Raw genomic sequence first — 57,671 nt, forward strand, 5'->3', positions numbered from 1 at the left:
AGCCTTTTTTGTTAGTTAGTATTCAGAATTATAAGCGAGTGCTATCCGGACAAACGGATAATCTTTATTTACATTGTTATGGTCTCGGTAATGACCTTCCAACCTGAAGTAGCCGGAGTAAAGGTTGACACCAAAGTTTTTCCAGATACGCATGGAAGCGCTCGTGGATGCCGTATGTAGAAAATGGTGGGACTTGTTGCCACTGATTGTTACAAAATACCCTCCACGATAGTCTACACCAAATTTAAAGCGGTTTAATGTGCTCAAAGTGGCTGAAGCCCGAACATCCGCTCCGGGGCCATAGTCATATGTACGGCTTTCACCAAAATGGAGATAGGGATCGGGTACAGCGGCCAATACCACCGGGCCACCACCAAAAATCGTTGTCAGCTTGGTACGGCTTCCGATATTGAAATTGGAAAAGACATTATAGTTGATACTCTGCGATCCATAGTAAAAAGCTTCATTGCGTAAGAAGTCGAAATGAGCAGACACGATGCCACGGTGGCGTCCTGTTAAATTAGATAGAATACGGTTGCCATATAGCGAAGCATAGACATTGACCGCATTGACGATGGAACTGTCGTCTGATCCAAGTTCGAGGTTGAGGAAGAAGTCATCAAATGGTTTCTTTTTGTCCAAATCATCGTTGGTATAAATCAATTTGATTCGTGCATATATGTCATTTTTTCCTTTATTTAAGATGTCGTGTTCCTTGGCGTCAAAGCGTCTTAACCCTAATTCAACTTCGGTGTGCACCAATGAACTATCGATAACGGCACCTTTGACCTTATCCCCCCATCGTCCATCGAGAAGCCGGTTGAGTCCATTTATCGGATTGATCAGCATGGCCAATAGCTCTTTTTTATTGCGCTGCCCTTTGCTCACACTCGGACGGGAGAGAACATGATGCGATAGCCTATGGGTCATTTCACCTAAAATTGTACCGCCAAAGCTTGTGTTGATGATATCATTGATGGAAGGCGGTTCTGTTTCACCTGCAGTTTCCCAGATATAGCTACCTGCAACGGTTGCCGCTGTTGATTGCAGAAAACTATAGTTGTTGGATCGGAACGAATTGAAATAAAACTGACCGTGATAAGGATGCGCCATTTGGTTTGTGGCAAAAAGATTGTCGTCCCAGGTCCAGGCTGATAACTTTAAATGGCTAAAAAAGTTTTTAAAAGAAATATGGGAAACAGGGTCTTTTCGGATGAAGTAATTGACTGAGGCTGGAATGGCCTGGATGGAAAACCATTCAATTCCCGCTCTTAAGAAGTTCTTTTTTTGGTAGTCGAATAGGCTGTCTGTCTGTTTGACATTGATATGGTGCTTGTTCGATGCTTGGGCTTGTCCGTAGTGGGGCAGCATATATTTTTCGGCAGGTTTCGATCGAAATAGGCTATCTGAAGTCTTTAGCGAATCGCTATCTAGAAGGACTGCGGCCCTACCGTTCCCAACATACCCTAGCTGTACAAGAAACAAACAGGCAAATAAAAAGAGGCTATGATGATGTGGGATAATGCGTTTTTTGATCGAAATGAACATACTGTTTTGCGATAAAATTTGTAAAGAATAACAAATATAGGCTAAAAGTGTTTGTGTGATTAGTACCTTTGCTGCACTTTATCGCGTTCAAGTAATTTCGAAATGAACAACACTTTTGACATATTCAATATAAAATCGGTTAATCTTAAAAACGAATTGTTTGCGGGATTAACGGTTGCGATGACCATGATTCCAGAATCGCTTTCGTTTGCGATCTTGGCTGGGCTGCCACCATTGACAGGGCTTTATGCTGCATTTTTAATGGGTTTGGTTACTTCCGTTCTGGGCGGTAGGCCTGGAATGGTCTCCGGCGGTGCAGGAGCCACAGTGGTAGTTTTGATGGCACTTGCAGCAAGCCATGGAATCGATTATCTTTTTGCTGCAGTTGTATTGGCAGGCCTCTTACAATTTTTGGTTGGACTTTTTAAATGGGGTAAATTTGTGCGCTTAATTCCTCAGCCTGTAATGTATGGCTTTTTAAATGGATTGGCCATCATCATATTTATGGCTCAGGTCGTTCAATTTAAGGTGAATACCGGACAGGGAATGGAATGGATGTCGGGAACGACTTTGTACATCATGGGTGGACTGACTTTGTTGACGATGCTGATTGTGATCGGATTTCCACGTATCACAAAGGCCGTCCCCGCCTCTTTGGTAGCCATTTTGATCGTGTTTGGTTTAGTATCGCTATTGGGTATTCCAACGAAGAAAGTCGTAGATATTGCGTCTGTCAGTGGAACTTTACCGCGTTTACATGTGCCTATGGTTCCTTGGAATTGGGAAACATTGCAGCTGATTTTTCCGTATTCCTTGGTGATGGCAGGAGTGGGACTTGTGGAGTCGCTTTTGACACTTAATATGGTCGATGAAATTACGGCGACTAAAGGAAATGCGAACCGTGAATCCATGGCACAAGGTGTAGCAAATACAATCAATGGCTTCTTTGGTGGAATGGGTGGATGTGCCATGGTGGCCCAAACACTCGTTAATTTAAACGCTGGTGCGCGGACAAGACTCTCCTCGTTTATTGGTGCAATAACAATCCTTTTGATTATTTTGGTTGGAGCACCCTTTATAGAGCAGATTCCAATGGCTGCGCTGGTAGGTGTGATGATGATGGTGGCGATCGGAACTTTTCAATGGGTGAGCTTACGTATTGTCAATAAATTTCCGAAATCGGATATTTTTGTTGGGATGCTTGTCGCAGGAATTACGGTTATTCTCCATAATTTGGCGCTTGCGGTGCTTATTGGTGTGGTAATAGCTGCACTTGTATTTGCATGGGATAATGCAAAGCGTATTCGGGCAAGAAAATATATGGATTCCGACGGTGTTAAGCATTATGAAATCTACGGCCCGCTTTTCTTCGGCTCCACAGCTAATTTTTTGGATAAATTTGATGTTTTAGAAGACCCCGAACGGGTTATTTTAGATTTTAAGGAAAGCCGGGTCGCAGATATGTCTGCTGTGGATGCGCTTAACAAAATTACCGAGCGCTATGCTGCACAAGGGAAGAAAATAGAACTTTGGCATCTCAGTGAGGACTGTCGCTCCTTGTTGAAAAATGCCGCGGGTATTGTGGTGGTCAATATCATGGAAGATCCAACCTATCAGGTCATGCCTCGGGCATAGGCTGCTATTTTTTCCGTAGTTCAAAAAATAGTTCGTTCCCTTGTCTCTGTGGAATGCTATTGGTAGAATCTGTCAACTGTAAAATGTCAAACTGAGATTCGAATAGCTGCTGATATTCCGCTTGATTTCCACCGAAAGGAGGCCCCTGTTGAGCGAACTCCCGTTTAAATAATAATCCTGTAAGGATACCATTAGGCTTAAGCAGGGTGTGCATTTGCTGTACATAGTGATTGCGTAATGCCGGATTTAGGGCGCAAAAAAAGGTCTGTTCAATAATGTAGTCATATTGGCCCTGGTGCTGAAAGAAATCTTGACATACAATTTGGATATGCGGGTTACCAGCAAATTCTTTGCTGACTTTTTCAACCAAGCTCGGGGCAATATCAAGTAACGTAATTTGACTGAATCCTTTACCGAGAAGAGCCTTCGCCTCATGGGCGTTTCCACAGCCGGGAATTAAAATAGACGCATTTTTGACAATGGATTCTTCAGCGTAGCTCACGATAGCAGGAGCTGGATAGCCAATATCCCAACCCGTTTCTTTGTTTTTATAACGATTATCCCAATAGTTTCCATCCAGTGAAGAATTCATATCAATCTTTTTATTCGATGTCAGTTGGCAATTTACTTAAATATTACGTCAAAACAAGTTCAATTTTGATATTAAGGATAACCGTGATTTAGTAAAATTTTAGACGATATAAGAAATTTAATGAATGCTTTTATTATTTGTAGTTGATCATAATTATTTGATTAAATAGTTATTTTTGCGGCTGGTATCCAAATCTAAGCAGATTTCCTAAATCCATGGTTTAATAGCGTGCTGTTGAAGATATGAACTTTGCTGTCAGATTTTAGTGGTGAAAGGTGTTGTAGGTCAGGTAGTTATTGAAATTAGGTTGGATGCCATACGATATTAAAATTTATAGCGTTCAAATAGTTTAGCAGGGACAATACCCTGATGTTTTAAATGAATTATATTAAAGTAGTCTTATTTATTGTTTTATTTCTAATTGTTGGTCTTGCCTACGCTAATCAAGATTGGAACGGTTTGGAGGAAGCGCATCAATATATCGGTTATTTGTTGTTATCCATATATTTAACGGGCTCAACTCTATTTGTGTATAGACCTCTTAAAGGGGATAGAAAATTAAAACGACATTTTTTTATCCGGTTTTCTGTGGTGTGTATCGCCTTCCTGCTACTTATTGCCCCATATGTGATCCTTAAGCAACAAAATGATGGTTTAGGTGCCGGATATTTACTCTATTTTATGACAGTCAGTCTTGCGGTACCGCTGTCGATTTATGCCTTTATAGAAATCATATGGTTATATACGCAAAAGAAATATCCGCAAATAGGTGTTAATCTACTACTTGTTGGCTATATCTACTGCCTTTTTCTATTTAGTGGCTTATTTGGATATTAAATCTATTGGAGATACTGGCTTGTAATCATCGTCTTTTAATCGGTTAAAGTTAAGACTGTTGCTGTTCGTTTTTCGGGAATTACTTTTATTGTAAGACGAATCATTAATCAAAATAGGTATTTGCTTCTTATCAGGAAAATTGCTAATTTAATAAGGATTCTTAAGCCTGAATTTAAAGGATCCCAAGCGTAAACCTGATCAGGTCCTTATTCTTGAAGATAATATTTTATAACCAATTAATGGATTGAGGTATGATACACAAAGTAGTTTCCCTTGTATTGGGAGGAGGTCGAGGGTCGCGCCTTTTCCCATTGACACAACAACGTTCGAAACCAGCAGTTCCTATAGCTGGAAAATATCGGTTGGTAGATATACCGATTTCGAACTGTTTGAATTCTGGCTATAACAAGATCTTCGTATTAACGCAGTTCAATTCAGCCTCTTTAAACACACACATTAAAAATTCTTACAATTTTAGCATTTTTAGCAAGGGCTTTGTTGACATTCTGGCTGCGGAACAGACAAATGAAGGCGATCGTTGGTTTGAAGGAACAGCCGATGCTGTCCGACGTACACAGAAACATCTGCTTAATGTAGATTATGATTACATTTTGGTGTTATCTGGCGATCAGCTTTATCAGATGGATTATTCAAAGCTTATTGATTTCCATGTAGACAATGGTGGGGATGTTACCATTGCAACCATACCCGTGAATGGCAAAGATGCTACTGGATTTGGTATTTTAAAAGCCAATGAAGCCAACGAAATTACAGCCTTTGTCGAAAAACCCGATAAAGAAGAAGTGTTAAATTGGACTTCTGAAGTCTCAGAAGGTCTCAACAAACAGGGAAGGCATTATTTGGCATCCATGGGGATTTATGTTTTTTCAAAAAACATATTGCGTAACCTTCTAATTGCAAATCCAGGAATGGATTTTGGTAAGGAAATTATACCCGATGCTATTGAAGCCCTTCGGGTGTTGAGTTATCAATTTGATGGCTATTGGACCGATATTGGAACTATTAAATCTTTTTTTGATGCGAATATTGGATTAACCGATGATATTCCGGATTTCAATTTGTTTAATGAGACAGTGTATACACGGGCGCGAATGCTTCCGCCTTCCAAAATTTCGGGAACGACCTTAAATAATACAGTGATTGCCGATGGTTGTATCTTAAATGGAGATAAACTGGAACGATCTGTAATTGGGATCCGTTCCCGCATTGGAGAAGGAACGGTTATTAAATCGACCTACATGATGGGGACAGATTACTATGAGCAATTGGAAGAGGTACTTGAACTGGGAAATACACAGAAGCCACCACCGGTAGGTGTTGGAAAACGTTGTTATATTGAGAATGCAATCCTGGATAAGAACTGTCGTATCGGAGACGATGTTCGCATCATTGGTGGGCCAGGTCTGAATGATGGCGACTTTGAGACCCACATGATATGTGATGGTATCGTAGTTGTGAAAAAAGATGCGGTCATTGCCAACGGCGTTACGATAGGATTTTGATTAGGAATAAATTTTAAACAGAAGTCCGCTGTTTATATAATACATGAAACAGCGGACTTTTTTGTTATAGTATTATCTTTGCAGCAATATAATAGCGGATAAAATGCTCGATTACAAAAGATACATTGTTTTTTATTGCATCCTGGTTTTACTTTTTGTATTACCAGTTGCCTCATTTGCCCAAATTCTGTCGGAACAACCATCGGATTCGAGCGGTGGATCTCATTTTTTTAAGAAAATTCCTTACAAAGAATTGGCTGTTCCAGTGGGATTGATCACGTATGGTATCGTTGCCAAAGGAAATCCCTTTTTGAAAGGGATAGATGAAGACATTAGAGCCGAAGTTTCGAGAGGGAATAGCCGAAGAACTAAATTGGACGATTTCACCCGTTTTGCCGGAACTGCAGGAGTTTTTGTTTTGGATGCTGTTGGGGTGCCCGCCAAACATAACCTTAAACAACGCCTGTTTACGACAGCGGTTTCTAATATTATTATGACATCAACTGTAAAAATTATGAAATCCACCATTCCTGTTTGGCGTCCAGATAGTTCTGCAAACAACTCTTTCCCTTCCGGACATGCGGCAACCGCCTTTGTTGGTGCAGAATTGCTTTGGCAGGAATACAGGCAAGAGTCAATTTGGTACGGAATAGCGGGCTATGCTGTTGCCGCAGGTACCGGTTATTTACGGATGCATAACGATAAACATTGGTTCTCGGATATTGCGATGGGAGCAGGGGTCGGTATCTTGAGCACTAAAATTGCTTATTGGCTGTTACCTCTTGTCGACAGTCGACTACAAAATTCGAAAAAGAGCTATGTTGTACTACCCACGTATAACGGAAGACAGTTTTGTCTAAATGCCAGTTTACAATTTTAACGCCCTATTTAGGACTTCTTCAGAGATGGGATATTGACTCTTCCGAAAACATAAAGGTTTATAAAATATGACGATTACAGGGATTTAAATCCATTTTAAATCCCTGTAAAACCTACTTTTTAGGTACTCCACCTAAAGAATAAAATCGCTGTTTCTATAATTTTCATTGCATGTTCTAAGCGTGTAACGTTTCTGTGAATTTTAGATTAAAAAATCATGTTAATTTCGTTAATACGATTTTGTTTTCTAAATTTAATAGACAATCTAATCCACTTTTACTGTTTTTTATAAAAAGAAATCAGTGAAAATAAATAAACCAAAGTTGGACCTACAGGTTCTTTATTATTTTAAACCAATTTGTAATTATGATGAGAAATTTTTTTCTTCATGGAAAGGCGAGACCCATTAGCCTTTTGGGACTCTGCCTGCTGTTTAATCAGCCTGATTCTTACGGGCTGAATCTGGAGCCGACTAATAATGCTATTGCAGCTCAAGATCAGATCACAGGAGGCGTTAAAGATGAGAAAGGGCAGGCATTAGCCGGCGCCACTATCACGGTCAAAGGAACATCCGTTCAAGCATCTTCCAATCAACAAGGAGTTTTTTCCATTCGGGCTAAGCGTGGTGACGTTTTAATTGTTAATTATCAGGGATTTGCAACGCAAGAGGTAGTCGTTTCCTCAAGCAGCGTCAATGTGGTCATGGTATCGAGTGACCAAGCACTCGAAGAAGTCGTAATCATTGGCTATGGCAAGCAGCGAAAAGGGAATATTACCGGCTCGGTCGCTACCGTAAATGCAGAGCAGTTAAAGAATATCCCCAGTTCAAATCTTTCCAATTCACTTGCCGGTAGGGCCGCAGGAGTCAATGTAACGAATACTTCGGGGATGGCGGGAGCATCGTCGAGCTTGCGTATTCGGGGGAGTTTTGCTGAACCGTTGTATGTAATTGATGGGATAGTCCGTGATAAAGCTGCGTTTGACGTGCTCGAAGCAAACGAAGTTGACCAAATGACTTTCTTAAAAGATGCGGCGACTGCGGCAGTATACGGTACGAGGGCAGGTAATGGGGTTGTTGTCGTAACGACTAAAAAAGGTACAGCACAAGCACCGGTTTTTAATGTGCAAAGTAATTATACCTTCAATACGCCCACACAAGAGCTGCTTGCTAATTTAACGACTGCGCAAGATGAATTGACCTACCAAAACAGGGTCGCGGAATTTCGTGGTCTTTCTATACCAAATGGTCAAAAGGAGTTTGATTATTTTAAGGACAAAAATTATAATGCCAATGATGTTATCTGGCGCAATCCATTTACGCATCGACAATCCATATCGGTCAATGGTGGCGGTGACAAAATTACGTATTATAGCTTGTTGAGCTACCGTAAAGAAAATGGGTCTTATAAATCTTTGGACCATGAGAAGTTTAATCTGCGAAGCAATATCTCTGCCCAGATTACAGAGGATTTTAGCATGGATTTTAATATTTCAGCTAATCAGACAAACTCGAAGCGCTTTTTTTGGCCATTTAGTACATCGTCCAATGATGATGATTTTGATGTATCCGATTTTTACCGCGTTACATTCAACTGGCCAAAAATGTATCCTTTTTACTTGAACGCAGATGGAACACCTAGCAATACACCAACGGCTTATCCTGTACAGACACCGATGGGAAGCTGGCAAGCGTGGAATGTCATTGATCAGGTCATCGGGGATCGTTATATTGACCGTAAAGTGCGACAGGTAAATCCAATTATGAGCTTAAACTTGAAGCTGGATAAATTGGTACAAGGTTTATCGACAAAAGTTGTGGGTAGTTATATTGCTGAAGATTATATGCGCAAGCGCTATATGAGTTTTCAGAAGAACTACACTTTTACCTCCCTGAATCCGAATGACAACCGTTTTATACCGGCACCACCTTCGGAAGCCAATATCAATATTTTTACTTTTAGTCAGAGCCAGCCTTTTATGGACTATAACCCACAGCGCTTGTGGCAATATCAGGTAAACTGGTTTTTAAATTACAATCGTAAGTTTGGTAAACATGCTGTGGACGGAACATTGGTTTATGAGCAGTCCAAGAAAGGAGGGACTTATGTCACTTCAAGGGCCGAAAATCCAATCACAGCCCTAGATCAGATGTTTATTTATCCTACCGATCGAAATTTTAGGTCAACAACGGCCAATGAAACAATCGATTCACGGCGTGGTATCATTGGCCGTGCCAATTACAATTATGCCGATAAGTACATTGCTGAATTTTCTTTCCGCTACGATGGATCACCTTTGTTTCCTAAAGATAAGCGTTGGGGCTTTTTCCCTTCTGTCTCGGCAGCCTGGCGTGTATCGGACGAGAACTTCTTTACGGATATAAAAAATACGATATCGGACTTGAAATTCAGGGCCTCTTATGGTACAACGGGTAATGATTTGGATGTGAATGCCAATCGAATTGGTCAGTTTGGCTATCTGGAAAAATATTACAGCTCTGGTGGTTATATGTTCGGAGATCGTTATTACAATGGTATTGCCTATGGTGCAACACCGACCCAGAACCTCACTTGGACGACTTCCAAAAGTGTCAATCTAGGTTTGGATTTTGGATTTGTCAATAACAAACTGACGGGTAGCCTTGATCTATTTTCACGTAAGGAAACAAATATTCTAGGGCCAAGATCGTTGAAAGTTCCGGATAATTATGGTCGTGCACTTGCACCTGAAAACTATGCTGCAAGAAGTTATAAAGGCGGGGAGATTTCTTTGAACTGGAATGACAGGATTGGCGAGGTGACTTATGGGCTCAATGGAAATCTAGGCTATGCAAAAGATCGCTGGGATATTATTGACGAAGAACCAGCGTATGCTGCAGGCCAACCGCAGAACTTTCGCTCAAGGATTGGACGTCCAGAAAATAGAATTATAGGCTTAGAAGCGCTGGGTCTGGTGAGGACGCAGGCTGAAGCCGATGAGTTGAAGGCAAAGGGATTTAAAACTTACGGAAGAGATCCTTTTCCCGGGATGATCTTATATAAAGATATTCAGGGTGCGAACTACTCTGGCGGTCCGGATGGAAAAATTGACGATAACGATATGCAGCTATTATCGGATAATAATTCTCCGCGGATCAATTATGGCTTTGGATTCAATGCAAGCTGGAGGGGTTTTTATGTTTCCGCCTTATTTCAGGGAGTTCTGGCCTATGATCGCATGATAAGCAACCAGGAAGGCGGCGGCATGCGTCAGCATGGCGATACCTTCCGGCCATATTATCCGATTTGGGCTTCGGACGTCTGGACACCCGATAATACCGATGCCAAATATCCCCGTCCCACAGGCTATTCCGGTTGGGCCGAGTCTGGTGCGGCACCATCGTCATTCTGGATAAGAAATGGAGCTTATCTGAGACTCCGCGATATTAATGTATCTTACAGATTGCCGAAAAGCATGACCGAGAAGATACGCGTAAAAGACGTCAATTTGTTTTTTAATGGAACCAATTTGTTTGTTTTCTCGCCGATGAAAGAGTTCCATGATCCTGAGCAAAAACTGTATGATTCTTATCCAGTCATGAAAACCTTCACGTTTGGACTTGATGTTAAATTTTAAATGAGAAAAAGATGAAAAAAATATATTATCCTTTAATCGCCTTGGCTCTGTGTATGTCCTCCTGTAAAAACGTATTGGACATTGAGGATCTCAATTCGCTGGATGAAGCTAAGGTATGGGCTGATCCAAATTTAGTCAACGGCTATCTTGCCAATTTATATCCACTATTTGGCAACTGGAATTCAAGTGCTGATGGAAATTCTGAACAATTAATTGGCATTGCTTTCCCATTGGATGCGGTCACTGTCAACAATGGCTCTTACAAATCTTGGGATTATACGACCATCCGAAAAATTAATACAGCTATACAAAAGGTGGGTGAAAGTACGGTATTAAAAGCAGACTTTAAAAATGCGGTGATTGGCCAATCTTTGTTTCTCCGAGCTTATATGTATTTTAATATGGTCAGGACCCATGGTGGTGTTCCTTATATTACGGTACCTCAAGACTTAAAAAATGATGATCTTAATGTACCTCGCAATTCCACAAAAGAGTGTTTTGAGCTGATGATTAAAGATCTGGATCAGGCTATTTCTTTACTCCCAAAAACTATTGCTAAGGGTACAGCAGATTATGGAAAGGTTGACGGTGATTTTGCCGCAGCTTTTAAAGCGAAGGTATTGTTATATAAAGCTTCACCGCAGTTTAATCCTTCTAATCCTTATGGGAATGCTTATTGGCAGGAGGCAAATGTTGCGAATAAGCTGGCTTATGAACAGCTTAAAGCGGCTGGCTATAGTCTGACTCCTGATTATTCTAATATAGCACTGGTTGAAAAAGGACCGGAGGTCGTTTTTGCTGTGATTAATACTTATCCGAATAAAGTTGCCAGTTGGGATAATGGGGTACGGCCAGGTTCTGAAAGTAGGGGGCCGGCGGGGTCCGTTCCATCCTGGGAATTTGTAAAAGAATTTCCAATGAAAGACGGAAAATTATATTCAGATCAAACAGGTAAATATCATAAGACCGAGGATCAGTTTTTACAATCCTATTGGGAAAACCGGGATCCGCGTTTTGAAAAATCTATTGTGTGGAATGCCAAGGTTTATGAAGTTTCAGGGAAGACAGGCAAACGGCAATACACTTCGGTGGGTATAGCTCCAGCGCTGGACGATTTTGGTATAAACCCCAAAGCAAAAACACCCTCTTCCAATTTGGATCGGTATAGTGGATTTTTTATCTTAAAAAATTCCAAATTATCATTGAAGCAAACCGAAGTGGAAACGCAATATGATGTGGACTTTGTTTTAATGCGCTATGCAGAAGTAATTTTAAATTATGCTGAAACAGCAAATGAAACAGGAAATTTCGCAACAGCATTAGATCTGGTCACGCAAATCAGAAAAAGAGCAGGAATCGAACCCGGCGGAGACAATAAATATGGAATAACAGCGACTACGAAGGAGCAGATGCGGGAGGCTATTTTAGCAGAGCGTAATATTGAATTCTGTTTTGAGGGGCATCGTTTTTGGGATTTAAGAAGGTTACGTAAGCTAAATATACTGAACAACACGACGAAACATGGTGTTGAAGCTATAGCAATAAACGCAAATGGAACGGAGATGAATCTGGATGATGCAAATGTACTGGCCAAGACCTATTCGCTGAAAGAAAATCAGTTCAAATACAGTGTCTTACAGGTCCCTAGCACAGGCAATAAAGTGAATCTGGTGCCAGATACCTATTATTTCTTCCCCGTAGCACAATCTGTCATTGATAAAAATCCAGCTATCAAACAGAATAAGGATTGGGGCGGAACATTTAATCCAACCATGGAATAGCCTGTTCATATCAGTTGATTCAATAAAAACACCCTCAAAAGCTTTCGCGGTTGAGGGTGTTTTATCTTTAGGACATTAACTGTAGTTTGAATAATCTCTGGATTGAATTTTGTTTAAAACTTAATTACTCTTGAACTGAGCCTGCCGTGGCCTTTGATTTTGATTTCTTTTGGATAAAGTTCCAATAAGCCATAGGCATTGCTGGCAGGAGTTTCAATCATACCTTCCAAGGTTACAAAAGGAATATTGTTTTCCTGTACAAAATTGCCTTTATGGTTATGTCCGGAAAGTATTAGTTTAACTTCAGGAAATTTATGGAGTATAGCAAGAACTTGCCTATTATTGAGTGTTTCATAGCCATTTTCTGGCAATAATGGATGATGTGTTAATACGATTACATGCTCCTTGTTTTTGCGTGCTTGGGCAAGTTCGTTTTGTAGCCATAAGAGCTGTTTATTATCAACTCCGCCATTCCAGGGTTGTGTATTTTTTCTTCCACTTGCTTTTAGACTATCGACCAATAATTTCCACTTGCTCCGTTCTGCTGAATTGGCTGTTGTGGCATATTCACTGAGGGCATTCGTGTTTAAGAACACAAACCGCCATTTTCCCTTGGTAAATGCGTAGTATTTATATGGCATGCCAAAAATATTATGCAGAAGGTCAGGGTTGGATACGTTGACGTAGTCGTGGTTTCCAAGTAGACAATACCTCGGCTTTTTTAATGGGGAGAGATGTTCGAATAACAGGGGTAGATCTTTTGGCCCTTCATCGACAAGATCGCCAAGAATCAACGAAAAATCGACCTTATTGCGATTGAAGAATTCTACGGCAGTATCTACTTTCATTAACGAATTGTGGTAGAACCTACTGCCATGGTCTGTTTTGTCTGCGTATTGCATGTCAGCCATTATACCGATACGAAGAATCGGCGCGCTGGATTGCGCCATACTCAGTAAGTGAGGTAAATAGCAGGTGATGAATATCGCGAAGAACTTCCATTTCTGCTTGATTTTTAAACCGGTATGTTTCATTTTTTTAGCGTTTTAAAATATGTTTCTATAAGAATATATTCGTCCGTATTCCGGTAATGTTGCTTTACTGTCTGTTTAGTCTATTTTTTGAGCTGCCGTTCTGGGTAATTGATTATAATGTTATCACGAGTATACTGAGAATAAATTATAGATTCAAGTAAATTGAATACACAAACGTTTGTGTAAATTGATGGATCGCTAACGAATTATAAATGATTGCCAACACATATAAACTATTGATTTTTTAGATATTGTAATACTGTAAATTGGCGATTGTGGTGTTTAACGAATAAAAGGTTTAGGTAAATAGATAATATGAAATTGATTCGTGCAATAACAATTATTCTTCTTACTTGTTATGGTATTTTGTTACCAATTTATCTCGGAATTATACTTCCCGAATATTGGGCTTGTCGGAAATGTATTTATGAGGGGGATATGGGCACAGATATATGGGGAAACTCAGTACAGTGTTTTGGCGACAGTAAAGCGTTTGGTGAAGCTATTTTCCAGTTTTCGTCTTTTCTGGTTTCGGGATTAACTTCTGTGTTGATCGTAATTTTTTTAAGGACTTATTATTTGAAACGAAATGCAAAAATAAATACGTATGATAAAGAAAATCCTGATTAGCTTGACTTTAATTACCATTATTGGCTGTTGTTGGTTTTTTTTTACACTATTCGACGCTATCGACTTGGCGCCTACGAAAAATAATCATTTGGCAAATGAGGAAAAATGGAAAATAGAGCAGCGGGCTGATATTGACAGCTGTGAAAAGCATGTGCTGAAAAATCAGATCGATTTACGGCGCGGAAACGCAAAACGAGTCTCTGAACTTGCTTTTCGAACTCAAACTATTTTGTTTTTAGTAATCTGTATACAAATTGTTCTACTCTTAATACTTCTATTAGTTCCCAAAAGATATATTCTTAAAATTTAAGAATGAAAATGCTGCTGAATAATTTGAGTTTGTCAATAGGACAAGCTGGTCGTTGTTGTTCTGCAGAACATGGATGACTAGTATTCAAAAAAAACGTATTTTCACAATAGACAAATTTTATTCATACCAGTAAGGACTAAAAAACTAAATTAATGATCAAACAGAATTCGGCGGAGAGAATCACTATTTATCTGAATACAAAGGAAGAGTGGCGATTTTGGCTTGAGAACAATCATCACATAGCACAATCAATTTGGGTGATCTGTAATACTAAAAAATCAAATTTACCGGTGGTCAACTGGACAGAACTTGTGGATGAAGCTTTGTGTTTTGGCTGGATTGATAGCACGAGGAGGCCGATTGATGCCTATTCATTCATGCAGTTATTTAGCCGAAGAAAACCCAATAGTACCTGGTCTAAAATTAACAAAGAAAAAGTTAAAAAACTAATCGATGCGAATCTGATGACTCCAGCGGGGCATGAGGTTATAAAAATAGCACAAGAAAATGGCTCTTGGTCAATTTTGGACAGTGTGGAAGAATTAATTATTCCCGAGGATTTGGATGAAGCATTTCAACATTATGCTGGTTCAAAAGATTATTTTCTTGGATTGACTAAATCCGTCAAAAAAATGATGTTGCAATGGATTGTTCTCGCCAAAAGACCAGATACCCGCAAAAAACGCATTGATGAGATTGCCGCAAGGGCAGCAGAAAAAGACAGACCTAAGCAATTTAAGTAAAGGGAAAGCTAGCTTTTTTATCCTATCCATTTCTTTCTTATCTATAAGTCTATTTTTTTCCAATATCTTGTATTGCTGTTTGGAGCGGCGAATAAAGGGCTCTCGGTAATAAAAGTAGTAGGAATTAGAGAGTAGTTAATACCAATAAACCACCTTCTGAGTTTTGGGGCAGAAAGTGATTTATTGGTATTTTTCTAGGAGTTATTTTCCGATACAGAACTTCGAAAAGATATTATCCAATAAATCGTCTGTCGAAACACTTCCTGTAATCTCACCAAGATGATATAAGGCTTGACGAATATCCATAGCTAGAAAGTCTGAAGTGACCGGATTGTCAATACCATATATAACACGTTCCAGTGAATCTGCTGTTTTTTGCAGCGCTTCTACGTGACGAATATTGGTCACCATGACATCATCCGTATTGAGATTTCCTAATTGTACCCGATTGATTAATTCATCCTTCAATTCTTCGACGCCGGTCTGTTCTTTTGCTGAAATATAAAGCGGATTTAGCGCATTATAAGCCGCTTTCTGTTCCTCAGAAAGTAGATCAGATTTATTAATAATGGTAACAAATGGAATATGGAGATTCTCAATCTCAGGTAACTGAGACTGTACTTCTTCAACTTTGTCTTGCGTTGGATCGAAAAGGTAAATAATCAATCGCGCCTGTTTCATCTTTTCGCGCGTACGTTCAACTCCTTTGGCTTCGATCACATCTGCAGTTTCCCGTATACCTGCCGTGTCAATAAATCGGAATGTGACACCATGAATATTAATTTCATCTTCAATAGTATCACGTGTAGTCCCTGCAATATCGGAAACGATAGCCCGTTCTTCATTTAAAAAAGCGTTCAGTAACGTTGATTTTCCAACATTAGGTTTTCCGGCAATAACGACGGGGACACCATTTTTCAGGACGTTGCCTTGTTCAAAAGATTGAACTAATTTTTGAACAATGACCTGTATTTTATTAATTAGATTTTTAAGTTGATCTCTGTTTGCAAATTCCACATCTTCTTCCGAAAAATCAAGCTCTAACTCAATAAGTGAAGCAAAGTGAATGAGATCTTCACGAAGGGATTTAAGCTGATTGGAAAAACCGCCCCGCATCTGTTGCATCGCCACTTGATGAGAAGCTGCAGAATTGGATGCAATTAAATCGGCTACCGCTTCCGCCTGGGATAGATCCATTCCTCCATTGAGGAAGGCACGTAAGGTAAATTCTCCCGGACGAGCGGCACGTGCTCCTTTTTTGATCAGTAAGCTAACAACTCTTTCGATAATGTATTTGGAGTTATGCGTTGATATTTCTACCGAATTTTCTCTGGTATAGGAGTTCGGGGCTACAAATAAAGAAACAAGTACTTCATCGATAATTTCTTCACCATCGCGTATTGTTCCAAAATGAATCGTATGAGATGCTTGTTGAAGCAGGTTCTTTCCTTTAAATATTTCGTTTGTAATTTTTATGGCATGCTGGCCCGAAACGCGTATGACTGCAATTGCTCCATTTGTTCCGGAGGATGTCGCTAATGCAACAATGGTATCTTCAGTGATATATCCCGTATTTGACATGATGCAAAGATACATTAAATTGAAGTAATGGATTCCATATATTGCAGCACAAATTAAATTCGTCTTGATCGATTAAACCTTTGTTCAAACATTTAAGTCATACCCATAGAAACGCTTGTAAAAAAGAATGAAACACAGGCAGAGTGGAATTGATTTTTAAATTTAAATTATACTGTTATGAGAAAGATGATATACTTCGCGTTGGCAATTGGCGGTTTAGTCTTCATGGCTCCCCAGCAATCCTCAGCTCAACATCGTGGACATGAAAGAGAATGGAAACAGGACAAAGAGCGTAGAAAATATGAAGAGAAAAGGGATAAGGAATATCGGAAATATCTAGAAAAACGCGAAAAAGAAGATCGTAAATATCATAGAGAAGTTGCCAAGTCTTATCGAAAAGGATACCGTCATGGGGCACCGGCTTGGGCAAGAGCACATCGTTACGATAGTAGACACCATGTATACTTTAGAGATTACAAAACATTCTACGACCCTTACAGAGGAGGTTATGTGTATATGCGCAATGGTCGTTGGAATTTTTCAGCAAATGTACCTTCATTTATGTTGAATGTCAACTTGGGAGCGGCCAATATCCGGATTGTAAAAGATGTTGCAATTAGCAGACATCCTGAAGATTTTTACAACGACTACCGTTGGGATTAGAAAGAATTTATCTTGTTGTTTGAATAAAAAGCCTCAATCTTGATTAAGATGAGGCTTTTATTTTTCTTTTAATCTTCTTCGAAACCAACTTTATTGACTTCAAGCGACTTAATACGTGCTAAAGATACGACCCTTAAATCGGATAATTCTCTCAATCTTTTGCCCCCTTCCTGAAAAGATTTTTCGATGATAAATCCCATGCCGAGCAATGATGCCCCTGATTGCTTGACCAGATCAAGCATGCCAAATGCGGCATTTCCATTCGCTAAAAAGTCGTCTATGAAAAGAACATTGTCTCCGGGCGCAAGAAATTCTTTACTGACACAGATGTCGTAAGTTCTATTTTTAGTAAAAGAATGTACCTGGCTTACATATATATCAGCCATGGTGGTGGGTTTTGCCTTTTTAACAAATACAACCGGAAGTTCCAGGAGATACCCAAGCATGATGGCCGGAGCGATGCCACTTGCTTCAATCGTGATAATTTTATTAATTGGTAAGTCTGCAAAGCGACGCACAAATTCAACCGCAATAGATTTCATCAATACAGGATCCATCTGATGATTGATGAAGTTGTCTACTTTAAGTATGCCGCCTTCAAGACTTTTGCCATCATGAAGGATTCTATCCTTTAATAATTTCATGTTTTATTCGTATTAGTACTATGCTGCCGTGGTAAGATTTTACTTTGTTGACAGATTAATCCATCTCCATTTGATAGAGGTTGTTGAACTCCTCCTGATGGTGTTCGAGAATTACTTTCCGTTTCATTTTCAGTGTCGGTGTTAATTCCCCGTTTTCAATAGTAAATTCATCTGTTAAAATAATTGGTTTTTTAATCTGCTCCCAGTTCCCAAAATGCTGGTTTGCACGACGTACCTCCTGATTGACTTTTTTAACAATTGCAGGGTCGGTCAGAAAATCATCCTTCGTCATGGTTGCAAGTTCTGGCGCGTCTGTTTTAGCCCAGTCTAACAAATGAGCATAGTTTGGAACAATAAAGGCGGAGGCAAATTTCATTCCGTCACCAATTACCATTGCCTGTTCAATAAATTTAGATTCAACGAGTTTCGTTTCGATAGGTTGAGGGATGACATACTTTCCACCGGAAATTTTAAACATTTCCTTTTTTCGGTCAATGATTTTCAAGAATTTCTCGTCTTCCCATTTGCCAATATCACCCGTATGCAGCCAACCATCGATGATAGTTTTATCCGTTTCGGCCTTATTCTTATAATATCCCATCATGACATTGGGTCCTTTAACCAGTATTTCTCCATCTTCAGCTAGTTTAATTTCGACAAAACGGACGGGAAGTCCAACAGTTCCAATACGTATTCCCTTGATGTAGTGATTGACGGAAATTAATGGCGAGGCCTCGGTCATACCATATCCTTCATATAAGGGGATACCAGCAGCCAGGAAAGCGCGTGTTAATTTACTATGCAGGGAAGCTGATCCTGAAGCGACGGTGAGCAATTCTCCGCCTAGCGCTTCGTACCATTTATTGAGTACAAGCTGTTTGGCCAGTTTCAATTTGACGTTATAAGCAAAGCTCCTTTTCTTGGGATTGGGATCATATTCTTCCGCAATGGAAACTGCCCAGTCAAATACCTTTCTTTTGAAGCCAGTGAGATCGTGACCTGTCTTCATGATTTTCTCGTAGACTTTCTCAAGAATACGGGGGACAACGGTCATGATATGGGGTTTTACCTCTCTTAGATTATCACCAATCTTATCAAAAGATTCTGCAATATAAATCGTAAAGCCAAGATACATGTAGGTATATAAGACCATACGCTCATAGGCGTGGCAGGGCGGGAGGAAGGTCAGTCCACGGTCATACGCTTTACAAGGAGTAATTTCTGCAGCACCCAATACATTGGAAAATATATTATTATGCGAAAGCATAACACCCTTTGGTTTGCCCGTGGTTCCGGAAGTGTAAATCAATGTAGCGAGATCTTCCGGTTTAACCTGATCTCGTAGAAGCGCTAGTTTTTCCGAAGAGCAATTTGAGCCTATGTCATTGAGTTCTTTCCAGCTGCGTGTCCCTTCCTGATCTGCGATGCAAAAAATATACTTCAATGTATAGATTGAATCGGTTAGATTCATCAAGCGGTCATACAGGCCCTTGTTGCTGACAATACACACTCTTATTTCGGCATCATTAAAGATATATTGATAGTCTGTATCCGTAATATTTGGGTAGATGGCCACCACTACTGCACCAATTTGCTGGATTGCAAAATCAATCAGATGCCATTCCATGCTACTGCCGGCAATGAGACCAACTTTTTCGCTTGGTTTTACACCGAGTTCAATTAAACCTTTGGAGAGATTGTCTACTTGCTCAAGAAAATCTGCTGTTTTGATGTAATTCCACTTGCCGTCTATTTTGTGTGCAAATATGTCAAGATTGGGGTATTTGCCCATCTGTTGACGCGCAAGATCAAATAATCTAAGTTTTTCCTCCATTTCAAATGTATTCTTTTAAGCTCTCGGGGAGCACTCTTCCACTATGAACTCTGTTTTAAGGGAAAAGTTTGCAAACATAAATAATAGTTTTAAGAATTTTGGAATGATTTTGTAATTAGGTTGTTCCAAACGTTAAGGTGAGGGTATAGGACGCTCGAAGGATCTTTTTGTTTTTCAAAAGTCCGGTATTTATTGTGAGGTGTTTGAGGAAAACTCTTTAAGCAGATTGAATGGATATTTGCTGTCTATAAAAAAAAGCTAGTCGTTATCGACTAGCTTTTCTTCTTTGTTTTTCTTTAATCAAAAGCCCGAGCTCTCGACCTGTCGCTCCGGCGACTGATGTATTTTCTTGTGCTCTACGGAAAAGGTACGGCATAACAGCCTTGACCGGCCCATAAGGCATGTATTTAGCTACATTGTAACCGTGCGCTGCTAAATTGAAGCTAAGATTGTCAGACATTCCCAATAGCTGGGCAAAGAAGATACGATCAGTGGATCTATCGATACCACGTCTGTCAATTTCTTTTGCCAATAGCATGCTGCTATCCTCATTATGAGTACCTGCCATAAGTCCAAAGTTGTCCAAATGATCTAATATAAATTCAATGGCCTCATTGTAATCTCTATCGGACGCTTCTTTATTCGGTTGGATCGGATCCGGATAACCTTTTTGAGCTGCACGTGCACGTTCTATTTCCATATATGCACCACGTACGATTTTAGCTCCCATGTGAAATCCTCTTACTTTCGCATATTCAAAATCAGCTTTCAAAGAAGCTAACTTATCACTGCGGTACAATTGGTATGTATTATATACAATTGGTTTTTCCATATTGTATTTTTCCATCATCTCGCGGGCAATGTCATCGATAGCATCTTGAATCCATGAATGTTCAGCATCGACTAATACTTTTACACCTGCAGCGTGACAGGCCTTGCAGATACGGTCTGTACGATCTAACATACGTTGATACTCTGCCTGCTCACTTTCTGTTAGCGTCTCTTTGGCATTAACCTTCTCAAACAGTTCAAATCGCCCCAAACCTGTTGGTTTAAATACGGAGAATGGAATGTATTTGTTTTTGCTGGCAGCAACTACGGTACGCAGTACTTCGTTACAACAAGCGTCAAATGCAGTTTCAGTTTCTTCTCCTTCAACAGAATAGTCCAATATTGTGCCTACACCGTTCTCTCCCAATTCGTTGATGGCTGTTTCGCAACCCTCGATGGTTTCTCCACCACAAAAATGTTTGAAGATTGTTTTACGGATGATGCCTTGGATAGGTAGTCCTATGTTCAGTGCAAAGTTGGTCATCGACGGACCTACCTTTGTCAAGAAGTTATTCGCTATTATTTTGAATAACCAATACGCTCTTTCCAAATCCTTATCACTTTTACTTTTAAAAGCAATCTCTGTATTATCAAAGGATAATGTCTTGGGCTCAGAATTCTCAATCATAATCTTTATTTGCAATAAGGCAAATGTAGCAATTTACTAAGCATTAAAACGATGATTATTCTTGTATTCCTCAGTGAAACCACTATTTTTGTGGAATGCAAGAATTTAAAATCGAGGGCGAATACATACAGCTTATACAGTTACTTAAAGCTTTAAATTGGGTTGAGCATGGTGCTATGGCTCAATGGGTTGTGGCGGAAGGGTATGTGAAATACAATGGGCAGGTCGATTATCGGAAAAGACTCAAATTAAGACCAGGAGATGTTGTTGAATTTGATGGGATGCAAATAAAATTGGTGTAATATTAAACAATATTGGTAAATAGAAAACTTAAACCTTAAAGAATCGTAGCATGGAAGTCATAGAAAGTTTGGGCTATCAGGTATATTTTGATGATACTTTGGCCTCTTTAGAGGCATTTTTAGCTGAGCGCAATTACTCAAAGATCATCGTTTTGGTGGATACCAATACCTTAGATAATTGTTTGCCTTTATTTCAGCAAGCCTTACCCAATTTGGCGAATTATGATGTCATTGAAGTGGATCCGGGGGAGGAGAATAAAAATATTGATTTCTGTATTGGCGTATGGCATAATATGCTCGATTTTGGAGCCGATAGACATTCGTTGATGATCAATCTTGGGGGCGGTGTTGTAACAGATATGGGCGGATTTGCAGCATCTACTTTCAAAAGAGGAATGGATTTTATCCAAATCCCAACGACATTATTGTCTCAAGTAGACGCGTCAGTAGGAGGCAAGACCGGTATCGACATGGGGAGTGTAAAAAATATTATTGGAACTTTTGCACAGCCACAGGCCGTTTTTATTTCAAGTCAGTTTTTGAAAACCTTAGATCAACGTCAGTTAATCTCAGGTTTCGCGGAAGTGATCAAACATGGACTTATTTTCGATCGCGCTTATTATGAGCAGGTAAAGGCTCTTGAAATTGATCAAATCGATAATTCCTTGGTTAAGCACTCTGTTTCGATCAAAAATCGTGTTATTCTTGAGGATCCTAAGGAGAAAGGGCTCCGTAAAATTTTAAACTTTGGTCATACCATTGGTCATGCCATTGAAGGATACTCTTTGCTGAATGATTCTTCTCCTTTGTTACATGGAGAAGCTATTGCGGCCGGAATGATTTGTGAAGGGTATCTGTCGCATAAATTAAATGGTCTGTCCTTGGATGAATTAAACGATCTGATCCAAACGTTCAGAAGATATTTTAAGGATTATACGTTTGATTCTTCTATTGACACTGCGCTGTTAGATTTGATGCGGAACGATAAGAAAAACCTGTCCAATCAGATTGGTTTTGCGCTGCTTAATCAAATTGGCAGCTGTCAATATGATATCTATGTGTCCGAAGATGACATTATAGAAAGTCTTGATTTTTATCGGGAGTTAATTACTTCATAAAATAAGGGAAATGTCCTATAGCGGGAGAATATAGGGCATTTTCTACTTTCAATTTTTAGCATAATATTGTTGCTGGAAATCGCAAACCTAAACTTAAATCATTATAACCATTTATATCATGAATAGAATCTTCATTTTTCTGTTGCTCCTCTTTGGGGTATCAATTGCAGTTAACGCGCAAAAACAAGTACTGATCTTTAGTAAAACAAAAGGGTTTAGACACGGTAGTATTGAAAAAGGAGCGGAGGTGCTCAAACAATTACTCGATAAGGAAAAGATAAAGTCTGATCATTCTGAGGATGCGGCTTTATTTACAGACCAGGGATTAAAAAAATACGACGCTATTATTTTTCTGAGCACGACCGGCGATATCCTTGATGGTGCACAACAAGAAGCCTTTGTGCGGTATATACAATCAGGTAAGGGATTTGTGGGCATCCACGCTGCGACGGATACTGAGTTTGATTGGCCTTGGTATAATGGTCTGGTTGGTGCATATTTTTCATCTCATCCTGCTGTGCAAAAGGCTAAAATTGATGTACTGGATAGAAAACATGCTGCTACGAAACATCTTGATCCGATTTGGTGGCACAAGGATGAATGGTATAATTTCAAGGATGTGAAAGAGGGATTGCATGTTTTAATGAATTTAGATGAAAAAAGCTACCAAGGTGGAAAAATGGGTGATCAACATCCGATTTCCTGGACGCAGAACTATGATGGTGGCAAAGTATTTTATACAGGTCTAGGCCACACCGAGGAGTCTTATGATGAGCCTGAATTTCAAAAACATTTAATCGGCGGGATTTTATCGGTTCTTCCGAAGAAATAGTAAGCTATGGTTGTCAGTTTAAAAAAGAAGTAAGCGCCTGAATAATGAGCGTACCATGAAAAACCCCAAATGGAATGACCATTTGGGGTTTTTTTATTGCGAATGGCAAAATGTGTAGCCAACTAATTTTACTCTTTATTGGATTTAGTAATTTAGTTTGTATTTTGCCCCCAGGCTAAACCAACGTCCCGGCATGGGAACAGCGGCTGCTTCGATATAACTCTTATCGAATATGTTTTGCACATCCGCAAAGATGTTTAGGTCATGGAATTGGTAGGCCGCTCTTATATCTGCGATAAAATAAGATTTGTAACTTATACGTTCATTAAAACGGTTGGCAGTGGTTAACATCCAATTTTTGTGGTTTACTGTAAAGTTGATGATAACTTGGTGTCTTAGGCTCTCTATTGCATATTTGGACAATACTCCATCAGCCAACGTTACACTAGGCTTGAGGTAATTGTAGCTAAGGGTTGTAAAATAGCGTGTCGTGGCACTGGGATCATTGATATTGTATCGGAAAGATGCATTCAATCCATCGATTTTATTTTTCCCAATATTTGTTGGCTGCCAAGGAATAACTGCTCCGGGCGCGGCATTGGCATCGGTTTTTTGCCAGTCGATGAAATCGTCTATTTTACGGTGGAAATAACCCGCTTGGGCAACAATCCGATTGGATAGATATTTGATCCCCCCCTCAATCTGATAGGCATTTTCGGAGGTAAGGTTTGGATTTCCGATGTTAGCCGTTTGATTATTGTAAAGATCTGTAAAAGAAGGGACTCGTTGGCTTGATCCTGCATTAACGACGATCTTCCAATGCTCAGTAATATCGTATCCTAAGTCGAGACCTGGAAATACCTGCCAGCCAAATTTTGAGTTATAATTGATATATGCTCCGGCATTGATCATCAGTTTTTCGATCGCTTCCGTTTTGAATTCAAGATAGCCGCCGTAATTTTTGCGGTCGTGACGGCCAATACTGGTGCTATTGATATGTTCAAACCTACTTTCTAGTCCTAGGCCGAAGGTTCCATAACGCTGCTCTAATGCAGCATTGATTTCTGCGCCAAAAACATTACTATAGTGTTTGGCTCTTCCTTTTGTCGTTTCCCTTCCTAAATACCAATATTCATCTTCGTTATAACGATTACTAAGACGTGGACTGATCGAAAATGCCGATGTTAATTGATGCTTGGACTGCAGGGAAGCAAAAGCGGTCTTAACCTGCTCGTAAGCCTCCTTGTCGTTCGGCGCGGCATAGTAACCGTTGGCGCCAAATTGATTGTTGATATAGCCCACATTGGCTTGTACCATATTGGACGCATTAGGTTGGTATGTCCCGTCATAATAGAGTTTATTGTTGTTGGATGCTGTATTGTAACGTTGTCCATTCGAGTCTTCATGGCCAAAATATAAACCGTGGCTCGTCTGCTTGGTACGGAATTGTGATCCAAGCTGAACCCCCTTACCATAATACTTCCCTGTGCTCGTCTGTTCATTATCTTTGAATGAGGATCCGCTGTATACTTGGGCGCTAATCTGATTTGATTCAATTTTCTTTGTTACGATATTAATGGCGCCGGTGAGGGCATTGATACCGAAAATCCGTGATGCTGGCCCTCTGATGATTTCGATCCGCTCGATGGCTTCGAGTGGGACGGGAAGATTCATGTTGTGATGGGCACTCTGTGGATCGGTAATTTTAACTCCGTTGAGTAGGATCGCGGTTTGTTCAAAAGAGCCACCGTCGATACTAATATCAGCCTGTGAGCCAAATGGTCCACGTTGACGAACATCAACTCCGGGGATATTAGTAAGCAATTCGTTAATTGATCGATTTGGGAGTCTTTGAATATCTTCCTGTGTCAATATCTGTATATTCTTGCTTTGTTTGGAAAAAGGAATCTGTAAGCGATTTTGATTAATAATGACTTCGCTCAAGGCAGTGGTATCCTTGATCTGTGCCGATGCAGCCCCTATACTCAGCACTACTGCAAGTTTGGTTAACGTAATCTTTTTATTCAACATGATTTTTTCATAGCTTTTACGCTGCAAAAGTAACTTAGCTGATTAAAAAACTAATAGTCCGGTATTAATATAGTAAGTAGTCCGGCTGAACATTGCTATTTATCTACATCCACTCTTCCCGGCCGATTGGTTTTTTCCCAGTTATATCAATGGGATCTTGCTTGTCAATTATTTTTGTTTTTTCAATGTTGCTTAGGTCAGGTTGACCAGATTCAATCCATGCAGAATACCAATAGGAGGAAATACGTAAAATTGCTTTTTGCATTCTCCTTTCGACCATGCCGTTCATGGTCTTATGATAAGCAATCGCGTAGTTGTCTGAATAAGTCCATACCAGTTGGTTATTTCGTTCAATAAAAGATTTCTTTTGAGAAGCTTTAAACTGACGATTGAGATTGGCTTCGATGTTTAGGACGGAATCGACAAGGCGATTGCTTTCGCGGATGATTTGCCATGCTTCTGCCAAAGGATCCTTAACATAGCAGGCTTTTCCAACCAAGAGATTGTATTTTTCGGAAAACATTTCTGGTAAGCGACTTTCCCAGAATGCGTGTATACCTATTTGATTTGTCAGCTGTCCATTGTAATTTTTAGTGGTATGCAACGGTACATGGGCATCTGCTATATAATGGCCAAGTTCTGCTGAATGTTTGATGATCCGTTTATAATCTTTTGCTTGAAAAGCTTTAACAAGCTTTTGATAGGTAAGATTGATCTGCCAGGGGACAATACCATTCTTTAATAATTGTTTTTCCTGAAATTTTTCTTTGACCTGTGACCAATGTATAGGAATCGAATCGATTATTCTGTCTTCGCGATAGTCATCAATATCGATAAAATGTCTGGGACCTTCAGCGCTATCCGTGAAGCAACGCTTGTCTGGATCGACCGCTTTTTCGGTAATAAGGTCTATATTGACCTTATAGAATTTTGCCAGCTTTGCTGGAAGGGCGAAGACGGCATAGTGATTGATCTTTTTATGGGCAAAAAATCCCCACGATGTGAGCGTTAATATGGCCGCTGTGGCGAGCATCCAATAAAATAGAGACTTCATATGGTATCAAACTGGCTATTAATTAATTGTTGATATTAAATATACATAAAGGAAAATTAAAAATAGATTAATGGAATTACTTATTGATGTTAATTTATATTTTCTTAACATGTGTGAGCAATAAAATAATATTGATACTCGTTAAAATTGATTAATTTGCCGACACAAAATATAGTCGTTATGAAGATATTGTATGCCGTACAAGGAACAGGAAATGGGCATCTGAGCCGAGCGATGGATATTGTTCCGTGCTTGAGGGAGTTAGGGGAAGTAGATGTATTGGTGAGTGGAATTCAGGCGGATTTATCTTTACCCTTCGAAGTGAAATACCGTTTTCATGGCTTGAGTTTTATTTTTGGTAAATCAGGTGGGGTAGATTTATGGAAAACTTTTATGAGTTCGACGATCCGTAAATTTACCAATGAAATTAAGAGCTTACCCATTGAAAACTATGATCTCGTGATCAATGATTTTGAGCCGATTTCTGCTTGGGCTTGTCACTCCAAAGATTTGGAGTGCATTGGTTTGAGTCATCAGATAGCGGCCTTGGATCCTGCAAGCCCGAAGCCAGATGAGAGTGATATGCTGGGTAAATTTATTATGAAAAATTATGCGCCATCTACACATTCTTATGGCTTTCATTTCAAGCGTTACTCCAAGCATATTTATCCGCCGGTGATTCGTAATGCCGTACGCGAATTGAACGTAACAGATCAAGGTCATTACACTGTTTACCTCCCTGCGTATGACGACGCCCATTTATTGAAGCATTTGATGAAGTTTCCAGATGTGAAGTGGGATGTATTTAGCAAACATAATTCAAAGGCGTTTGAAATGAAAAATGTAACTATCAAACCGATCAATAACCAATCTTTTATTGATAGTATGGCCTCTTCTTCTGGAGTTTTATGTGGGGCAGGTTTTGAAACACCGGCAGAAGCGTTATATTTGAAAAAGAAACTGTTGGTTATCCCGATGAAAAATCAATATGAACAGCATTTGAACGCTGCATCTTTGGAGGAAATGGGGGTGCCTGTAATTTCGAGCTTAAAACAGAAAAACATGCTGGCGATAGAAGCCTGGCTCAACAGTAAATCTAGGGTTGAAGTTGATTACCCTAATATAACGCAAGAAATTATAAATGAAATCGTGCAGAAGCACCGTTAAACAAACATGAAGTATATTGCATTAGCCCTATTATCCTTGACAACTGTTACAGGATTTGCCCAACAAAAAAAGTCGAGCACGACCGCGAAGAAGAAGGTCGTTGCAGCTAAATCAAATGCAACAAATCAATTGCGAACAAAGGCAGATTCCGTGTCTTATGCATTTGGTGCTGATATCGGAAATTCACTAAAATCTATTGAAATCGATTATTTGAAGGCAGATGTTATTGCAAAAGCAATTTCGGACGTTTTGAAAGGAGAGAAGTCTCTATTGGAAGAAGGCCAAGGACGAGCTGTTATCCAACAGGCGATCATGGACGTTCGTGCTAAAAAAGAGGCTGCGAGCCGGGCTGAAGAAGATAAATTTTTTGCCGAAAATGCAAAGGTTGCTGGGATGAAATCTACAACTGAAGGAATTCAATATCTTGTTTTAAATCAAACCGAAGGTCCAAAGCCAAAAAGTGACGATGAGGTAACTGTGCATTATAAAGGTACCTTATTGAATGGAAAGCAATTTGATAGCTCATATGATCGTAAGGAGCCATTGAAACTATCCTTGGGTCAGGTGATCAAAGGTTGGCAGATTGGAATCCCGTTAATGTCCAAAGGTGCAAAGTATAAATTTTTTATACCAAGCAGATTAGCGTATGGCGAACGGGCAACAGGTGAAATTCCTGCAAACAGCACATTGGTGTTTGAGGTAGAATTGCTTGATATTGGTGCAGATGGAACAACGTAAATTAGGAAATACAAGCTTAATCGTTTCGGAAATAGGTTTGGGCTGCATGTCGCTAAAAGGCAATCAGTCCAAACAATCCAAAGATATTATCCAAAAAGCTTACGAGAAAGGGATCACTTTCTTCGATACGGCTGATCTCTATGATAAGGGTCAAAACGAGATGATCGTCGGGGAGAGTGTGCAAAGCTTTCGCAAGCATATTGTGCTGGCCTCAAAGGTAGGTAATCTTTGGCGTGCAGATGGTTCGGGTTGGGATTGGAAGGCCTCTAAAGATTATATTATCAAGGCTGTTGAAGGTTCGTTGTCACGTTTAAAAACGGATTACATAGATCTTTATCAGCTACATGGCGGTACGATAGAAGATCCGATAGAAGAAATTATTGAAGCTTTTGAACTGTTGAAGAAACAAGGCAAAATCCGTGCTTATGGTCTTTCATCCATTCGTCCGAATGTCATCAAAGCATTTCTAGCCAAATCTGATATTGCTTCGGTAATGATGCAATACAGTCTACTGGATCGACGGCCAGAAGAGGAAATCAGTGGCTTGCTAGTGGATAGAGGAGTAAATATCGTCGTGCGCGGAGCTTTAGCAAAAGGCCTTCTCATCAATAAGGCTATAGAACCATTTCTTCAATATAGTTCGGGTGAAGTATCCCATATTGTGAGAAACTTAATGAATCTTTCTAAGCGTATAGGTAAAGAAAATATGATTATTGCACTTTCATATGTCCTTTCCAATCCAGCCGTCGCCACAGCTGTAGTTGGTGTAAGTACCAAATTGCAGTTGGATGAACTGATCAGGGCAAAAGATCAGCTAATTAAGCTAAGTGATGCCGATAAACAGGTTCTATTAGAAGGTGTCCGGTCGTTATATTACACCGAACACCGGTAATTTTCACTATTTATTGAAAAATAGCTTTAGTATTTTGTCGAGGTCTTCTCGTGTGTCCACAGCGACAGTTTCATGGTTCGTAATTGCTGTTTTGATAGCGTAACCGTTTTCCAACCAGCGTAGCTGTTCCAATGCTTCTGCTTCTTCAAGCATGGAAATAGGAAGGTGTGTCAGTGCTTTTAAGGTATCTACCTGATAAGCATATATTCCGATATGTTTATAGAATGTTTGCTTTTGTAACCATTGTTCTTTTTCTACACCTCTTAAAAAAGGGATTGTCTGCCTGCTAAAGTAAATTGCTTCTCCTTTATTGTTTCTGACAACTTTAGGAATATTTACATTGAATAGATCCTCTTCATGCGTAATTTCCTTTACTAAGGTTGCAATTTGTGTATTCGGGACTTCGAAGCAGGTTGCTAATAGATCAATTTGTGCCGGATTGATAAAAGGTTCGTCACCCTGAATATTGATGGCAATATCATAACCTGGCATTTGGGCTATAACTTCAGCGCAGCGGTCTGTTCCAGATTGGTGATGCGATGCAGTCATGACAACTTTGCCTCCAAAAGACAATACATTGTCGACTATGCGCTGGTCGTCCGTTGCGACAACGACTTCGTTTAATCTTGTTGATTTTTTGACCTGCTCATAGACCCTTTGGATCATTGTTTTTCCTTCGATGTCGATCAGCGGTTTTCCAGGGAATCTGCTCGACGCAAATCTGGCGGGGATAATGCCTAAAAATTTCATCTTTTAATTTTTATCAATAGCTGGGGAGAATCCGTGTTTATCAAAAAGCCTGTAAAATTAAGGTATTTACAGGCTTTTCTTATTTAGTTATTATTCAAATAACCCGAATAGTTCGGCTTCGATTTTTTGAATGATACCACCGAGGTCTTCTGGATTTTTTGTGAAATCCAAATTGTCTTTGTCCAGAACCATTACTTTACCTTCTTTGTAATTATTGATCCATTTATCATATTTATCGTTGAGTTTCGATAAATAATCCAAGCGAATTGCTGATTCGTAATCACGGCCCCTTTTTTGAATATTATTAACCAAAGTAGGAACGGATGCTTTGAGGTAAATCAATAAATCCGGTGGTTTGATATAGTGGATGATGCTTTGAAAAATATTACTATAATTTTCAAAGTCACGCGCGCTCATTAAGCCCATATCATACAAGTTTTCGGCAAAAATATACGCATCTTCATAGATGGTACGATCTTGAATCATATCGATGCCTGTTTCCTGTAATTTTACAATATGTCTAAAGCGACTGTTTAGGAAAAAAATCTGAAGATTGAATGCCCAGCGTTTCATGTCTGAATAAAAATCTTCCAGATAAGGGTTGTTGTCTACAGCTTCAAACTGAGGTTCAAATTTGAAGTGGCTGGCCAACAACTCTGTTAATGTCGTTTTTCCGGCACCTATATTTCCAACGATAGCTATATGCATATTATTTCTAGCTTAATAAAATCTTTTAATACCAATTATCTCTCGAACCTCTTTCAGCGTTTTTCGGGCAGATTCGCTAGCCTTTTCAGCACCCATTTTCGCAACTTTTGCAATGTACGCATCGTCATTTGAAATATCTTCAATTCGTAAACGCACATCATTTGTCGCCAATACCATATCTTCTGCCAATTGCTTCTTAAAATCGCCATAACGAATTTCACATTTATTATAGAGATCGTCAAAATGTTGCAGTGTATCAGGGGTCGATACGACTTTCATCAAATCAAAGAGATTTTGAATGGCTTCGGGTTTTGGCTGATTCATTTCAGTTGGTCCGGAATCGGACACTGCACGCATTACTTTTTTGCGGATTACTGTTTCACTGTCCGAGAGATAAATACAATCTGCTTCGCCGTTTGACTTACCCATTTTCCCTTGGCCTGCTAGCCCCGGAACTTTAACTAATTTATCTGAATAGGAGAAGGCGAATGCTTCCTTGAAATAATCCACGTTATACAAGCGATTGAATCGATTGCCAAAAGTTCTTGTCATTTCCAGATGTTGTTCCTGATCCTTACCTACAGGAACCTTTGTGCCATGATGAATCAATATATCACAGGCCATCAGGACCGGATAGGTCAATAATCCTGCGTTGACATTATCGGGATTGCTTCTGACTTTGTCTTTAAACGCAGTAGCCCGTTCAAGTTCTCCAAGATAGGCGTTCATATTCATGTAAAGATAGAGTTCAGCAACTTCTGGAACGTCTGATTGAACGTAAATTGTCGATTTTTCTGGGTCTATTCCTGCTGCTAAATATTCGACAATAACTTGGCGAACTGTTCCCTGAAGGCCGTGCGGGGTGGGGTGCGTCGTCAGTGAATGTAAGTCTGCAATGAAAAAAAAGCAATTATATTCATTTTGCATTTTCACAAAATTGCTCAATGCGCCGTAGTAATTTCCTAAATGTAATTTTCCGGTACTTCTGATACCGCTAACAACTGTTTCCATATTCCTGCGAATTTACGTATAAATTTGACAAAGTCGAATTAAATTCCGTTGTTGATTTCCTTTTTGGGAGTGGCTTTATTTTTTAATTTTTTTAGCTTCATTCCAATAAACGTCCATTTCTTCTAAACTCATTTCCTGCAACTGTTGATTATTTGCAGCTGCTTTTTGCTCCAAATAGCTAAATCGCTCAATGAATTTTTTGTTGGTTCGTTCGAGCGCATTTTCGGGGTTTATGCCAATATGCCGTGCATAATTTATCAATGAGAATAAAAGGTCGCCAAATTCACCTTCCGCTTTTTCCTGATCGATTGGAGCGGCAGTCTCTATATTAAATTCAGCTTTAAATTCAGCAAGTTCTTCCTCTACTTTTTCCCAGACTTGTTTCTTGTCTTCCCAGTCGAACCCAACACCACGAACCTTATCTTGGATACGATAGGCCTTGACTAAAGCGGGTAGTCCTTTTGGCACGCCAGACAAAACAGACTTGTTACCTTCTTTGAGTTTAATGGTCTCCCAATTGGATTTAACTTGGTCTTCTGTGTCAGCATTGGTATCGGAGTAGATGTGGGGATGACGCGTAATCAATTTATCACAGATTGCATTGAGCACATCTACGATATTGAACTGTCCCTCTTCCTCCGCAATGCGTGCATAGAATACAAGGTGCATCAATACATCGCCAAGTTCTTTCTTTATTTCGGGGTAATCTTTCTCTAAGATGGCATCTGTCAATTCATACATTTCCTCCATGGTCAGATGTCGAAGGGATTCCATGGTTTGTTTTTTATCCCATGGACATTCAGTTCTTAAAGTATATAAGACGTCGAGTAATCGTTGAAATGCTAGTTGGGGAGTATGCTGATAAGCAGGTGCTTCTAGATTTGCCATATATTATCGTGTTTGGTAGCACAAAAATAGAAATATGATTTTGAATAAACTATTTCAAATTGTGGAAAACAAAACTCTTTCGCCAATCGTTTTATAATAAAAAAATAGAATTTGGATCGGATTTAGAATAATCAACTATGGAAAGAATGCATGGGTACTCATCTGCAAGTGTTGCGTTGGAAAAGTTAAACAATTTGGGCTATACAATTGACTACAACATTGAATTTGACGATTTGCTGGCTAACGCGGATCAATACAGGATTGATTACCTATTTCGCTATGAAGGTGAGTCAGATCCCGGCGATGAATCATCTGTATATGGAATTAGCAAAAATTCGGGACAGAAAGGTGTTTTTGTTGCCGGCAATTTGTCTTTGATTGAAGGTAAGAAACGCGATATTTTATTGCAATTGGAGCTCAACGAACGGGAGGGATAGTAGGATGGAGAAAAATGGATTGGAGGAAACAGAACGGCTCAAGCAACTGAAGATTTGGGCTTTGCAACGTGATGGTAAACATGCGGATGCAGAATATCATGATCTGGCTTCGGATCGCTGGTTGCAGGTTTATAGAAATGAAGCGCTAAACCTGATGAAATCAGGATCCTATAATAAGGGCTCCGGCCTGTTTGAGTCTTATGTGGAGGCCCATTACCCCCATGAGCTGGAAAAACTGATCGGTAAATTGGAACGAAGTTATGATAGTTTACAGCGTTTTAATCCACAATTGCTGGAAGATGGATTTTATAATCTCGTCTTAGGCGATATTCCATTATTGATGCCTGGTACAATTGTCATTTTGCTTAGAGCCAGAGAGTCCGATTTTCCATCTGTCTATAATAACGATCAGGATGCTGATATGCGTAGCTCTCCCAACTGGCTTGTAAATCAGTCAAATACCGATATTTGGGTGGATATGCACCAAACTGCTTTAAATAATATTCACTATCCGGATAAAATTCTTTAGTCTGGCAAAATTTTTGCAACCGACCAATCCAGAGAGTGGAAACTTAATTATGTTATCCACTTTCTGGATTTTTTATGAAATTATAAACCCTTTCTAAATTTTTATTTTATGATGTTGTACATTGGTATTTTTGCTGTGATCGTTGTTGTTTGCGTATTCATTTCTCTTATGATGATGAAGAAGCAAAAAGAGACGGCCAAAAAGTATGAAGGAGAATCTGGGATTTCCTTGGCGCCAGCAGTAAAGGATGACTTGTTAAATGATGAATTTAACGCATTAAGGAAACAAATGAATGGCGCTCCCATTGATGCCTTTACGCAGTGCGCGTATATTGCAACGGTGGGGGACAAAGTTGCTTCGGCTGCAGCGACTGCCGCGAAGACTGTTGCCTGGGCAGCTGTAGGGGTAAAGGCTCGTTATAGCGAACGGGATAATGCTTCTTATCTGGTGCTCAGCAATAATGAGTTACATTATGTGTTTTTTGATGATGGCGAAGCAAGGGATCATTTGGTTTTCGATCAGGCAACTTTACTTGATGCGAGACCAGCACAGATCAGCAATTCTGAAAAAGTGACACGTATGGGCTCTGTTATGGGATTAAAGCCGAAGAAAATGCATCTTGAAGTTAACGGAAATGGACTTGATATTATTTATTACGGTACTGTACAGCGCATGCCACATGGTATTATTTCTCCTGGTGCAGGGATGTTTGAAACACAGGCCAGACTTCAATTAATGGGGCGTTTCTTCTTGGATAGATTGTACAAAAAATATCCGCAGCTACAAAATTGAGAAATGTCATCTTAGTTTCGTTTTAAATAAAGTAAATGGTCTTTGCCTACCTATTCACCTTTGCTTTTAGTAAATTGTAATTATCATAAAATTTATATCATATGAAAATTTTAGCAGATAAAGTAGCTTTAGTAACAGGGGCTGGTTCGGGAATCGGGCTGGCTGTTGCATTGGCTTATGGCAAGGAAGGTGCAAAAGTCATTGTCTCGGATATCAACGAGCAAGCGGGGCATGAAACCGTAAAACAAATCGAATCTCTAGGTGGAGAAGCAGCATTTTTTAAAGCAGATAGTTCATCCCCGGCTGATAATGAAGCGTTGGTTGGATTTGCGGTTAAAACATTTGGTAGACTTGATATCGCATGTAACAATGCTGGGATCGGAGGAGAAGCTGCATTGACGGGAGACTATAGTTTAGATGGTTGGAAAAAAGTGATTGATATTAATTTCAATGGTGTTTTTTATGGCTGTAAGTATCAAATAGAAGCGATGGAAAAGAATGGCGGCGGTGTTATCGTCAACATGGCTTCCATTCATGGTACTGTTGCGGCTCCTCTATCGAGTGCCTACACTTCAGCAAAACATGCAGTGGTGGGTTTGACGAAAAATATTGGTGCAGAATATGGTCAAAAAAATATCCGTTGCAATGCAGTCGGACCAGGTTATATCGATACCCCCTTATTAGCTAAACTGGATAAAGAACATGTTAATGCATTAATCAGTAAGCATCCCATTGGACGTTTGGGAAAAGCAGAAGAAGTGGCTGAATTGGTTCTTTTTTTAAGTTCGGACAAATCGTCGTTTATGACTGGAGGTTATTATTTAGTTGACGGTGGTTATACAGCTGTTTAATAGTGATTAAAAAACAAAATGTCTCGATCAAATCGAGACATTTTGTTTTATCTATAATTGTGCTGCCGGATGTACTTCGGTTCCTTCTATGTCATTTTACCCGTTACCCAACATACGGCGATATTTATCTGTGTTGGAGTTGTTCAGTAATTATTTGTCAATTAAATCTTCCTTTTTGAGTAATTGCTGAAAAGCTGGTCTTGTCTGATCATCGTCCCCCGCTTCCGCTTTAAGTTTGGTTAGTTTTTTCTTTAACCTAGCAATTTCTTTGACATATTTTTTGTCCAGAATAGCATTGTGCGTTTCCATGGGATCCTGCTGTAAATCGTAGAATTCCCATGCTGGAGCTGTTGTTTTTGAATCGCTGCCAGTCATTTCTAAAGGCTGTCCATAAAAATAGATCAGTTTGTAGCGTTCGTCACGGACTCCAAGATGGGCAGGGCGTATTGGAGCATGCTGCCAGTAACGGTAATACATGGCGGACCGCCAGTCTTTGGATGTATTTCCTCTGAGGTTATTCCGAAAGCTTTTGCCTTGGATGTAAGCTGGTTTTTTAATGCCGGCGTAGTCTGCAAACAGCGCCGCGAAATCGATATTTAGAATCATGTCATCTAATTTACTACCGGCTTTGATTTCTTTTGGATAGCTGATGACGAAAGGCATGCGCAATGACTCTTCGTACATTAAGCGCTTATCCATAAAATTATGCTCACCCAGAAAATACCCTTGATCGGAAGCTAAGATGACGACGGTATTTTCATCTAAATCTGCCGCTTTAAGATAACGCATAATTTTCCCTAAATTATCATCGATTCCAGCAACACAACGTAGATAATCTTTGATGAATTTTTGATATATCTTTTTGCGAGCTTCTAAGGGGGCCATCCCTTTTGTGGAGAATGGTAGCTCAGGGTAGGATGTCCAAAAAGGGCCTACAGAAGCTTGCTCATAACGATGACCAAGTTCCTCCAATGGCTGGCCTTCAAAAGAACGTCCCGTAGTAATGGCACCTGAATCCAAAAAGGTCGGTGGATAAGGAAACTCAACGTCATTATAGTAGTCTTTGAATCTATCGGCAAAATCAAAAGGTTCATGTGTAGCTTTGTAATGACACATCAGAAAGAACGGCTTGTCTGGGTTGCGCGATTTTATCCAGTCAAGGCTCAATTCTGTTGTGATATCATCCACGTAGCCTTGGTAAGGTGTTCCCGCTTCTTCTTTATCATTCCAGTTATCTTTGGAGAGGTAAGTCGGATTATGATAAACTCCGTGGCCAGGGAGGACTTTAAAATCGTCAAATCCACTAGGTCTTTTTTTTAGATGCCATTTTCCAAAAACAGCAGTTTGGTAGCCTGCATTGTGGAGATCTTTTGCGATATTTTCTTTTTCGGGATCCAGTGCATCTTCAAGTGTGTAGACTTGGTTTTTGTTACTGTATTGTCCTGTGAGTATGGTTGCGCGGCTAGGTGTACAGATTGAATTGGTGCAAAATGTATTAGTGAGTACAGCGCCTTGACTCGCCAATGTTTCAATGTTGGGATTCTTGACAACATCCTTTAAGATCCCGCCATAAACTCCCCAAGCTTGGGCCGTAAAATCGTCTGTCAGGATGAAAACGATATTCGGACGTCGGGGTGCAATATTTTTTTTCTGAGCCTTTGAAATGATTGGCAGTAAGCCGCAGATGAGCAATAACAATTTTTTATTCATGTAAATTCAGCTATATAATAAGATGACGAATTGTCTACATTCTATTGTTTCGATAGATGTTTCGTTCGTCCTAGTTTAGTTCTGTCTATTTTGATTTAGACAAATCTACTCTTTATCGACAAATATACACCGTATACACTGTAATAAATATGTTAGTCATCGATACCTTTTCCATCTAGGATATGCTGGTAATATTTTTCGATTCTAGCCTCACGTGTTTTAACCTGCTTTGCCTGATTAAAGTAGAAAAGATAAGCTTTTTGCCGACCTGGAGTCAGTGATTGAAAGGCTACTTGAAGTAAAGGGTCTTCATGAAGTGCACGGGTAAATTCTTGGGGTACAGGATAGTCTGCAGTCTTTCGCATTTCAACTTTTTTGCCGGATTTTTCAATCTCTATCGCTTCACGGATATATTCCGCTATAGCCTCTCTTGACGCTTCAATTTGCCCGCTATTTGTGAACCGTATCTGTCTAGCTGATTGAACATTTTCGGTCTGTTGGATCAGCATATTTTTTGGATCTTTTAGTAATGCGCCTTTGTGAAAAAGGAGGGCACAGTATTCTTTAAATCCATGGATCAATACAACATTTTTGTCCTGGAAGGTATAGCAGGGATGCATCCACTTATAATCCTCCTCAAGTACTTGGTTTTCACAAATAATTTCTCTCAAAAGGATGAATTCTTCCTTCCATTTTTTTGCATTTTCGAAAAAATGTGCTGCTTTTAAGTTCATAAAATTCGGTTTAAGTAAGTTTAGAAACGATTTCCTGCAATCTGTTGTGAGCCATATTAATGCCTTGTGCGAAGGGCATCTGTAAGAGCTGGTTACGAAATTCTACCGACTGAAATACGATCTGTATTTGCAGCCTGCTCCGCTCTTCATTTATTTTTTCAAAAGTTAGATATTCCAACTGCACGGGAAATGGAGAGTTCTCCATTTCGAAAGTTCTGGTAATGCGTTGATTGGGCAGAAATTCATGTATCGTCCCATTTGCGCTGAACATAACAGTTCCATTGTGAGATGTTTCGAATGCATAAGAGCCATGCTTTCTATTTTCTAATTTTAACACTTTGGTTCCCATCCACTGTTCGAAGATTTCGGGGTCCTCATAGGCTTTGAAGAGGAGCTCCAAAGGTAAATCGAATTCTCTTGTGATCACTATTTCCTGTTTATTGTCCGTGGCCTGGACATTGGTTTTTGCTTCCATTTTATTTGTTCTTGTAGTTTTTCATAATAGCTTCCAATTTGTTGAATCTGTCGTCCCACATCTGGCGGAACGGTTCGATAAAATCGGCTATTTCTTTCATTTTTGGAGGGTTAAGCTGATAGTATATCTCGCGCCCATTTTGTTGGGATTTTAATAATTCACATTCTGTCAATATCTGCAGATGTTTTGAAACCGTCGGTCTTGCTGTGTTGAAATTGGCTGCGATAGCCCCTGCAGTCATCGCTTGGGATGCCAAAAGAAGCAAGATTGCTCTTCTGGTGGGGTCTGCTATAGCCTGGAATACGTCTCGTCTTAAATTCATAGTGAAGTCATTTGACTACTAATATACGTGTAGTTATTTAGCTACGCAATATTTTTTTTAAATATTGATCGACGGATATAGTCTGGATGTGTGATGCTATGCCTAATTTTAGCCCAGCGGTGAACCTGACCGAAGAACCGGGCGACGAATAAAAATTCTTCCACAGCGAATTTAAAATGAAACTATTCGGGAATTGATCCTATGGTTCAATTTTTGGAGAATAATTCTAAATTAGGGTAATTAATTTTAACATGATGAAAACACAATTATCTTATTTAAAAAAATTGGGCGTACTGGGAACAAAGACTTTGGTCAAGTATTATCTGGTAGCCATTGTTTCCACTCTATTATATCTCATAATTGGGAGTTTTCAATTAAAGAACAGTCATGATGCTTTCTTTTCAATGATCAATCACGCGCAAACCGCCGGTAAATTTATTTGGTTAATAGGGTTGATTTTGTTGCCTGTATTGCTCTTTCTTTTTAGCAACAGATATGTATTTTCAAAGATTGCGAGCATCGTTGTTGAAGAAAGGCAGGATGACCTTATCCTTCCAGCCTTTGATAAGGTTTTATTGATTTTTCAATCGAATCAACCCGATGTAATACAAAATGCCGCTGATTACACGTTCGCAAAACTTAAATTGATCAATGATGTAAAAAATACCCAGATAGAGAATCCTTGGGTCAAGCGGATTCTTGTTTTTGGTTTGAATAAAGTGAAGTTTGAGACCCTTGATTTGGATCATAACGAGAGTTTCTATACTATTTTAAAGTCAAAATTTATTCAAGTACTCGAGATACTGACGACACCAAGCAGCAGACCATTTTGGATTTGTATCGTTGCGCAATGGTTGATTTTACTTTTTGTCTGGTTTACCAATTAGGCTATCGCAGTGTTCATTTATGTTGTCCAGTGATTGATCTTATTTTCTGCTGTAAAAAATGAGCCGGCCGTCGTTCTATGGATTTTATTTAGTATTTTAACTGAAAGAAGAATAAAAATAGAATTAATAGACCCTCATGATGAAAAAGATCTTTTTTACTACTATCGTTTTTTTTATTGCATCATATGTTTTTGCACAAGCACCTCAGGTAAAGGTTGAAGCGGGCGTATTGGAAGGGATTACCCTGTCAAGCGGGGTACAATCTTTTCGAGGGATTCCATTTGCAAAGCCACCTGTTGGTGATCTGAGATGGAAAGAACCGCAAGCGGTGGTGCCTTGGAGCGGTATTCGTAAAGCAGATCATTTTGGCAGCTCCCCTATGCAAAAGCCTATCTATGGAGATATGAGATTTCGTTCGCCCGGAATCAGTGAAGATTGTCTCTATCTGAATGTGTGGCGTCCCCAGACAGCCGGATCTGCTAGTAAACTTCCTGTATTGGTTTACTTTTATGGTGGAGGTTTCAATGCTGGTGATGGATCGGAAAATCGTTACGATGGGGAAAGCTTTGCAAAAGAAGGACTTATCGTTGTTACAGTCAATTATCGTCTTGGTATTTTTGGCTTCTTTGCACATCCAGCATTAACCAAAGAATCTCCTCAACATGCATCTGGAAATTATGGTCTTTTGGACCAGCATGCTGCCTTGTTGTGGGTTAAAAAAAATATTGCTGCATTTGGTGGAGATCCTGAAGCGGTAACCATTGGAGGGGAGTCGGCGGGTAGTATGTCCGTCTCCGCACAGATGGCCAGTCCGTTATCCAAAGGATTGTTTAAGCGTGCTATTGGTCAAAGTGGAAGTGTCTTTAATCTGCGATATGGCACTGTTTCTCTTGCGGAACAAGAACAGCAAGGGATTAGATTTGCAGATCGTGTAAATGCCAGAGAGCTCGATAAACTGCGTGAGATACCTGCATCTGAACTTCTTGATAAAGCCAGTGAGCCTGGGGCATTCGCTACCCGGTTGATCGTTGATGGGTATTTCTTGCCGAAATCTCCGCTCGCGATTTTTGAAGCTGGCGAACAGTCTAAAGTGCCTCTACTCGCAGGCTGGACTTCGACCGAAGCACCATATACCGCCTATATGGGGAAATCTTTCCCCTCTCCAGAGAATTATGAAAAGTTGGTCAGGACGCAATATGAAGGTAAAGCCGATGAAGTTCTGAAATTATATCCCGGAAAAACGGAGATGGAAGTCATTCGATCGTCTACAGCATTGGCCAGTGATAATTTTATAGTCTATAGTACCTGGAAATGGTTGGATCTGCAACGGGAAAATAGTGGTCAGCCTGTATTTGTCTATATATTCAGTAAACCACGGCCAGCCATGCAACCGGCGTATAGCGATGTACAGACTGGACTTGCGGGAGGAATTAGTAAAAAGTCAGAAAAACAGCCCAAAAGTAAAATGCCCGAGCCTTTACCTGGCGCTTTCCATGCCAGTGATATCGAATATTTATTGGGTAATCTTAGGAGCAACGATGTTTTTGCCTGGACAGAGGATGATTATAAGGTCTCCAGACTGGGGCAGAATTACTTTGTCAATTTCATTAAGACTGGTGATCCAAATGGAAAGGGGCTTTCTCTATGGCCGAAAACAACAGCGAAAGATAAGCGTATGAACATTATTAATTTAAACGTCGATGTGAAAACATCTGCTGAAGAGTTTCGGGACCGATACCTTTTTCTTGATAAGCTATTTATGGATCAAGCGCAAAATAATCGAGAAATTTTGTAATGCGTCTTTTTTATTTTATGGGGAGGGTAAAACTATTTATCGACAGGATCTGTTATCAAAAAGACTGGTAGAAAGCAGCCCCATCAATCATGGCCTGTGCGGTGTTTCCTAACGATATTTTGAAGATTACTAACGCAGAGCAAATTTGCTTATATGGAAATAAATCCTGATGTAATTATAATAGGCGGTGGTTTAGCTGGGCTTACAAGTGCATTGCATTTGTCCAAAAAAGGATTGAAGGTAACATTAATCGAAAAACATGATTACCCACATCATAAAGTTTGCGGGGAATACCTCTCCAATGAGATTTTACCCTATTTGGACTGGCTTAAAGTTGATGTGAATACTTTGCGCGCCACACATCTTGAAGAATTACAATATACGACCCAACATGGGCAATCCGATAAGATCAGATTACCATTGGGTGGCATTGGTGTAAGTCGCTATTGCTTGGATGAATTGCTCTATAAAAAGGTAAAAGATAGTGGCTGTACAATCGTAATTGCAACTGTTACCGGAATTTCCTTCAGCGATGATACATTTGCTGTTTCGTTTCAGGGGCAGAAGTTAAACGCAAAGATTGTATTGGGAGCTTATGGCAAACGCAGTAATATCGATCAATTGTTGTCACGGGATTTCATGAAGACACCCTCCATTTGGATGGCTGTAAAAGCTCATTATTCGGGTGATTTTCCTGACAACCTCATCGCCTTACATAACTTTGAAGGTGGCTACTGTGGCATTTCCAAAGTTGAAGATAACAAGATAAATGTCTGTTATTTGGCCGATGTAAAAACGTTTAAAAAATATAGGAACATCGAAGCGTATCAAAAGTACGTCCTGTCTAAAAATAGATATCTAAAGTGTTTTTTTGAAAAGAGCACGATGCTTTTTGATAAGCCGATTACGATAAGTCAATTTTCTTTTGATAAAAAAAAATCGGTAGAAAACCATATCCTCATGGTCGGTGATACAGCTGGCCTTATCCATCCGTTCTGTGGAAATGGAATGGCTATAGCGATACATAGTGCAAAGTTAGCTTCGGAACTTGTTTTGGATTACCATAGCCGTAAAATTGAATCCCGTCGACAATTGGAAGTAATGTATGTCAATCGCTGGAAACAAGCTTTTGGAAGGCGCTTATTGTTCGGGCGGATGCTGTCTAGTATATTACGTTATGAATTTGGCGCGGCAATACTGATGAAGATCGGGGGCCTTTTTCCGAAAATTTTGATCTGGATTATCAAACAAACTCATGGAAATGCAAACACAATAAAATGTCTATAAACACGAAACATAGAACAGGGGAGATTGAGATCATGGATGATTTCCTGCTTGCGGGTGAAGAACTTCGTGTCACATTGGATGGGATTTCAAAGATCAACCAGTTTTTAGGTGGAAATAGCATCACCTTGGATGGTGTCAAGAAACTTCTTTCTGGTGCCGATAAGAGCAAGTCAATTTCAATTATTGATATCGGATGCGGTAATGGAGACATGCTTCGTATGCTGAGTGATTATGGCTATAAAAATAAGATCAATCTGAATCTATTGGGTGTAGATGCTAATCAATATACAGTAAATTATGCGCAGTCTCTGTCAAAAGATTACAGTAATGTATCCTATTTGTGTGCAGATATATTCGACACAGATTTTGAAAATAACAGTTATGATATTGTGCTGTGTACGCTAACCATTCATCATTTTGATAATGAAAAAATTATTGAATTGATAGACAGTCTCATCAAGATTTCAAATTTGGGAATCGTTATCAACGACCTGCAAAGGAGCAAAGTCGCCTATCGTCTTTTTCAAGCCATAGGTGTTTTTTTTAGGTTAAATAAAATGACAAGGGCGGATGGACTTATATCCATAATGCGCGGGTTTAAAAAATATGAGTTAGAACAATTCTCGAAAACATTGCAATTGAAAAGTTATACCATTCAATGGAAATGGGCTTTTCGTTATCAGTGGATAATTTCCAATATATGAGCGTTAAGATAATTACCGTTGCTAAGCAACTGCCTAAATATTCCTGTACTACCGATGAGGTTCTTCCGTTATTGGATATTTGGCTTAGAGGACAGGAACCTCGTTTTGTAAAAAAGATAAAAAAACTTTTTGAAGGCTCTGCTGTGGAAAGACGCTATGCTATCATGGATCCCATCGAAGTATTTACGGTGACATCCTTTGAAGAAAAAAATAATATTTATTGCCGTGAAGCGATCGAGTTAGGGGAGAAAGTGCTGCGTAAAGCACTTGAGAAAGCAGCCTGGGACCCGCATTCCTTAGACTATATTATAACGGTGAGTTGCACGGGAATTATGATACCGTCACTAGACGGATATTTAATTAATAAAATGAAACTCCGGCAGGATATTGTCAGGCTGCCAGTTACAGAAATGGGATGTGTTGCTGGTGTTTCAGGTGTTATCTACGCTAAGAATTTCTTACAGGCCAATCCGGGTAAACGCGCTGCGGTAATTGCGGTGGAGGCCCCAACAGCTACTTTTCAGCTGGAGGACTTCTCCATGTCAAATATGGTCAGTGCGGCCATCTTTGGAGATGGTGCAGCCTGCAGCCTGCTTTCATCGCATGAAGAGGATTGCGGACCAGAAATTCTTGACCAGCAGATGTATCATTTTTATGATACAGAAGATATCATGGGTTTTAAGCTGACCAACAGTGGCATGAAGATGATATTGGATGTTGATGTCCCCAATGTTATCGCGTCGCATTTTGCAGATGTGATACATCCATTTTTGAAAAAGAATGGTTTGGAAATCAAAGATATCAATCACATGATTTTTCATCCTGGAGGTAAGAAGATTGTGGCGACGATCGAGCAGATTTTTGCCGAGTTTGGTAAAGATATCAAAGACACTAAGGCAGTGCTTGCACAGTATGGCAATATGTCGAGTGCTACCGTACTTTATGTTCTTGAACGCATCATGAAGCATCAGCCACAAGCTGGAGAATATGGGTTGATGCTTAGTTTTGGTCCCGGTTTTTCAGCACAGCGGGTATTGTTAAAATGGTGACCTACTTAAATTTGATCAATGGATTTGAATAATATAATGGCACAATTGCCCTATAGAGAACCTTTTTTGTTTGTCGATGAATTAATTCATGTTGATGAGGAAGGTATTACAGGTGCTTATACTTTTAATGAAAACCTGGATTTTTATAGAGGGCATTTTTATGGCAAAGCGATTACCCCGGGAGTTATTTTGATCGAAACGATGGCACAGATAGGTTTAGCCTGTCTGGGAATTTTTTTGCTGGATAAAGAGGTTACGGCTAACCCTGCTATAGCGTTGACCTCGACTGAAATAGAATTTTTAAAGCCTGTATATCCGAAAGAAAGAGTTACCGTATTTTCAAAAAAAATATATTTCAGGTTTGGTAAACTAAAATGTGAAGTCGTTATGAAAAATGAAAGCGGACAGGAGGTTTGTAAGGGGCTATTGGCAGGTATGATTACGGAGGAACTATGAAGAGAGTCGTCATTACAGGAATGGGGGTTGTAGCACCGAATGGGGTAGGCCTACCGTCTTTTACCCAAGCGATAAAAGATGGTGTCTCGGGTATTCGACATGATGTACAACTGGAGAAATTACAGTTTTCCTGTCAGATAGCAGGAACCCCTGAAATAGCGGATGATTTTAAAAGGCGCTATTTCACTGAACTTGAGCTTAGAGGTTTTAACAGTACGGGGATATTATATGGAGTCATTGCAGGTATGGAAGCTTGGGCAAATGCAGGGTTACCGATAGCGACTGAATCTGCTCCGGATTGGGACAGTGGAACCATTTTTGGATCCGGGAGCTCTGGTATCGATAAGTTTCGTGAGAGCATCTATAAAATTGACGATTTACAGATCCGCAGGTTAGGTAGTACAGTTGTGGCCCAGACGATGAGCAGTGGTGTCAGCGCATATTTGGGCGGTAAATTGGGGCTTGGAAACCAAGTAACAACAAATTCATCTGCTTGCGCAACTGGCACCGAAGCAATTCTAATGGCTTATGACCGTATTCGATCCGGTAGGGCAAAACGGATGCTGGCTGGCAGCACCGGAGACAGCGGCCCTTATATTTGGGGTGGTTTTGATGCATTGCGCGTTTGTAGTTCGCATTATAATGATCGCCCGCATGAAGGGTCTCGTCCGATGAGCGCGACAGCCGGAGGGTTTGTGCCCGGTAGCGGCGCAGGAGCTTTGCTATTGGAAGATTTGGAAAGTGCCTTAGCACGAAAGGCAACGATCTATGGTGAGTTGTTGGGCGGTGAGGTAAATTCTGGGGGACAGCGGGGAACAGGTAGTATGACCGCACCTAATGCTGATGCTGTTCGTCGGTGTATTATAGAGGCCTTGAAAAATTCAGGTGTTTCCGCTTTGGAAGTCGATGCTATAAATGGCCATTTAACAGCAACTACCAAAGATGCTTTTGAAATAGAAAACTGGATTGAGGCTCTTGGACGGAGGGGGAAGGATTTTCCCTTTATAAACTCATTAAAAGGTATGACTGGACATTGTCTTAGTGCAGCTGGCAGTATAGAGAGTGTAGCTACGGTCTTGCAGTTATATCACGGTTTTATATTTGGAAACAGCAATTGTGTTGACCTACATCCTGAAATTGCTGCACTGATAGATCCATCAAACGTACCTATGCACACAAGGAGTTTTGCTCCTCAAATCATTGCCAAAGCAAGTTTTGGATTTGGGGATGTGAATGCTTGCTTAATATTTAAAAAATTTGATAACTTGACATATGAATAGAGAAGAACTGATCAATGCTTTAAAACCTATTATAGCACCTTATACGACAAACGAAGCAGCATTCGGAAAGCTTTCCGAAGAAACTGATTTTATTCATGATCTGCAAATCAATTCCGCTAATCTGGTTGATATCGTACTGGATATCGAAGAGCAGTTCGAGATAGTTATTGAAAATGCGGATATGGAACGTATGCTTAATGTAAGGGCGGCAATCGATATTATCGAAACCAAGCTTAATGAGAAATGATTGGAAATGACATTGTCGATCTAGTTCGGTCTAGAAAAGACAGTAATTGGAGACGTCGTGGGTTTATTAACAAGATATTTAGTGAAAATGAGCAGTTGTTAATAGCCAATAGTGACGATCAGGAGATTGTTGTGTGGCTTTTGTGGAGTATGAAAGAAGCTGCTTACAAAATTTGGAATAGAGAGACGGGTAGCAGAAAATATGCACCTATTAGATTGCTGTGTTCTTTTGTTGAAAGGTCTTGCGGCACTGCCGTGGGAGAGGTCGTCTGTGAAGAGAATCGCTATTATACCAAGACCATTGTTGGTGCTGATTTTATACATACCATAGCAGTTAAGGTATTCGACCATTTGGATCATGTGGTGGAACTCAAAAGATGTCAAGTTGTTAAAGATCCACTGGGTTTGCCTGGCATTGCTATGAAGGGACGAAGGGAACTGTTACCAGTTTCTATAAGTAATCACGGTCGTTTTGAGAAAATAGTTGCGGTACTTTAAACCAGGACATATTAGCCAATCTGCGAAAATTCGGTAATAACTTATTGTACTTGAATTGATTCTTCCCGCAACATTTGCTTGAATTTGGGATCTCGTATGTAACGACTAAAATCGTGGCTTGACATTCCTGTAAAATCCGTCATCGAAAAGATAGTATAGTTTTTCTTAAGCGCGTTAAAGCTCTCCTCTTTATACCCTAGATCAGTTGGGTTGAGTTTGTTGGATAGAAATCCGAAAAATTTCTTTAACATTTTATCAGTCCCGTTAATCGTGATATGTATTTTCTTTACTTGCGTGCTCAGATCGACAAATTTTTTTGTATTAGTTGTTGTGTCAGTATATTGAAATTCGGAAAGGCCTATTGCTGGTGCCAGCATGATGCAGGTAATCCTGTTTTTGTTTTCCAGCAATGGCTTTGCCCGCTCGATATCAACATTGTGAATGTCTTTTGCTTGGGCAGAAAATGAACTATTGTATTCCGGATTTGAAATTGCGCTCATGACCACGGATGCCCCGCGACTGTGCGAGATAATATAAACATCCTTATCCGCCATATTGTTAAGTATGCGTCTTAAACCGAACTCACCGGCCATCTGGCTAAAAGAAGCTGCGGAAAACCAATTTTTTGCTGATCGAAAAGGGGAGGTCGATCGTAAACCATCCCAATAAAATCGAATGATTTCATCGGTTTTGGGGTTTGTAACGATATGATCTGCAATATATTTATATTGTTTTACAACAGATTCTTCATCCGCATTGAAGCCATGTACCAAAATAAAAACACGTTTCTTGGGTGCAATACGTTTCGAAAGACGGAGCATATTACCTCGTTCAAAAGCAAGCAGTTGTTCGCGGTCACCTCTGTCAGTGGCAATTTTCATCAGGGAATAAGGATCCCTAGCGGCTTTATTCGAAGGGATTCCATAGTTTTTCTTCCAGTTATCGGGATAAAAATTGCCATTTTGATCCACAAATGAATACCATAAATTAGGATCTGCTCCGGTATTGGGAGAAGCCGAATCAGGAAGATTATGGATTAGGCCACACGAGGTGAACAAGCCGATGACGATAATGACGTAGAAAAAATATCTTGTGTTCATATGATGTATTTCCTTCTATACCTGAAATTTATTTTAACTAGGATCCGATGGCTACCAAATTGGAAATATATTCACAAATTGATCTCTTGTAAGATAGTGATTATTTTGGATAGCTAAAAATCAGGATGTATTTGGAAGGTGAAATTTCTCAAGCCGAGATGTAAAGATCACTTCCTTTTAATCAGGTAAAGTCTGTTGCGCTGGTTGGTAAAAAGCTGATAATTTAAAACAGGATTTGCGTAGTAACCATATGTATGAAATTGTTCGGTATCTTCGAAAGTTAAAGTACCTATATTCTTACGATTGATTTCAATCTGGGACCAATGCCATTGTTCGTCGAGATATAAACTATCCTTAAATTTTAAGGTGTCATTTTCGATAATAAGCTGAGAGAATAGGCAGCCTTGCCAAACGTCTCCAGATTCATATTTGCCACTCTTGGTATCATGTCTGTTGCGTACTCGTTTTATTTTTTGATAATAGAGGGATTGCACATTGGCTGGAGTGGTATTTGCTACCCATTCATTCTTATCCCAGTGACCAAAAAGATCATTCATGGTGCGGCCTTTTGATTCGGTCCGTAGAGCGAACTCATTGTCATCCGAAATATTTTCACACAACGTATACCATTTGCCGTTCATTAAATAGGTTTTTTTCGAATAACTTTTCGAATTGTGCTGATCAAAACCATAGATTTTCTCCGATAGCAGGTAAACAGCTTTATTTTCAATGTCATTTAGTGCCTGACGTTGTTGACCTTCGGACCAGCTAAGATTGGCGTTGTACAGTTCGATTGTTTTTTTCGTCGTATCTCCATCTAGCGCCCAGTTGCGAAAATAATGTTGCGTGACGTTGATTAGATAACCTTCGAATAGAATTTCTGTTTCGTCGTCTTTGTTCTGTTTATAGGAATACTGATCGATCTGGTTGCCGTTTTTGTCCAGTTTGTAAAAAGTATGAATGATTGGAAATGTAGCATTAGAATGCTTGGCGGCGGTCAAACTGTGAATGATTAGTTCATTGTTTTTCGTCAAAAACTGGCCAATAGGATGGTCACTTGCTTTGAAAAGTATAATTTCATGTTTTCCGAACTGGTTTTTGGGCTTGTCAATATCGACATATTGTCTGTATTCTTTCGGTAGTTTTGAAGAATGGAAGAAATTCTGAAGTCGAATATCGAGATTAAAAATACCATTCGTATAAATAATGGCAAGAGCTATTAGCATCCATGCAGACAGATAATATTTCAAGCTTTTTGTATCTTTTAGCTGCAAAAAGAAATAGAAGAATATCCAGCTCGACGCGAGTACAAGAGGGGAAAAAATAATATAATTCAGCTTTTCATTGTTGCTAAGGTCAAAAATCAAAAAACTGATAAGATATGCTGTCATAAAGACTAGGCATAATATAAAGGATTTCCATAAAAAACTCTTTTTAGCTTTCTCCATATCTTGGTCCACTGTGACAATACGCTCTAATTTAGGTTATATGATAAATTAGAGCGCTGAATTGATCTATATGTAATTTAGATTTTTTCTTTCAAGTTTCAAATGCCTGATAAAAAGATTTATTTTTTTTGAGACCTTCTAAAAATCTCCTTAACACCACCTTTTGTTTGTAGGCTTTTCCTCTGCGGTTTTTTCAAGTATATAAAAGTATTCGATATGTCTTTTTAGGAGTACATGATCAGGTCTAGAGATTTTTATTGTCATTTTTTCTTCACGTAATAGGGCCTTGCTTTTACTTAATCCTCTTCAAGTTGTGTTATTTAAAGACTTCTTTGCCAAATTCGAGTCCGTCAATTTTTAGCTATTGGATTGTTTTATACATCAATAGAGTTTTTTAAGGACGCGAAAGCCCTGACAGGAAAAGTGCCAACACCACTGATTTTGGGAGGGGCCGCCGTAAAGGTGAAATTCTCATCTGGTAAACAGCCAAGGTTGCAAAGATGCTCGACGATCAATATGCCCGAGCTCAATAGTATTGAGTGTACTGGACGCGTGTTACCTGCTGTACAGTCGATATTATGGGAGTCTATACCGACTAGTTTGACGTCGCAGTCTCTAAGGTACTCTGCCGCCGCTAGCGTTAGGTAAGGATGACCTTCATAATAGTGTTCTGTATTCCAGTGTTGATCCCAACCGGTATGTATCAATACCGCTTTATTTCGAATTTCCCTGTTTTTTAGATGATCTGCTGTTATTTCCAACGTTTCAGTATGCGGGATCCGAATGACAGCGGCTGGTAGTTCCGCAAGTTGGTGCAAGTCTGTCTGCGCAGTGTCTTCTCCGTCTTCATACCGATGGAAAGGACAGTCTATGTAAGTTCCGGTATTAGTCACCATGTCGATCTTACCGATTTGGAAGCTGGTACCTTCACTGTAAAACTCTTTGGAATTTTCTCTGGATAGATAGTCGCAAATATGTGGCGCAGGAAGACCTTTGTAGGTAACCAACCCATTTTCAATGGTATGACTGAGATCTATCAGCGTATGTTTCCGATGTTCGCTATTGATCGCGTTGCGTTTATGGCGTTCATTCAGGATGGTTTTGTTCGATATAATAACTTTTCCTGCCATCAATAATCTTAAATCTTTAATGATATAATCAGCGAGTTCTTGGTTACTGATGGCCTCGCTAGCGATATCAAGCCTAAAATCTTCCCCTTTGATGCTGCCTCCATTGGTGAAATAAACTTCAAAATCAAATTTTACTCTTTTTTCCATTGTCTGTACATTTATAATGATATCAAAAGTGATAAAATCTAAATGTTATTGACTTGACTTAGATCAATTTCGCTTGACTTTTTACTTCGTATCCTGCTCAGTGTTTCGGGATTGACCCCAAGGTAGGAGGCAATATGAAAAAGTGGAATGCGGTTAAATGAAAAAGGGAACTGTTTCAAAAAGTAAAGGTAGCGCTCGTTGGCGTCGAGTAGTAAAAAGGAGCTTTCGCGACGGCATTTTTTGATATATTCATTTTTTAAGATTTCAGTAAGCAGTATATACCATCTGTGATCGAGACTCAATAGATCCTCAATTAATGTTTTCGGAATCTGGATCAGTTCGGCGTCTTCCATACATTGAAAATGGAGCTTGGTGGGTTCTCCAGTAAGGAAGCTTGTGAAAGCAGTTAGATATTCATTTTCAAAGAAAAATTCCGTGTTAATTTCTCTGTCGTCGGTTTGATAGAAACTTCGCACAATTCCCTTTTGCAGAAAAAATAGATTTTTTGCTTTTGTGTCGGGTTCGATCAAGTAACTATCCCTTTTATAATGTAGGATTTTGAGTTTTGTATCGAGCACTTCCCGCTCGGATTCTACTAATGTAAAAAGTTGGGTCAACTTGCTATAAAAAAAGTCTAGGGGACGATCGGGCATGGTCATTTCTTTTTCAGATAACGATTAATCATGGGGCTAAAATCTATTTTGGAAGAATTCTGAATATGCTCTGTTAATACTGATATCGGAAACTCGTCCAATGTTTTGAAATTAACGCAGCCTTTTTGAAACTTTGCTTTAGGCAATTTTAATTTTAGTTCTGTCATTAATTCAGGGTGAGCATACATCACCAAGGAATGGAACGAAATATAGTTCTTTGCAACCGTTAGCCCATATTTAAATACCCCTTGTTCGTTAAAGCTGATTGCATTAGGATTTGACATGAATTTTCCGAAGCTCTCGGAAACGTCACTGTCATTTTCTGCTATTGCTCTTCGGAATTGACCAATTATCTGTTGTTCATTGTCTGAGAGTGTATCTAGATACTGATCTACTTCCATTAATTTTTTGTCGTCCATAAGGTCTGTAATTGTGATCTAAAAATATTTAATTTTCTTTGATTTAGATGCATATATCCATAAAAAGATTCAATGTGCTATTGCTAATAGTGCCTTGGTTGCTGACTGGGACTGATCGCAAAGCATCTTTTCTATTTTTAAATGCAGGTGCTGCTTCGTCGACAAATGATATGTCCTTTAGTAATAGGGAAGCTGCTAGCAATAAACCAACTTTGGAACTACAATATTAAACTCAATGCTATTTGAAATAATTTCATATTCTTTGGCATAACAAAATCAAAGGGCACAAAGAGTTTGTATTCTTTGTGCCCCCCCCCCCGCAGCGATAAAAATGGCAAGCTGTCATTCGTCATACTACAGCCAGTTTTTTTATGTAAAAAGGAATATCGTTTACATAAGGATTATTATTTCGTAAATTCATCCTATAGAAGGATTTGAATTGCTTCTATTACTAGAAAGGAATGCATGAAAAGCACGAAAAGAAATAAAGGTTTTCTCTTCAAACAATATGACGAGCCGTTTCAAACGCCTTTTGATAAATTATTTGATATTTTCAAAGAACTGATTACCCATACTTCAGGGGATTTCGATGAAGCCATTGATTGGTTAAGGCAATTGGATAAAGAGTTTAAACTCACGACCCCAGATTATACAATAGACGACTTCATTGCAGATTTGAAGGATAAAGGATATATCAGAGAAAGGCTGGATTCTACTGGTGAGGGTGGGCTGGATATTACATCAAAACTGGAGAAGGCGCTGCGGCAGCATGCCTTGGACCAAATTTTTGGAAAAATGCGAAAAGGAAGGTCGGGCAATCATAAAACCAATCACCAAGGACGCAGTGACGAAAATATGGGTGATTTCAGGAACTATCAGTATGGAGATGGCCTGGAAAAAATAGTTTTGACCGAGAGCTTAAAAAACGCGCAGATCAATCACGGGTTAGGAGAGTTTGCTTTAGCGGAAAATGATCTGGTTGTTGAGGATACCCAGTTTAAATCGCAGATGAGCACGGTGTTGATGATTGATATCAGCCACAGCATGATTTTATATGGGGAGGATCGGATCACACCTGCAAAGAAAGTCGCAATGGCTTTATCGGAGCTGATTCTGACACGGTATCCGAAAGACTCACTTGACGTTATCGTCTTCGGCAACGACGCCTGGCCTATTGCGATAAAAGACTTACCTTATCTGCAAGTTGGACCATTTCATACCAACACGGTCGCAGGTTTAAAATTAGCAATGGATTTGCTACGGCGGAAACGCCATGCGAATAAGCAGATATTTATGATAACCGATGGAAAACCGAGCTGTTTAAATATGCCGGACGGTACTTATTATAAGAATCCGATGGGGCTCGATCCGTTTATCACCAGTAAATGCTATAGTATGGCGGCGCAAGCTCGAAAGTTGGGAATACCTATTACCACTTTTATGATTGCTTCAGATCCTTACCTGCAGCAATTCATTGACGAATTTACAGCTTCAAATCAAGGGAAAGCTTATTACACAGGACTTGGAAATCTAGGTGAAATGATTTTCGAGGATTATGAAGAAAACCGCAAAAAAAGAATACGATAAGAATATATGGATTACACGAAGATTACAACTTTTGGTGCATTAAAAACTTCGGGTTATAAACCTCAAACAATAAAAGAAGAATTGCGTCAGAATCTGATTACAAAAATAAGGAAAGGTGAAACAGTTTTCGCTGGAGTACATGGTTATGAAGATACTGTTATTCCAGAACTTGAAAGAGCTATTCTCTCCAAGCACAATATTAATTTTCTAGGTCTCCGCGGTCAGGCGAAAACACGTCTAGCTAGACTCATGGTCAATCTGCTGGATGAATATGTCCCGGTGGTACAGGGTTCTGAGATTAATGATGATCCGTACAATCCTATATCACGTTATGCCCTGGAGCTATTAAAGGAGAAAGGCGATGAAACGCCGATAAGCTGGCTTCATAGAAATGATCGCTTTGCTGAAAAACTTGCCACTCCTGATGTAACTGTAGCCGACTTGATCGGTGATGTGGATCCGATCAAAGCCGCAAATTTAAAATTGAGTTATGCAGACGATCGTGTGATTCACTTTGGTATGATTCCAAGAGCAAACCGTTCCATATTTGTCATTAATGAACTGCCTGATCTTCAGGCGAGAATTCAGGTGGCACTCTTCAATATCTTGCAAGAGGGAGATATTCAGATCCGTGGTTTTAAGTTACGCTTACCTTTGGACGTGCAATTTATATTTACTGCGAATCCGGAAGATTATACCAATAGAGGAAGTATTGTGACGCCTTTAAAAGATCGCATAGGATCACAGATACTCACGCATTATCCCACATCGGTGGAGATAGCAAAGGCAATTACTGCGCAGGAGGCGAACTTGGAAACGGCCCAGAAGGAGCAGATATACGTCCCTGAACTGGCGCGGGAACTGATTGAGCAAATAAGTTTTGAAGCACGAAATAGTGAATATGTTGATGAAAAAAGTGGTGTGAGCGCTCGTATGAGTATAACAGCTTTTCAAAACCTATTAAGTACTGCCGAATTGCGCATGCTTAGAAGCGGGACGGAAGCAACCGCGATTAGGCTGAGTGATTTTATGGGCATTGTGCCAGCGATAACGGGTAAAGTTGAGCTTGTTTATGAAGGTGAGCAGGAGGGAGCCGATACGGTTGCATTGCAACTGATTGAAAATGCTGTCAAAAACCTTTTTCCAATCTTATTTCCCAAAATTGAGAAGCTGGAAAGAGAAAACGAACGTTATCCTTACGATGATATTGTTCGCTGGTTTTCGGAATCAGAGGGGATCGAATTATCGGACGAGCTTAATGATGCCGACTATGAGCGAATTTTGGATCAAGTGACACCTATCCATGCTTTAATTCAGCAATACCAACCGGAAACAATGCCTAATGATCTCCATTTTTTGATTGAATTTGTATTATGGGGACTAACACTCCATAATAAATTAAGTAAATATAGATTAGGGCACGGTCTGCAATTCCAGGATAACTTTCAGGGCTATCTGAGAAACAATCTATAAAAGGAATATTAATAGCACAACGGGCAAGTTTAGCAGATAAACTTGCCCGTTTGCTATGATAAGGTCCTGCTATTAAGGTAATAGAGTGAAGGGAAATTAATTTTTCATTAAGATTAAATCTATTACTGGAGATAAGATTGCTTCCTGCATTCGAATTGGTGTCATAAAAAAAGCAAGTCAGGACAACGAAATATTTTGATAGAATAAAAAATGTGGAACGACATTGTCGTTCCACAGGATGTTTTTCATTGTAGTATTGTAGGATTTTTCCAGTATTCTTATCAAATCAATTACGAAGTTTTCAATGATGGGATAGGTATCTCCATTCATCATAGCAATTACTTCTTTTGATTAAGTTTACTTATTGAGCAAATTTACCTCAGAATAGAGGTAGAAAAAATATGAAAAACATACTTTTTTATGTGAAAATGGGAATAAAATTCTGTGGCTGTATGATTTATTGTATCAATAGTGTTCTGTTTTGTTCCACAATTATTAATTGTCAAAAATAATCAGTTGATTCGTTATTTATTTGCTTTAGCGTTGATTTGTGATATTCATATAGCATATAGGGTTAAAACCATAAAGTCGATGATTTCTTCATTTTCTTTAGAAGCTGCGACAACAGAAGTTGATGAATCCACAATTGATTGCTCCGGATTGGAGCTGATTTTATGCTATAAACCCTGGCAAATCAATGTTGAAAGAATTCTATTCGATTAGACCATATGAAAAGACAATATAGTTTCGGTTTCCTACATGCTTCTTTTTTAGTCAGTGCGGGGTCTATAATACTGATTTTCCTGTTTTCCTGTTCAACTAAGCGGGAAATGGTTTATCAGAATGAACTTAACCGATTAAAAGGCGTTGCGAGGACCAATCTAATGGGGAATATAGATGAATTCAATTCCTACGAACACAGACCAAAATCGGATGGTCCATATGACGCATCTAACAATAAAGATTTCTTGGTCAACAATATTCCCTATTTTGAGAGTTCCAATGATACATTGCGTAGAGTTTATAATTACCGCTGGTGGATGATTAGCAAGCATCTACGGAATTATTATGATTCGCAGGATGCAAAGAATTACTGGGTCATTACAGAGTTTTTTGGATACCCCGCCTGGGGATCTTTAAGTGGGGCTATTACCTGTCCGACAGCTCATCAGTTTTATGATGTACGATGGCTCCGTGATCCTAAATACCTCCAATCTTATGCAGAATATTTTATGCTTGGATCGGCTTCCAGATTAAATCAAAGAGAGAATGGAAACTTTTTGACCCATCTTAGCAGACCAGAAAGTGTTCATTTTTCCAGTTGGATGATTGATGGTATTGAATCTTTTTTGAAAATTCACCCTGATAAGACTTGGATGCAGCGGATGCTTCCTGCAATGGAAAATCATCAGCATCTTCTGGATAGCCTGTTTACAGTAAAAAGCCCTGGATCCAAGACCGATGGAATGTATAAAATTCTGGACCTCTATGACGGAATGGAATTTAGTCTTTCGGCGGTTTTAGGCTTAATCGAAAGTAAGGGTCCCTATGAAATTTATACAGATAGCACTTGGAAAGATCTCTATCTAGGTTGGGGGACAACTGACAAAGCGGCAAAAACGGTACAGGCAAAAGATTTTCCCCTGGCTTTTACGAAAGGTTACCCCGATTTTTATCTTGTAAGACCCTCCGTCGGAAGCTATTCCTATGGAAACAATCAATCGCTATACCAGATGTATGTTTTGGAACAACAAAACAACCCTTCCGTTAAAGTAAAAGAAAAAGTAAGCCTTTATAAAGCTAAATCGACGGAAATTCAACAAAAGTTTCTCAGGACACTTTGGAATTCAGCTGATGGATTTTTCAATAGTTTCTCCGCCGGCGATAATGCCTATGGAGCTAGGGATTATGAGGCTAGGGTAAGGGAGTCAGTTGGCTACACGCCTTGGTATTTCAATATGATACCTAGTCGGGATAATAAAAAATATGAAGTAGCCTGGGAAACGTTTACATCTGAAAAAGGATTTAATAATCATAAAGGAATGACCACAGCAGAAAGACAGCATCCTTATTATAACGAACAAGCTTATGCTTGGAACGGCCGTGGCTGGCCTTTTCAAAATTCGGTTGTATATAAAGCATATGCCAATTATTTAAGAAATTATAAAAATCAAATTACTGCGCAAGACAAGGAGACCCTCTATGAACAAATTATGAAGCTTACACGACTTCACGGTTATGCCCATCCGAATATCGGTGAATGGTATATTCCAAGTGACGGTCAGGAATTTGGAGGGCAAAATGACTACTTTCATTCCACCTATCCAGACATCATCATTGCAGATCTCATTGGATTTAAGGGGACGCATAGCAACAGTTTTCAGGTTCAGCCACTTATACCGATAGATAAAATGGATTATTTTTATCTCGGAAATTTAGACTATCACGGGAAAACGATAGACATTGTCTGGAAGGAAGACTGGGATCAAGATAAACCTGGAAAACAGCCCATGTTATGTATTTGGGTTGATCATGTTTTGAAGGCGACCAGCAAAGCACTTGATGTCAAAATGGAAGTAAATTTGGACTAACCGAAAGACGCTGGTATTCCTTTCCCATATCGGATCGATATTATTTTTGGTTTGATGTCGGTGTGCTGTTCTACCTCTGGACGCTCTTTTTACTTGTTTGGTAGAATAAGTAAAATGATGATCAAAAATTTGGATAAATAACAGATCTAATAACTAAGTTTGTTTAAAATGTTCTGAGAACAATGTTAAAGGATTACAAAAAATATGAACTATTTGGAAAGCCGATGATGCAAAAAATTGCACTGACAGCTCCGTTTAAATATGATTTCCCA

53 protein-coding genes (1 of these 53 only partly in view) are annotated in these 57,671 nt (G+C 39.5%); 31 read left to right on the forward strand and 22 right to left on the reverse strand.

Annotated features, from left to right (window positions below; genetic code table 11):
* Positions 1-15 precede the first annotated feature (15 nt).
* Positions 16-1,548, reverse strand: coding sequence for a DUF3943 domain-containing protein (locus tag B3C94_RS01925; RefSeq protein WP_293898120.1), 1,533 nt, complete (start codon positions 1,546-1,548; stop codon positions 16-18).
* A gap of 102 nt (positions 1,549-1,650) precedes the next feature.
* On the opposite strand from B3C94_RS01925, the gene B3C94_RS01930 reads away from it, so the two are divergent.
* Positions 1,651-3,183 carry a SulP family inorganic anion transporter gene (locus B3C94_RS01930; protein WP_293898123.1) on the forward strand — a complete coding sequence of 511 codons (1,533 nt, stop codon included), beginning with the start codon at positions 1,651-1,653 and terminating at the stop codon, positions 3,181-3,183.
* A 4-nt stretch (positions 3,184-3,187) separates the two neighbouring features.
* Here the strand turns inward: B3C94_RS01930 and B3C94_RS01935 are convergent, their stop codons facing one another.
* A complete protein-coding gene (locus B3C94_RS01935; protein ID WP_293898126.1) occupies positions 3,188-3,775 on the reverse strand; it encodes a methyltransferase in 588 nt (195 codons plus the stop codon).
* Between the two features lie 378 nt (positions 3,776-4,153).
* Here B3C94_RS01935 and B3C94_RS01940 point away from each other — a divergent pair, with 378 nt between their 5' ends.
* The 5 genes from B3C94_RS01940 to B3C94_RS01960 all read left to right on the forward strand — a co-directional run bounded on the left by B3C94_RS01940 (position 4,154) and on the right by B3C94_RS01960 (position 12,410).
* The gene (locus tag B3C94_RS01940; RefSeq protein ID WP_293898129.1) at positions 4,154-4,612 is read left to right on the forward strand and encodes a hypothetical protein; all 459 of its coding nucleotides are present in this window, start codon (positions 4,154-4,156) and stop codon (positions 4,610-4,612) included.
* Between the two features lie 251 nt (positions 4,613-4,863).
* Positions 4,864-6,135 (forward strand): glucose-1-phosphate adenylyltransferase, encoded by a 1,272-nt coding sequence (locus B3C94_RS01945; RefSeq protein WP_293898132.1) that lies wholly within the window; start codon positions 4,864-4,866, stop codon positions 6,133-6,135.
* 103 nt (positions 6,136-6,238) lie between these two features.
* Positions 6,239-7,015 (forward strand): phosphatase PAP2 family protein, encoded by a 777-nt coding sequence (locus B3C94_RS01950; RefSeq protein WP_293898135.1) that lies wholly within the window; start codon positions 6,239-6,241, stop codon positions 7,013-7,015.
* Positions 7,016-7,380: 365 nt separating this feature from the next.
* A complete protein-coding gene (locus tag B3C94_RS01955; RefSeq protein ID WP_293898138.1) occupies positions 7,381-10,629 on the forward strand; it encodes a SusC/RagA family TonB-linked outer membrane protein in 3,249 nt (1,082 codons plus the stop codon).
* 11 nt (positions 10,630-10,640) lie between these two features.
* Positions 10,641-12,410 carry a RagB/SusD family nutrient uptake outer membrane protein gene (locus tag B3C94_RS01960; RefSeq protein WP_293898140.1) on the forward strand — a complete coding sequence of 590 codons (1,770 nt, stop codon included), beginning with the start codon at positions 10,641-10,643 and terminating at the stop codon, positions 12,408-12,410.
* A 113-nt stretch (positions 12,411-12,523) separates the two neighbouring features.
* Here B3C94_RS01960 and B3C94_RS01965 read toward each other — a convergent pair whose 3' ends face one another.
* Entirely contained in the window at positions 12,524-13,444 is a 921-nt protein-coding gene (locus B3C94_RS01965; protein ID WP_293898143.1) for a metallophosphoesterase, read from the reverse strand.
* Between the two features lie 1,092 nt (positions 13,445-14,536).
* Between B3C94_RS01965 and B3C94_RS01970 the strand changes: the two genes are divergently transcribed.
* Positions 14,537-15,127, forward strand: coding sequence for a YdeI/OmpD-associated family protein (locus B3C94_RS01970; RefSeq protein WP_293898146.1), 591 nt, complete (start codon positions 14,537-14,539; stop codon positions 15,125-15,127).
* 201 nt (positions 15,128-15,328) lie between these two features.
* Here B3C94_RS01970 and mnmE read toward each other — a convergent pair whose 3' ends face one another.
* On the reverse strand, positions 15,329-16,708 hold the full coding sequence (gene mnmE, locus B3C94_RS01975) for a tRNA uridine-5-carboxymethylaminomethyl(34) synthesis GTPase MnmE (protein ID WP_293898149.1): 1,380 nt from the start codon (positions 16,706-16,708) through the stop codon (positions 15,329-15,331).
* Between the two features lie 177 nt (positions 16,709-16,885).
* Between mnmE and B3C94_RS01980 the strand changes: the two genes are divergently transcribed.
* The gene (locus B3C94_RS01980; protein ID WP_293898152.1) at positions 16,886-17,371 is read left to right on the forward strand and encodes a hypothetical protein; all 486 of its coding nucleotides are present in this window, start codon (positions 16,886-16,888) and stop codon (positions 17,369-17,371) included.
* A 68-nt stretch (positions 17,372-17,439) separates the two neighbouring features.
* Here B3C94_RS01980 and xpt read toward each other — a convergent pair whose 3' ends face one another.
* The 3 genes from xpt to B3C94_RS01995 form a co-directional block, all read right to left on the reverse strand.
* Positions 17,440-18,015 (reverse strand): xanthine phosphoribosyltransferase, encoded by a 576-nt coding sequence (gene xpt / locus B3C94_RS01985; RefSeq protein WP_293898155.1) that lies wholly within the window; start codon positions 18,013-18,015, stop codon positions 17,440-17,442.
* 55 nt (positions 18,016-18,070) lie between these two features.
* Positions 18,071-19,849 carry an AMP-dependent synthetase/ligase gene (locus B3C94_RS01990; protein ID WP_293898159.1) on the reverse strand — a complete coding sequence of 593 codons (1,779 nt, stop codon included), beginning with the start codon at positions 19,847-19,849 and terminating at the stop codon, positions 18,071-18,073.
* Positions 19,850-20,114: 265 nt separating this feature from the next.
* Positions 20,115-21,308, reverse strand: coding sequence for a proline dehydrogenase family protein (locus B3C94_RS01995; protein ID WP_293898162.1), 1,194 nt, complete (start codon positions 21,306-21,308; stop codon positions 20,115-20,117).
* A 95-nt stretch (positions 21,309-21,403) separates the two neighbouring features.
* On the opposite strand from B3C94_RS01995, the gene B3C94_RS02000 reads away from it, so the two are divergent.
* From B3C94_RS02000 to B3C94_RS02010, 3 genes are all read left to right on the forward strand, one after another.
* The gene (locus B3C94_RS02000; RefSeq protein WP_070568728.1) at positions 21,404-21,610 is read left to right on the forward strand and encodes an RNA-binding S4 domain-containing protein; all 207 of its coding nucleotides are present in this window, start codon (positions 21,404-21,406) and stop codon (positions 21,608-21,610) included.
* Positions 21,611-21,660: 50 nt separating this feature from the next.
* Entirely contained in the window at positions 21,661-22,728 is a 1,068-nt protein-coding gene (aroB, locus tag B3C94_RS02005) for a 3-dehydroquinate synthase (protein WP_293898168.1), read from the forward strand.
* A 118-nt stretch (positions 22,729-22,846) separates the two neighbouring features.
* Complete coding sequence (locus B3C94_RS02010) at positions 22,847-23,560, forward strand: ThuA domain-containing protein (protein ID WP_293898171.1); 714 nt, start codon at positions 22,847-22,849, stop codon at positions 23,558-23,560.
* A gap of 144 nt (positions 23,561-23,704) precedes the next feature.
* On the opposite strand, the gene B3C94_RS02015 is transcribed toward B3C94_RS02010, so the two are convergent.
* The gene (locus B3C94_RS02015; protein ID WP_293898174.1) at positions 23,705-25,591 is read right to left on the reverse strand and encodes a TonB-dependent receptor plug domain-containing protein; all 1,887 of its coding nucleotides are present in this window, start codon (positions 25,589-25,591) and stop codon (positions 23,705-23,707) included.
* A gap of 103 nt (positions 25,592-25,694) precedes the next feature.
* Positions 25,695-26,645 carry a zinc dependent phospholipase C family protein gene (locus tag B3C94_RS02020; protein ID WP_293898177.1) on the reverse strand — a complete coding sequence of 317 codons (951 nt, stop codon included), beginning with the start codon at positions 26,643-26,645 and terminating at the stop codon, positions 25,695-25,697.
* 180 nt (positions 26,646-26,825) lie between these two features.
* Between B3C94_RS02020 and B3C94_RS02025 the strand changes: the two genes are divergently transcribed.
* The 3 genes from B3C94_RS02025 to B3C94_RS02035 are packed head-to-tail and all read left to right on the forward strand — an operon-like array spanning position 26,826 to position 29,442.
* Positions 26,826-27,812 (forward strand): glycosyltransferase family protein, encoded by a 987-nt coding sequence (locus tag B3C94_RS02025; RefSeq protein ID WP_293898180.1) that lies wholly within the window; start codon positions 26,826-26,828, stop codon positions 27,810-27,812.
* Positions 27,813-27,818: 6 nt separating this feature from the next.
* Positions 27,819-28,550 carry an FKBP-type peptidyl-prolyl cis-trans isomerase gene (locus tag B3C94_RS02030; protein WP_293898183.1) on the forward strand — a complete coding sequence of 244 codons (732 nt, stop codon included), beginning with the start codon at positions 27,819-27,821 and terminating at the stop codon, positions 28,548-28,550.
* Positions 28,537-29,442, forward strand: a complete 906-nt coding sequence (locus B3C94_RS02035) for an aldo/keto reductase (protein WP_293898186.1) — start codon at positions 28,537-28,539, stop codon at positions 29,440-29,442. Before B3C94_RS02030 ends, B3C94_RS02035 begins: the two co-directional genes overlap by 14 nt.
* 6 nt (positions 29,443-29,448) lie before the next feature.
* Here the strand turns inward: B3C94_RS02035 and kdsB are convergent, their stop codons facing one another.
* The 4 genes from kdsB to mazG all read right to left on the reverse strand — a co-directional run bounded on the left by kdsB (position 29,449) and on the right by mazG (position 32,799).
* The gene (gene kdsB / locus B3C94_RS02040) at positions 29,449-30,192 is read right to left on the reverse strand and encodes a 3-deoxy-manno-octulosonate cytidylyltransferase (RefSeq protein WP_293898189.1); all 744 of its coding nucleotides are present in this window, start codon (positions 30,190-30,192) and stop codon (positions 29,449-29,451) included.
* A gap of 90 nt (positions 30,193-30,282) precedes the next feature.
* Entirely contained in the window at positions 30,283-30,900 is a 618-nt protein-coding gene (locus B3C94_RS02045) for a deoxynucleoside kinase (RefSeq protein ID WP_209575502.1), read from the reverse strand.
* A gap of 12 nt (positions 30,901-30,912) precedes the next feature.
* Positions 30,913-31,911: a tryptophan--tRNA ligase gene (trpS, locus tag B3C94_RS02050; RefSeq protein WP_293898194.1), complete on the reverse strand. Its 999-nt coding sequence runs from the start codon at positions 31,909-31,911 to the stop codon at positions 30,913-30,915.
* Positions 31,912-31,986: 75 nt separating this feature from the next.
* Positions 31,987-32,799, reverse strand: coding sequence for a nucleoside triphosphate pyrophosphohydrolase (gene mazG, locus B3C94_RS02055; RefSeq protein WP_293898197.1), 813 nt, complete (start codon positions 32,797-32,799; stop codon positions 31,987-31,989).
* A gap of 137 nt (positions 32,800-32,936) precedes the next feature.
* Between mazG and B3C94_RS02060 the strand changes: the two genes are divergently transcribed.
* From B3C94_RS02060 to B3C94_RS02075, 4 genes are all read left to right on the forward strand, one after another.
* Positions 32,937-33,236: a hypothetical protein gene (locus B3C94_RS02060; protein ID WP_293898200.1), complete on the forward strand. Its 300-nt coding sequence runs from the start codon at positions 32,937-32,939 to the stop codon at positions 33,234-33,236.
* 4 nt (positions 33,237-33,240) lie between these two features.
* Positions 33,241-33,765 carry a hypothetical protein gene (locus B3C94_RS02065; RefSeq protein WP_293898203.1) on the forward strand — a complete coding sequence of 175 codons (525 nt, stop codon included), beginning with the start codon at positions 33,241-33,243 and terminating at the stop codon, positions 33,763-33,765.
* A gap of 108 nt (positions 33,766-33,873) precedes the next feature.
* Entirely contained in the window at positions 33,874-34,557 is a 684-nt protein-coding gene (locus B3C94_RS02070; protein ID WP_293898206.1) for a hypothetical protein, read from the forward strand.
* Between the two features lie 101 nt (positions 34,558-34,658).
* Positions 34,659-35,408, forward strand: a complete 750-nt coding sequence (locus tag B3C94_RS02075; protein WP_293898209.1) for an SDR family NAD(P)-dependent oxidoreductase — start codon at positions 34,659-34,661, stop codon at positions 35,406-35,408.
* A 150-nt stretch (positions 35,409-35,558) separates the two neighbouring features.
* On the opposite strand, the gene B3C94_RS02080 is transcribed toward B3C94_RS02075, so the two are convergent.
* The 4 genes from B3C94_RS02080 to B3C94_RS02095 all read right to left on the reverse strand — a co-directional run bounded on the left by B3C94_RS02080 (position 35,559) and on the right by B3C94_RS02095 (position 38,649).
* Positions 35,559-37,118: a sulfatase family protein gene (locus tag B3C94_RS02080; protein WP_293898212.1), complete on the reverse strand. Its 1,560-nt coding sequence runs from the start codon at positions 37,116-37,118 to the stop codon at positions 35,559-35,561.
* 152 nt (positions 37,119-37,270) lie between these two features.
* Positions 37,271-37,852, reverse strand: coding sequence for a YdeI/OmpD-associated family protein (locus tag B3C94_RS02085; protein ID WP_293898214.1), 582 nt, complete (start codon positions 37,850-37,852; stop codon positions 37,271-37,273).
* Positions 37,853-37,862: 10 nt separating this feature from the next.
* Positions 37,863-38,327 carry an SRPBCC family protein gene (locus B3C94_RS02090; RefSeq protein ID WP_293898217.1) on the reverse strand — a complete coding sequence of 155 codons (465 nt, stop codon included), beginning with the start codon at positions 38,325-38,327 and terminating at the stop codon, positions 37,863-37,865.
* A gap of 1 nt (position 38,328) precedes the next feature.
* Positions 38,329-38,649, reverse strand: coding sequence for an ArsR/SmtB family transcription factor (locus tag B3C94_RS02095; RefSeq protein ID WP_293898220.1), 321 nt, complete (start codon positions 38,647-38,649; stop codon positions 38,329-38,331).
* A gap of 251 nt (positions 38,650-38,900) precedes the next feature.
* Here B3C94_RS02095 and B3C94_RS02100 point away from each other — a divergent pair, with 251 nt between their 5' ends.
* The 9 genes from B3C94_RS02100 (at position 38,901) to B3C94_RS02140 (ending at position 46,851) form a co-directional block, all read left to right on the forward strand.
* Positions 38,901-39,536 (forward strand): hypothetical protein, encoded by a 636-nt coding sequence (locus tag B3C94_RS02100; RefSeq protein ID WP_293898223.1) that lies wholly within the window; start codon positions 38,901-38,903, stop codon positions 39,534-39,536.
* A gap of 136 nt (positions 39,537-39,672) precedes the next feature.
* Positions 39,673-41,331, forward strand: coding sequence for a carboxylesterase/lipase family protein (locus tag B3C94_RS02105; RefSeq protein WP_293898226.1), 1,659 nt, complete (start codon positions 39,673-39,675; stop codon positions 41,329-41,331).
* A 153-nt stretch (positions 41,332-41,484) separates the two neighbouring features.
* Complete coding sequence (locus B3C94_RS02110; RefSeq protein ID WP_293898229.1) at positions 41,485-42,618, forward strand: NAD(P)/FAD-dependent oxidoreductase; 1,134 nt, start codon at positions 41,485-41,487, stop codon at positions 42,616-42,618.
* Positions 42,609-43,322 carry a methyltransferase domain-containing protein gene (locus tag B3C94_RS02115; protein ID WP_293898232.1) on the forward strand — a complete coding sequence of 238 codons (714 nt, stop codon included), beginning with the start codon at positions 42,609-42,611 and terminating at the stop codon, positions 43,320-43,322. Before B3C94_RS02110 ends, B3C94_RS02115 begins: the two co-directional genes overlap by 10 nt.
* The gene (locus B3C94_RS02120) at positions 43,319-44,371 is read left to right on the forward strand and encodes a type III polyketide synthase (protein WP_293898235.1); all 1,053 of its coding nucleotides are present in this window, start codon (positions 43,319-43,321) and stop codon (positions 44,369-44,371) included. The genes B3C94_RS02115 and B3C94_RS02120 overlap by 4 nt, the downstream gene beginning before the upstream one ends.
* Positions 44,372-44,389: 18 nt before the next feature.
* Entirely contained in the window at positions 44,390-44,827 is a 438-nt protein-coding gene (locus B3C94_RS02125; RefSeq protein WP_293898238.1) for a 3-hydroxyacyl-ACP dehydratase FabZ family protein, read from the forward strand.
* Positions 44,824-46,107, forward strand: a complete 1,284-nt coding sequence (locus B3C94_RS02130) for a beta-ketoacyl-[acyl-carrier-protein] synthase family protein (protein WP_293898240.1) — start codon at positions 44,824-44,826, stop codon at positions 46,105-46,107. The genes B3C94_RS02125 and B3C94_RS02130 overlap by 4 nt, the downstream gene beginning before the upstream one ends.
* On the forward strand, positions 46,100-46,354 hold the full coding sequence (locus B3C94_RS02135; protein ID WP_293898243.1) for an acyl carrier protein: 255 nt from the start codon (positions 46,100-46,102) through the stop codon (positions 46,352-46,354). Before B3C94_RS02130 ends, B3C94_RS02135 begins: the two co-directional genes overlap by 8 nt.
* Positions 46,351-46,851 carry a 4'-phosphopantetheinyl transferase family protein gene (locus tag B3C94_RS02140; protein ID WP_293898246.1) on the forward strand — a complete coding sequence of 167 codons (501 nt, stop codon included), beginning with the start codon at positions 46,351-46,353 and terminating at the stop codon, positions 46,849-46,851. The genes B3C94_RS02135 and B3C94_RS02140 overlap by 4 nt, the downstream gene beginning before the upstream one ends.
* Before the next feature lie 41 nt (positions 46,852-46,892).
* Here B3C94_RS02140 and B3C94_RS02145 read toward each other — a convergent pair whose 3' ends face one another.
* The 5 genes from B3C94_RS02145 to B3C94_RS02165 form a co-directional block, all read right to left on the reverse strand.
* On the reverse strand, positions 46,893-47,951 hold the full coding sequence (locus B3C94_RS02145; RefSeq protein ID WP_293898249.1) for an alpha/beta hydrolase: 1,059 nt from the start codon (positions 47,949-47,951) through the stop codon (positions 46,893-46,895).
* A 167-nt stretch (positions 47,952-48,118) separates the two neighbouring features.
* On the reverse strand, positions 48,119-49,342 hold the full coding sequence (locus B3C94_RS02150; RefSeq protein ID WP_293898252.1) for a hypothetical protein: 1,224 nt from the start codon (positions 49,340-49,342) through the stop codon (positions 48,119-48,121).
* A 431-nt stretch (positions 49,343-49,773) separates the two neighbouring features.
* The gene (locus B3C94_RS02155) at positions 49,774-50,676 is read right to left on the reverse strand and encodes a cyclase family protein (protein WP_293898255.1); all 903 of its coding nucleotides are present in this window, start codon (positions 50,674-50,676) and stop codon (positions 49,774-49,776) included.
* 38 nt (positions 50,677-50,714) lie between these two features.
* A complete protein-coding gene (locus B3C94_RS02160) occupies positions 50,715-51,329 on the reverse strand; it encodes a Crp/Fnr family transcriptional regulator (protein WP_293898258.1) in 615 nt (204 codons plus the stop codon).
* A 2-nt stretch (positions 51,330-51,331) separates the two neighbouring features.
* Entirely contained in the window at positions 51,332-51,748 is a 417-nt protein-coding gene (locus B3C94_RS02165) for a hypothetical protein (protein WP_293898261.1), read from the reverse strand.
* Between the two features lie 465 nt (positions 51,749-52,213).
* Between B3C94_RS02165 and B3C94_RS02170 the strand changes: the two genes are divergently transcribed.
* The 4 genes from B3C94_RS02170 to B3C94_RS02185 all read left to right on the forward strand — a co-directional run.
* Entirely contained in the window at positions 52,214-53,335 is a 1,122-nt protein-coding gene (locus B3C94_RS02170) for a vWA domain-containing protein (RefSeq protein WP_293898264.1), read from the forward strand.
* 6 nt (positions 53,336-53,341) lie between these two features.
* Positions 53,342-54,808, forward strand: coding sequence for an AAA family ATPase (locus tag B3C94_RS02175; RefSeq protein ID WP_293898267.1), 1,467 nt, complete (start codon positions 53,342-53,344; stop codon positions 54,806-54,808).
* A 728-nt stretch (positions 54,809-55,536) separates the two neighbouring features.
* A complete protein-coding gene (locus B3C94_RS02180) occupies positions 55,537-57,399 on the forward strand; it encodes an MGH1-like glycoside hydrolase domain-containing protein (protein ID WP_293898270.1) in 1,863 nt (620 codons plus the stop codon).
* A 182-nt stretch (positions 57,400-57,581) separates the two neighbouring features.
* Positions 57,582-57,671 carry the beginning of an AraC family transcriptional regulator gene (locus B3C94_RS02185; RefSeq protein WP_293898273.1) on the forward strand. The gene runs 765 nt beyond the window's last position, so the window shows 90 of its 855 coding nt (coding positions 1-90); the start codon lies at positions 57,582-57,584; its stop codon lies off the right edge, out of view.

The sequence above is a fragment of the Sphingobacterium sp. UBA5670 genome, from assembly GCF_002420705.1.
Classification (GTDB): domain Bacteria; phylum Bacteroidota; class Bacteroidia; order Sphingobacteriales; family Sphingobacteriaceae; genus Sphingobacterium.

What these genes read in the sequence shown, in the direction of transcription:
- B3C94_RS02015 (WP_293898174.1), bottom strand. Translation starts at nt 25,591, where the DNA reads ATGTTGAATAAAAAGATTACGTTAACCAAACTTGCAGTAGTGCTGAGT.
- B3C94_RS02075 (WP_293898209.1), top strand. Translation starts at nt 34,659, where the DNA reads ATGAAAATTTTAGCAGATAAAGTAGCTTTAGTAACAGGGGCTGGTTCG.
- B3C94_RS02140 (WP_293898246.1), top strand. Translation starts at nt 46,351, where the DNA reads ATGATTGGAAATGACATTGTCGATCTAGTTCGGTCTAGAAAAGACAGT.
- B3C94_RS02095 (WP_293898220.1), bottom strand. Translation starts at nt 38,649, where the DNA reads ATGAATTTAAGACGAGACGTATTCCAGGCTATAGCAGACCCCACCAGA.
- B3C94_RS02080 (WP_293898212.1), bottom strand. Translation starts at nt 37,118, where the DNA reads ATGAATAAAAAATTGTTATTGCTCATCTGCGGCTTACTGCCAATCATT.
- B3C94_RS01925 (WP_293898120.1), bottom strand. Translation starts at nt 1,548, where the DNA reads ATGTTCATTTCGATCAAAAAACGCATTATCCCACATCATCATAGCCTC.
- mazG (WP_293898197.1), bottom strand. Translation starts at nt 32,799, where the DNA reads ATGGCAAATCTAGAAGCACCTGCTTATCAGCATACTCCCCAACTAGCA.
- B3C94_RS02060 (WP_293898200.1), top strand. Translation starts at nt 32,937, where the DNA reads ATGGAAAGAATGCATGGGTACTCATCTGCAAGTGTTGCGTTGGAAAAG.
- B3C94_RS02130 (WP_293898240.1), top strand. Translation starts at nt 44,824, where the DNA reads ATGAAGAGAGTCGTCATTACAGGAATGGGGGTTGTAGCACCGAATGGG.
- B3C94_RS02025 (WP_293898180.1), top strand. Translation starts at nt 26,826, where the DNA reads ATGAAGATATTGTATGCCGTACAAGGAACAGGAAATGGGCATCTGAGC.
- B3C94_RS01940 (WP_293898129.1), top strand. Translation starts at nt 4,154, where the DNA reads ATGAATTATATTAAAGTAGTCTTATTTATTGTTTTATTTCTAATTGTT.
- B3C94_RS02180 (WP_293898270.1), top strand. Translation starts at nt 55,537, where the DNA reads ATGAAAAGACAATATAGTTTCGGTTTCCTACATGCTTCTTTTTTAGTC.
- B3C94_RS01950 (WP_293898135.1), top strand. Translation starts at nt 6,239, where the DNA reads ATGCTCGATTACAAAAGATACATTGTTTTTTATTGCATCCTGGTTTTA.
- B3C94_RS01930 (WP_293898123.1), top strand. Translation starts at nt 1,651, where the DNA reads ATGAACAACACTTTTGACATATTCAATATAAAATCGGTTAATCTTAAA.
- B3C94_RS02100 (WP_293898223.1), top strand. Translation starts at nt 38,901, where the DNA reads ATGATGAAAACACAATTATCTTATTTAAAAAAATTGGGCGTACTGGGA.
- B3C94_RS01965 (WP_293898143.1), bottom strand. Translation starts at nt 13,444, where the DNA reads ATGAAACATACCGGTTTAAAAATCAAGCAGAAATGGAAGTTCTTCGCG.
- B3C94_RS02145 (WP_293898249.1), bottom strand. Translation starts at nt 47,951, where the DNA reads ATGAACACAAGATATTTTTTCTACGTCATTATCGTCATCGGCTTGTTC.
- B3C94_RS02165 (WP_293898261.1), bottom strand. Translation starts at nt 51,748, where the DNA reads ATGGACGACAAAAAATTAATGGAAGTAGATCAGTATCTAGATACACTC.
- B3C94_RS01970 (WP_293898146.1), top strand. Translation starts at nt 14,537, where the DNA reads ATGATCAAACAGAATTCGGCGGAGAGAATCACTATTTATCTGAATACA.
- B3C94_RS02170 (WP_293898264.1), top strand. Translation starts at nt 52,214, where the DNA reads ATGAAAAGCACGAAAAGAAATAAAGGTTTTCTCTTCAAACAATATGAC.
- B3C94_RS01955 (WP_293898138.1), top strand. Translation starts at nt 7,381, where the DNA reads ATGATGAGAAATTTTTTTCTTCATGGAAAGGCGAGACCCATTAGCCTT.
- B3C94_RS01980 (WP_293898152.1), top strand. Translation starts at nt 16,886, where the DNA reads ATGAGAAAGATGATATACTTCGCGTTGGCAATTGGCGGTTTAGTCTTC.
- B3C94_RS02000 (WP_070568728.1), top strand. Translation starts at nt 21,404, where the DNA reads ATGCAAGAATTTAAAATCGAGGGCGAATACATACAGCTTATACAGTTA.
- B3C94_RS02065 (WP_293898203.1), top strand. Translation starts at nt 33,241, where the DNA reads ATGGAGAAAAATGGATTGGAGGAAACAGAACGGCTCAAGCAACTGAAG.
- B3C94_RS02160 (WP_293898258.1), bottom strand. Translation starts at nt 51,329, where the DNA reads ATGCCCGATCGTCCCCTAGACTTTTTTTATAGCAAGTTGACCCAACTT.
- B3C94_RS01990 (WP_293898159.1), bottom strand. Translation starts at nt 19,849, where the DNA reads ATGGAGGAAAAACTTAGATTATTTGATCTTGCGCGTCAACAGATGGGC.
- B3C94_RS02150 (WP_293898252.1), bottom strand. Translation starts at nt 49,342, where the DNA reads ATGACAGCATATCTTATCAGTTTTTTGATTTTTGACCTTAGCAACAAT.
- aroB (WP_293898168.1), top strand. Translation starts at nt 21,661, where the DNA reads ATGGAAGTCATAGAAAGTTTGGGCTATCAGGTATATTTTGATGATACT.
- B3C94_RS02175 (WP_293898267.1), top strand. Translation starts at nt 53,342, where the DNA reads ATGGATTACACGAAGATTACAACTTTTGGTGCATTAAAAACTTCGGGT.
- B3C94_RS02070 (WP_293898206.1), top strand. Translation starts at nt 33,874, where the DNA reads ATGATGTTGTACATTGGTATTTTTGCTGTGATCGTTGTTGTTTGCGTA.
- B3C94_RS01995 (WP_293898162.1), bottom strand. Translation starts at nt 21,308, where the DNA reads ATGATTGAGAATTCTGAGCCCAAGACATTATCCTTTGATAATACAGAG.
- B3C94_RS01935 (WP_293898126.1), bottom strand. Translation starts at nt 3,775, where the DNA reads ATGAATTCTTCACTGGATGGAAACTATTGGGATAATCGTTATAAAAAC.
- xpt (WP_293898155.1), bottom strand. Translation starts at nt 18,015, where the DNA reads ATGAAATTATTAAAGGATAGAATCCTTCATGATGGCAAAAGTCTTGAA.
- mnmE (WP_293898149.1), bottom strand. Translation starts at nt 16,708, where the DNA reads ATGTCAAATACGGGATATATCACTGAAGATACCATTGTTGCATTAGCG.
- B3C94_RS01960 (WP_293898140.1), top strand. Translation starts at nt 10,641, where the DNA reads ATGAAAAAAATATATTATCCTTTAATCGCCTTGGCTCTGTGTATGTCC.
- B3C94_RS02030 (WP_293898183.1), top strand. Translation starts at nt 27,819, where the DNA reads ATGAAGTATATTGCATTAGCCCTATTATCCTTGACAACTGTTACAGGA.
- B3C94_RS02135 (WP_293898243.1), top strand. Translation starts at nt 46,100, where the DNA reads ATGAATAGAGAAGAACTGATCAATGCTTTAAAACCTATTATAGCACCT.
- B3C94_RS02110 (WP_293898229.1), top strand. Translation starts at nt 41,485, where the DNA reads ATGGAAATAAATCCTGATGTAATTATAATAGGCGGTGGTTTAGCTGGG.
- B3C94_RS02125 (WP_293898238.1), top strand. Translation starts at nt 44,390, where the DNA reads ATGGATTTGAATAATATAATGGCACAATTGCCCTATAGAGAACCTTTT.
- kdsB (WP_293898189.1), bottom strand. Translation starts at nt 30,192, where the DNA reads ATGAAATTTTTAGGCATTATCCCCGCCAGATTTGCGTCGAGCAGATTC.
- B3C94_RS02085 (WP_293898214.1), bottom strand. Translation starts at nt 37,852, where the DNA reads ATGAACTTAAAAGCAGCACATTTTTTCGAAAATGCAAAAAAATGGAAG.
- trpS (WP_293898194.1), bottom strand. Translation starts at nt 31,911, where the DNA reads ATGGAAACAGTTGTTAGCGGTATCAGAAGTACCGGAAAATTACATTTA.
- B3C94_RS02035 (WP_293898186.1), top strand. Translation starts at nt 28,537, where the DNA reads ATGGAACAACGTAAATTAGGAAATACAAGCTTAATCGTTTCGGAAATA.
- B3C94_RS02045 (WP_209575502.1), bottom strand. Translation starts at nt 30,900, where the DNA reads ATGCATATAGCTATCGTTGGAAATATAGGTGCCGGAAAAACGACATTA.
- B3C94_RS02155 (WP_293898255.1), bottom strand. Translation starts at nt 50,676, where the DNA reads ATGGAAAAAAGAGTAAAATTTGATTTTGAAGTTTATTTCACCAATGGA.
- B3C94_RS02120 (WP_293898235.1), top strand. Translation starts at nt 43,319, where the DNA reads ATGAGCGTTAAGATAATTACCGTTGCTAAGCAACTGCCTAAATATTCC.
- B3C94_RS02090 (WP_293898217.1), bottom strand. Translation starts at nt 38,327, where the DNA reads ATGGAAGCAAAAACCAATGTCCAGGCCACGGACAATAAACAGGAAATA.
- B3C94_RS01945 (WP_293898132.1), top strand. Translation starts at nt 4,864, where the DNA reads ATGATACACAAAGTAGTTTCCCTTGTATTGGGAGGAGGTCGAGGGTCG.
- B3C94_RS02105 (WP_293898226.1), top strand. Translation starts at nt 39,673, where the DNA reads ATGATGAAAAAGATCTTTTTTACTACTATCGTTTTTTTTATTGCATCA.
- B3C94_RS02020 (WP_293898177.1), bottom strand. Translation starts at nt 26,645, where the DNA reads ATGAAGTCTCTATTTTATTGGATGCTCGCCACAGCGGCCATATTAACG.
- B3C94_RS02010 (WP_293898171.1), top strand. Translation starts at nt 22,847, where the DNA reads ATGAATAGAATCTTCATTTTTCTGTTGCTCCTCTTTGGGGTATCAATT.
- B3C94_RS02115 (WP_293898232.1), top strand. Translation starts at nt 42,609, where the DNA reads ATGTCTATAAACACGAAACATAGAACAGGGGAGATTGAGATCATGGAT.